Genomic DNA, 57,671 nt, shown 5'->3' with positions numbered 1-57,671 from the left:
ATGCTAAATGGCTTGCTCAAGGTACTATCTACCCAGACGTAATCGAGTCTGCTGCATCTAAGACAGGTAAAGCACACGTAATCAAATCTCACCACAACGTTGGTGGTCTTCCTGATGATATGGAAATGGGCCTTGTTGAGCCTCTACGTGAGCTATTCAAAGATGAAGTACGTAAGATCGGTCTAGAGCTTGGTCTTCCATACAACATGCTTTACCGCCACCCATTCCCGGGTCCAGGTCTAGGTGTTCGTGTACTTGGCGAAGTGAAGAAAGAGTACTGTGATTTATTGCGTCGTGCTGATGCAATCTTCATTGAAGAGCTTCACGCTGCTGACCTTTACCACAAAGTATCTCAAGCATTCACGGTATTCCTACCAGTACGTTCAGTTGGCGTAATGGGCGATGGCCGTAAGTACGATTGGGTTGTATCTCTACGTGCTGTAGAAACTATCGACTTCATGACTGCTCACTGGGCACACCTACCATACGACTTCCTAGGTAAGGTTTCTAACCGTATTATCAACGAAGTTAACGGCATTTCACGTGTTGTTTACGATATTTCTGGTAAGCCACCGGCAACTATCGAGTGGGAATAATCTCTTAGAGATTTAACCAGCGTTGATTAAGATCTTAAGCCTCGAGCTCAGTTCGGGGCTTTTTTCTTTTCGATTCATTATATTGATTCATAGCATTAAAGGCTTATGAGCCATACCTAGAAATCAAATGAACAATGCCTAGAAACCAAATGAGTTGGAAACTAGATATCAGCTCAAGAAACTATGAGACGCTTTGTTGTGTTGAGCTATATATCAAAAATATCACTCGCACTTTTTATAAATTCATATAGCAACAGCTAGGCCATTTCTCACGCGCCGCATACTCTTTGATGGACTTATTAAGGACAGATAAGAGAATCCATCATGTTAAAAATCAAATATTTGGCGACAGTACTGGGCTGCACCTTGGCAGCGCAAAGTCATGCGTCTTTGAACATTCAACCTGATCCGCAAAACCCGAATGGTTACCTTGTTGAAAAGTCGGCATTACAAGCTGCTGAACAAGCAAAAACGTCGGACCCTATGTATGCGATCTGGTCACAGGCTCTACAAACTCGTTCGAACACCATCGTTGAGGCGATTGAACCCGGTTTATCTTCCAACCCTGAAAACGTAAAGCGGGTTGAGCGTGTATTCCCTCAATCTGAATGGGATTTTCTTACTCAGATGGCTGCACCAGAATACACTTACACTCGTTTCTTACGTGCGATTGGTAAATTCCCTGCGTTCTGTGGAGAGTACACTGATGGCCGTGATTCTGATGCTATCTGTAAGAAATCCATCATCACCGCTTTTGCTCACTTCTCTCAAGAGACGGGCGGTCACATCGCGATAGACAACACCTCAGATAACCCATTAGCTCTAGAAGAGTGGCAGCAAGCGCTGGTGCATGTTCGTGAAATGGGGTGGTCTGAAGGGCAAGAAGGTTACACCACGGGTTGTGGTCAGAACGATTGGCAAAATGCACGTTGGCCATGTGCCGCGGGGCAGGGCTACTTCGGTCGTGGTGCTAAACAGCTTTCTTACCACTTTAACTACGGTGCCTTCTCTGAGGTGATGTTTGATGGTGACGCGACGGTGCTTCTCAACAATCCGGGCTTGGTAGCGGACTCTTGGTTGAACTTAGCGTCAGCTATCTGGTTTTTCTTAACACCACAAGCACCTAAGCCTGCCATGCTGCATGTGATTGACCGCACTTGGACACCTTCTCAACGCGAATTGGATGCAGGTATTGGTTATGGGTTCGGTACCACAATCAACGTGATCAACGGTGGTATTGAGTGTGGTGAACAGAATAAAGACAAGGGCCAACCAGTTAACCGAATTCGTTACTGGGAAGGGTTAGCGGCTCACTATGAAATTCCTGTAGAAGCGGATGAAGCGAATACCTGTTGGCAGCAAACACCTTACGGAAGCTTGAACCTCAACGGCGCGACTGATGTGTTGTACACCAACTGGGATGGCAACTGGAAATACTACGCAGATCGCCCAGAAGGGTATTCATTTGAGTGCGAGTTGGTTGGTTTCCAAACTGCTTATTCCGCGCTGGTGGCGGGCGATTACGAGAAGTGTGTGACCAATTTCTATGGCTCTCATGCAAGCTGGCCGGAAGTGAAAGTGGTCGATAAGCTTGATCCGGTAGACCCAGGTACTGATCCCGGTGGTAATGGTTGGAGTGCGACTAAGGTTTACAATGCGGGCGACCAAGTGACTCACAACGGCGCAACCTATGAAGCGAAATGGTGGACACAAGGGGATGACCCTGCCAATGGTGGCCCTTGGAAATTGGTTGCTGGAGAGCCAACACCGCCGGTTGTTACTGATCCAGCTCCCGTTGATCCTGTGCCTGTCGATCCTGCTCCGGTAGATCCTACACCCGTTGAACCACCTGTGGCAGAGCCGCCAGTGGTTGTCGATCCATCTGAATTTATTACGTGGCAAGCGGGGGTTAGCCAAGTGAGTAATGGCGATAAAGTGACGCATAACGGTAAGTGCTTCGTGGCTAAAAACGGCCCTGGCGTCTGGGAAAGCCCAGTTCAATCGAATTGGTTCTGGGATGAAATCAGCTGTCAATAATTACTCAGCTAATTAAGTACCTCAACTGACGAATCAAAGCCGAAAGTGATTGCTTTCGGCTTTTGCGTTTCTGCTCTGCGTTCCTCGATTATCTAACGCAAAACTTCTTAGCTGAATGTTAATTTTCCATTTAGAGAATAAAGTCCTGTACAAATGCTGAGTGTGAATTTATATTCACTTTTAAGTTATACTTATTCTTTATTTTAGGGTTAAGGTTTACCTATGGAACAGACAGACATCACGTCACTCATCCCCATTGTGATTACTTTGGTGTTGTCGTTGGCGACAAGGAATGTAGTGATTGGCCTTTTTGCTGGCGTACTCAGTGGTGTAGCTATGCTCACCGGAATGTTTAGTGAACTAAATCCTCTTGATACCTTTGGAACCATGGTCAAAGGCTACCTAGTACCACAGCTTACGGATAGCTACAACGCAGGTGTGATTATGCTGTTGGTGTTCATCGGTGGTTTTGTCTCTTTGATGGAAAAGTCTGGTGGCGGCGTCGCTTTTGCAAAGCGAGTGACTCAGTGGGTAAGCAATAAATGCCAAGCTCAATTGTCAGCATGGCTGGGTGGAATCGTTATATTTTTCTCAGACTTAGGTACTCCGCTAATTGTTGGCCCTGTTTTTCGTCCTCTTTTCGATAAACTAAAACTTTCAAGACAGAAGCTAGCATTCATCATCGATTCTACGTCATCACCAGTCGCAATCCTTATCCCTTTTATCGGCTGGGGTGTTTACATCATGAGTCTGATTCAAAAAGAGTTTACGGCTTTGAATGTCAACATGTCTGACTGGGATGCCTTCATCGGTGCGATTCCTTTCCAGTTCTACGCATTTCTCGCGATTTTCATCGTTCCGCTCGTGTCCGTTAAAGGTTTAGACTTTGGACCAATGGCAAAAGCCGAGCGTGATTGCCAAGCGGGGATTAACTCTGGCGTGAATAACGAATCACTCAATGCGTTCTCGCATAAAAATGCAAAGGCTTCTTTTGTCTGGGCACCATTGTTAGTGATGTTGGTGGTGTTGTGCGCCATGTTGGTTCCACAAGGCTTCCCATTCCAAAAGGTCGCAGGCTCATCATTCAGAGCAGCATTATCTTCGGCTTATTTCTTTGCCGCGATTACCTTGATCTCGCTGATGGCTTACTACGGCGTGAGAAAACTGTCGGATGGCGTTTCTGTGTACCTAAAAGGCATGGGAAACATGATGCCAATGGCAATAATCTTGGTACTGGCTTGGGCGTTAAGTACTGTCGGTAAAGAGTTAGGAGCAGCGGCTTATATTGCTGAACAAGCACAGAGTGGCTTTCCATACTGGTTAGTACCAGCGGTCGCTTTCTTGCTGTCGGCTATCATCTCATTCGCTACGGGCTCTTCTTGGGGAACCTTCGCGATAATGATGCCATTGGTTATTCCAACCGCGATTGCAATAGATGCTCCGCTACTCGTCGCAATTGGTGCCGTGTTATCGGGTGGCTTGTTTGGTGATCACTGCTCACCGATCTCTGAAACCACGATTCTTTCTTCAACAGGTGCCGGGTGTGACCAGTTTGAGCACTTTAAGACACAACTGCCTTATGCATTGATGAACGGTTCTATCGCTTTAGTGAGCTTTATCGTGGCTGGCTTTACGGGAAGTGCATTGGTTGTGTTGGGCGCTCTTGTTGCTCAGCTTATCCTTGTGACTCTGTTAGCTAAATGCGATGCGAGTAAAAACGCTTCTTCAGACGTTCAATCTCAAGTGTCAGAGTCTAAACAACAACAAGCGTAATTTAATATGTCTAAGTAGAGACGAGATTTAATGGACAGATACGGGATGCGAGTAATCGAGTAACGAAAAGCTAGCTCTCTATTGTCTAAGTTTGATGCTAAGGGTTCTCGCTTACTCAAATCTGAAGACTCTTTTCGCATCCCGCATCTCGTTACCCGCAACTTTTTCATATGCATATTACTAACTTCAATCTCAACACGCTCTTCGTATCCCGCTTACTTGAATCTAAAGACTCTTTTCGAATCTCACATCTCGTTACTCGCATCTTTTTTATAGCGCGATAGGGAATTTGTTTACTTATAGTTTCTGTGAATTGATTTGTGTCGTTATGAAACTAATCTTCCATAAGATCATTTACACAATCTTAGTTTTCGATAACTGGATTACCTAGTTGAGCGGTTTATAGATTAAAATTTTCTTACAAATTCTATCGATTTTTTTTAATCAACCACTTTAATAAGGTAAATTCGCAATGTCGACCAAACTAGCTAACCCAGCGCCACTAGGCTTAATGGGTTTCGGTATGACCACTATTCTTCTTAATATCCACAACGCAGGTTTCTTTCCAATCGATTCAATGATTCTTGCTATGGGTATTTTTTACGGTGGTTTGAGCCAAGTTATCGTGGGCACAATGTGTTTCAAACGTGGTGACACGTTCGGTACAACTGCGTTTACTTCTTACGGCCTATTCTGGTTGTCTTTGGTTGGTTTAATCGTAATGCCTTACATGGGCCTACCAGCAAGCCCTGCTGCATTCATGGGTTGGTACCTACTTCTATGGGGCATCTTCACTGGCTTCATGTTCATCGGTTCTCTATGCTACCCAGTAGCGAAGCAAGTAGTATTCGGTTCACTAACTATCTTGTTCTTCCTACTTGCAGCTCGTGATTTCACTGGTAGCGAACTGATCGGCACTATCGCTGGTTTTGAAGGTATCTTCTGTGGCGCTTCAGCTATCTACTTTGCAATGGCACAAGTAATCAACAACGAATACGGCCGCACAGTTCTGCCTATCGGTGAGAAGAAAGCACCTCAACTGGCAACACAAGAAATCGCTGCTTAATACTCTAACTCGGGAACAGTTAGTTTGTTATAAGCCGTTTATTGGTTATGAATAAAACAAAAGGGGTTAGCCGAAATGGCTAACCCCTTTTTTATGCGTTATTAATAGCGCGAGTTAAAGCGAGCTATTTGCTAAAGCAATCCATTTGTTAAGGCACAAGCTTAAGCTGAAGGTTGCTCTACAGGTTTAGTGTCTGCAGCTTCTGTTTCAGGAGACTTGCCTGTTTTACGCTTGTACTTCTCTTCCCAGTAAGTTGCACCTTTAATGCCTAGTTTTACAGGGTTGAATGTGTACTCAGTTACGCCTTGTTTCTGCTGTTCTTCATAGTCAGCTAGAGCTTTAAGCGCAGGCTTAGACATGAAGAAGATGATCAGAATACCCACGATGTTTAACCATGCCATCAAGCCAACACCAACATCACCCATTGCCCATGCAAGGTTAGCTGTTTTAACTGTGCCATAGAAAACTGCAGTGATAAGAACAAGCTTAAGTACGAACATCATGCCAGGGATCTTGATGGTACGACGTAGGTAAGCAATATTCGTTTCTGCGATGTAGTAGTAAGCAAGAATCGTTGTAAATGCGAAGAAGAACAGAGCAAATGCGATGAATGGCTTACCAATGCCTGGTAGTGCACTTTCAATAGCAAGCTGTGTAAATACAGGACCATTCGCACCAACGTTTGCTGCTAAGTTCTGAACAAGGAACACACCTTCTGCGCCGCCGTGAACGTTGTAAGCACCAGTGATGATGATCATGAACGCTGTAGCAGAACATACTAGAAGAGTATCGATGTAGATAGAAAACGCTTGTACCAAACCTTGCTGAGCTGGGTGATCAACACTTGCAGCTGCTGCCGCGTGAGGACCTGTACCTTGACCCGCTTCGTTTGAGTAAACACCACGCTTAACACCCCAACCAATTGCAGCACCGAAGCCAGCCATAGGTGTGAATGCATCACCAACAATCATTGCGAAAACAGTTGGCACTTGGCTGATGTTTAGCAGAATGATAACGAACGCGATGATGATGTACGCCAATGCCATGAAAGGAACAACGATTTGTGTGAAGTTCGCAATACGTTTAACACCACCAAAGATGATGAAAGCAAGGATGATAGCAACAACAGTACCGGTGAAAATTTTAGCGAAACTGAATGTACCGACAGCTGTTTCAATCATATCACCTGAGCCAAATGCAGCTTCTACAGCATTACCAATACTGTTTGACTGAACACCTGGAAGCAAAATGCCACATGCAAAAATAGTCGCGATAGCGAAGATCCATGCGTACCACTTCTGACCCATTGCTTTTTCAATGTAGTAAGCCGGACCACCACGGAACTGGCCTTCGTCTTCTTCTTTGTAGATTTGCGCTAGCGTAGATTCTGCGTAAGCAGTTGCGGCGCCAAAGAAGGCTACAACCCACATCCAGAATACTGCACCTGGGCCACCGAAACCGATAGCGGCGGCAACACCAGCAATGTTACCGGTACCGACACGGCCAGATAGCGAAACGGCTAGAGCTTGGAAAGACGAGATGCCTTTTGATGAGCTTTTACCTGATAGTAGCAAGCGCCACATTTCAAAGAAGTGACGGATTTGAACAAATCGAGTCATGATGGAGTAGAACAAACCTGCACCTAAACATAGGTAGATAAGTACTGGGCTCCAGATTATTCCATTCAAAAAATCAACGAATGACTGCATGAGTATTTTCCCTGTTAGTTTTGCTTATGATTGTTTTTCGAACAACACAATACTTCACTTGTAACCCAAGTGTTAAATTATTTAACTGCGCATTAGGATTACTGTGACATAAAGCAAGTTATAGAGGGGGTTTGTTAATGCTTAGTGCTAATTCGATAATCGTTTCATTTAACTTGATATGCAACTAGTTTTGCCTTCTGGTGTTTTGCAAAGTGAATAAATAGTGATTAATACAAAAAGGGGTATTTGAGATGCGAATAAAATACGAAATTAAAAAAAAGCAGCGTGTAAAGCCGCTAGCATAAACGGCTGATATAGGGGGGGGGGGATAAGTAGATTGGAATCTATCACCTGCATCGTATGATCTAGCAGATGCAAGAAACTGTGTTTTTTGAAGATTCGATAATTGCGGCTTTAAGAATTACTTAGTGAAAGTTGTTAGTTTGATGACTGTTTCAAACAACTACGAACCCTCGCTCTTGTAATTCTTGAGCGAACTCCGACTGAGTATTTGGCTCGCCGTGAATCAAATGCACCTCTTTCGGTGGAGTCGCGATACCCTCTATAAATCGGTAGAGATCCTCTTTATCAGCATGAGCAGAATAGCCAGACATGCCATGAATTTGAGCATTAACCTCAACGTCTTTGTTATCAATAGAAACCTGCATTTCGCCTTGTTGCAGCTCTCGTCCGAGCGTTCCGTGCGCTTGATAGCCAGCTAAAATTACATCAGTTCGTTTATCGGGAAGCAAGGCGGATAAGTAGTTCATGATCCTGCCGCCCTGACACATTCCAGAAGCTGCGACCACAATCGCGGGTTCACCTGTCGACTTAAGGCGATTAACGATTTTCTTGTGCATTCTATGCCCATCAACAGTAATGCACTGCTCAAATGCAAGCGGGTGACGTTTCAGTTCTAGCCGTTGCTTTGCTTCTTGTCCCCAGAGTTCTTTAAAGCGTCGATAGGAACGTGTCACTTTCTCTGCCATAGGAGAATCGAGGATGATAGGAATATCGGCGCTGAGCTGATGCTCAAAGATCAGGTGTTCGATATCAAATAGCAACTCTTGTGTTCGACCGATACTGAAGGCCGGAATTAGGATGACACCCCCATCAAGTAGCGAACGATCTATGATGCTTTTGAGGCGCTCTGCTCGTGTCGCAATATCATCATGTGTACTGGTGCCATAAGTGGATTCGATAAACAGATAGTCGGCTTGTTGTGGTGGCTTAGGATCGGGCAGTAGTGGTGTGTTACTTGGGCCCAAATCGCCAGAGAAGACTACCACCTCTTGGTTGGGTAATTTAATCTCGATATAGGCAGAACCTAAGATGTGCCCAGCGGGTTGAAAGCGGGCATGCAAAGTATTTGGCCTATGATGATCCTTTCCGTTTTTTTGCTGTTTAGACGTGATTGGAAACCATTCCCCGTAAGGCTTGGGAGCAATTAACGAATGAATCTTTTTGAGTATCAGCTTCGACTGTTTATTACTGAGTCCTTGCAGCTTTAAGCCATCCTCAATCATTAAAGGGGCGAGTTCAGCGGTGGCTTGCGTGCAATAAATCGGTTGGTTAAACCCACTGGCGAGTAACCAAGGTAATCGGCCAATATGATCAATGTGAGTATGAGTCAGCAGCAGAGCGTTGAGGTGGGATGTTTCAAATTCAATATCAAGAGGGTGGGTGTCCGCACCTTGAAGCTTTTTACCTTGAAGATCTAAACCTTGAAACAGGCCACAATCGATGAGCACCGCTTGGCCTGAATCTCTTAATTCGTGACAAGATCCTGTGACAGTATGTTTGCCGCCATGGTGAATCACTTCCATCGTTTACTCCCATTGCTCTATAAAGCCGTTAACGCCTGTTTTTATTTTGCGGATAAGCGCCAGTAAGTAAAACAAGAACAATGAGAGTTGCGATCGTTGAGTATCTTTTTAAGTAATTGAGCGATAACTCAGTGGGTTCGTTGTGAGTTAGTTCGTAGAAGAGCGGTCTGAATCCAACTCTGGGTTTTGCTGCGCCTCTAAACGAGCTACTTCGGCATCAAGCTCTGCTATTTTCTCTGCCATGAGTGCGTGACAGCGATTGGCCAGCTCCCTTGCATCGCTGAGCTTGTATCCAGACACATCGATAGGTTCCAGCATCTCGGTAATCGCAATACCGTTGTTTAATCGATTTAAGTCGATCTTATTGTGTGTGGTGCTGGTACACATCGGGGTGATAGGCACACCAGCTTCAATCGCCATTCGGAAAGCGCCTGTTTTGAATGGCAGTAATCCACGTCCTTTACTACGGGTTCCTTCAGGGTAAACCCAAACAGATAGATCTCTCTGATGAATCGCTTCCGCCACTTGTTTGATGGTATCGCGTGCTTTGGACTTGTCTTCACGGTTAATCATGATGTTACCGGTGATCCAATACAGCAGACCAAAGAAAGGCACGTACAACAAATCGCGTTTGCCCAATGAAACAGTGCGTGGTCTTAGCATTCCTGGGTCGGTCACAAAGTCCAATATGCTTTGGTGGTTAGAGATGTAGACGCTGTTTTCTGGTGTCGGGGCATTGTCGAGGCCGCGCTGCACCAGTTTTACACCGATGATCTTTTGGAGTTGGTTGAACCAACGACAGAAAACGTACACATGCTTGGGGTTCTTGGGGCTAAACAAGCAGTAAACAAAAGCACATAGAGTGGTGAGAATAATAAACACCGTAGCCAAAATAATACGAAGAACAGCAAGCACAATTCACTCCTTACTCACCACAGATGGCAGTGATTAAATAGTTTTAGATGCTTGAAGTTTTCACTCTATTTAACCGAATTGCAACAATTAACTGTGTTAGGGGGCTATTTTTAGATCTTTATATAAAACAAGGACTAACAATGGGCATTTGACACACTTATCGAGCTTACACGTGTTCACCAGTAATGGCTCATGATCACCAATACTGTTTATTTGGATCCGATTTTTCTACCCATTCAGGATCTTGACGCGATTCCAAGTAGAGTTGTAGGCCGTTATAAGACATGAAAGCTGCAGGGCCGCCGAGGTGTTCGAAATAGTCGAAATACTCATCTTCGAGCGCACATAGGTGGGCCAAATCTTCAACCTTGTTAGCTAACGCCCATTGAATGGCAAATACAGGCGCAACTGAGCCTGAAATATTCACCTCTTCGACGTTTGGGTTAAACATTGAATTAGCTTGCTCAAGCAGTATCTCTTCTTGTTCAGACTCTTGTTGTAGTACCTCTTCGACGATCTCCGAGCGCTTGGTATTAGAGACACTTTTGTTCAGCTTAGCGATTCGCAGTGCGTAGCTAAATCGGTCTGATGAAACGATGTCGACAAGCTGCGACAACAGCTCTTTGTCTACGCTTGCAGCCTTGGTGAAATAGTCTATACACGAATTGATTGAGGCATAACGAGTACCGTCAAACTCAAAGCCACTGGTTTCGTCGTATACCTCAAGTGGGATGTCATCAACCGACAAAGGCCAGCCTTTATAATCGACGCGTTGCTTGGCGATTTGATACATTTTCCACGCGCTGCGCCCAAACCCGCCAAGTGTCGAGCCCGAGAAATCAGAATCAATAAGTTCTTGCTCTGTCCAGTTCTCACCGATGCCAAGGTGCTTAGCGTACTTGTCTATCAGAGTGTGTTTTATCTGATCGCGCACAGACCAAATTGAGGTCAGATTCTTTGAATAGTTAATTCTCGCACACTCATTACAAGCCGGCAGTGCTATCGGTGAATGGCCAATCTTGGCAACAGCCTGCGCTGTCTTAGGGAATTCAACAAGGTTACTGGAAGGTTCACCACAAAACCAACAGGTGTGGCGCAGGTTGAATGGGGTATCTATGTGTGAGTATGTGTTCATTAGTCTTTATCGGCTAGGTGCTTTAGGCGAGTTAATCATCTTCAAACAATTATCTCTGTTCGCACGTCAGCTTGCACCTTGTTTGTTTTTGTTTTGCTGACGAAACTGATTCATGATGTGACTCGCCTGATGAGCTCATTAGGTAGATATTGATATAAAACAGTCACTAACGATAAATGTTGATTGGTGTGGCTGAACTTACATGAGCTGCTAGCAATCGCCCAAGCTCCCCATTACTATTGAGATAGACTCCTTACTCCAATAACGCATATGTCCTCATCGATTCCATTTTACGATAAAAATGCTCACACACTTTGCCAGCAGTACAACTCAGTTACGTTCGAGACGGTACATAAAAGCTGGCAAGCTTACTGGCCTTTAGAGGGCGATAAAGTACTAGATATCGGTGCAGGGAGCGGTCGTGATGCGCTATGGATGCACAAAGCCGGAGCTGATGTTATTGCGATAGAACCAAGTGCTTCATTACGCGAACAAGGCTCGAAATATACAGGCCCAAGTGTTACCTGGATTGATGATTCACTCCCCTCGCTTAGCCGCACTGAAAACCTCGGAATGCGTTTTGAGTTGATATTGGTGAGTGCGGTTTGGATGCATCTCGCTCCGTCTCATCGAGAGCGTGCATTTAGAAAATTGTCTAACTTGCTAGCTCCAAATGGCAAGCTGGTGATCACTCTGCGTCATGGGGAGTTTCAAGACAGTCGACAAGGCTATGAAGTCTCAGTTGAAGAGCTCGAGCGTTTATCAAAAAACAGCGCCTTGTTGGTTCGTCATGTTGATGATAGCCAAGATAGGTTGAACCGCAATGAAGTGTGGTGGCAAACCGTGGTGATGACATTGCCAGACGATGGCTCCGGTGACTTGAACAAGGTGCGCCACATTATTGTGAATGACAACAAGTCGGCCACATACAAGTTGGCTTTGTTGAGAACATTACTGCGAATTGCGGATGCTCATTCAGGCGCTGTGATTGATCGAACTGATGGGAAAATTTCTCTACCATTGGGCTTGGTCGCTCTGTATTGGGTTAGGCAGTTTAAGCGCTTGATTGATATCGATATAGAAGGCGCTGGGATTCAGCAAAATAGCAACACGAGTAAAGGCCTCGGATTTGTAAAAACGGATGGTTGGAACAAACTAAAGCATCTTAGTGCCGATGATCTAGCTATTGGTACTATGTTTTTAGGCGAGGAAGCCAAAGCATTGCAGAAGCTGTTTTCACAAACGATCAGTACTATTAAATCGGGTCCAGTGACCTTTATTTATCATGGCTCTAAAGAGAATAAGCTGTTTGAGATACTCCCACCTCAGCAGCGACGTAAGAGCCGAGAATCGCTGGTCATTGATTGTGAGTTCCTAGAAAGCTTTGGCTATTTCACTCTCGATGAAAGCCTGTGGGAGTGCTTTAGAATTTACCACTCTTGGATTGAACCGCTGGTGGTGAATCAATGGGTGATGGAGATGCAGCGTTTTGAGTTAAATCGACAGCGCAACATATCACTACAGACCTATCACGACTGTTTAGTCTGGATTGACCGAAACCATGATACTCGTGATGTACGCAAAAGAGTTGAACAGCTTAGAGCTGATCAGGCAGACATTGTCAGTGTTTGGAGTGGAAAATCATTAAAAAACGAGTATCACGTTGATCACTGTCTGCCTTTTGCTTATTGGCCGAATAACGACAAGTGGAACCTCTTTCCCACCACAAGCAAAGAGAATCTAAGCAAAAGTGACAAAGTTCCTACCGCTGAAAAACTTCGTGCGTCTAAGCCTCGTATTCTCGAATGGTGGCAATTGGCGTGGAACGATTCCGCTCATTTTGAACAACAGTTCTTTTCGGAAGCGGCTCTTTCTTTACCCAATATTCCATTACAGTGTCGAGATTTCGAAGAGGTGTTTGACGCTATGGGTTTGCAGGTACGCGGTGTGAAAAGCCGACTATTAATCAATGAGTGGCACTGATCGCAATTTACCCTCTAATTTAATCCTTTGAGTAACGGTAGAGTAAACGATGAAATACATCGGAATTGATGGCTGCAAGGCGGGTTGGATCGCTTGGATTGTCTCTGGCAATGAAACACCTGAGTTCAAGGTGGTGAAGACCCTCGAAGAGCTGGTTGATGATCTTACGGGATCAACAACATTAATCGATATGCCGATTGGCTTTAGCGATTCACTGACTCCAGATAGATTATGCGATAAAGCAGCAAGACGTTTCCTCACCAGCAAACGTGGCTCTTCCGTGTTTCCTGTTCCGTGTCGAGAGGCGGTTTACCAAACCGATTACATTGCGGCGTGCAGTGCTAATGTTGAGCAGCTTGATAAGAAGTTTTCTAAACAGACTTGGGGAATTGTGCCCAAGATTCGCGAGCTTGATGAACTCATTGAATCTCACTCAAGCCTTTCGATAAGGGAATCACATCCTGAGGTGGTGTTTGCAGCATTGAAAGGTGAACCGCTGACGTTTTCCAAACGAACGCAAGAAGGCAAAGAGGAACGGCTTTCTATTATTCAGCAACTCGCCCCTCAATGGTGTGACGGCTTGTCGTTGGCCGTTTCAAATACCAAGCGTAAAGACGTTGCGATAGACGATATTTATGACGCATTCATATTGATGTTGATTGCGTATCACGCTCCAACATTGTCGTGCTTGCCTGAATTTTCTGATATTGGCGGAAAGGCGGATAAGGATCAGAACGGACGAGTTCGAGAGATTGTCTATTGGGACAAAACGCGCTAACAAAGCGTGCGTTTAGTTTTGTTTAATGTGTTATTTTTCAATCCCTGTTGATTTCCACTCCTATTTTTTTGAGTCTCTGATATGAAACGTTTTATTGTCGGCTATCTGGCCACTGTGCTCAGTGCTGTGAGTAACGCCCAAGTTGCCCCTATATCTCAATGGCAATGCGACATGATGAAAAAGAACAATGTCTTGAGTAGTGGTGCGCCTGTCGGTTGTGAGCGACTATCCAAAGTGGATTTCGATTTCATTAATTTCAAAGGGGAAACGCAACAGGGCAATATGATCGTGCTTGATGTGGTTGCACCTGCTGTTGAACAAATTTTTTCGGAGCTCAAACAGCGCAATTTTCCTCTTCATTCCGCTCGCCTAATGCGTGAATTCAGAGGTGACGATAACGCCTCAATGGACGCGAACAACAGCAGTGCGTTTAATGCTCGTCCTATTATAGGTGGAGGTGGTTGGTCGAAGCATGCTTATGGTGTGGCGATAGACATCAACCCAGTTCAAAATCCTTTCTTAGCGTTCGATAGCAACGGAAAGATCACGGTAAAGCCTTCACAATCTGCGACAAGTTATGTGAACCGTACTCGCTTTCGTGCGCGTGATGAAATAGAACGCCGCGGCATGGCTGAAGATGTGGTTGAGCTTTTTGCCCATCACGGATTTATGATCTGGGGAGGGGATTGGAATAGCCCAATCGATACTCAGCATTTTGAGGTCGGCTCAAGAAAGTTTGTTAACCAACTGCTCTCTAAACCACAACCTGAAGCCAAGGTGTTATTTGAGCGCTACGTCGAATCTTATCGACAGTGCTATCTCAAAAATAAAGGTGAGGACGCAGAAAAAGCTCGGGCTATCTGTGCAAAGAAAACAGTCGGGACTTTTTAGTGCTATGTTTATCTAGAACCGTTTGTGTTTTAGCAAGTTAAACTCGCTTCAGGTGTGTTTTGAATAGCTAAGGTCAGCGCTTGTCGTTGGCCTTTTTTGTATTCATTTCTCCAATAGAACACCGAGCATTGAAAAGGTTATTGGGTATCCATTAGTCAATAATCGATAAGCGAATGCAGCGCAAAGTCATCGGTTTGTCATTGAAAAACTCATAGCGTTAACGTTTTGTGAGAACCATTACTGGTGGGGGAACTCTTCGCTGAAACGCCAGTATTATTAGTGAACTGATCACAACGGACCAACTAATGAAAAAGATACCTTTGGCTCTAACTCTTTTAAGCACTCTACTTTTTTCACAATACACTTTGGCTACTGATACTTCACACACCACTCAAAATCCTACTTACGAACTCGATGGTAAGTCGGTATTAGGCCGTACTGAGAACGTGTACCTATCTAGCGTTCAAGGGCTAAAAGACGTTCCTTTCATTGGTAAAATTGATACCGGTGCAGAAACCACTTCTATGCATGCTGAAGACATTCATGTGAAGAGCTCTAATCCCGATTACCAAAACCTCAAAGACAAAGAGTTGATGGCGGCGTTAACCGAAGACCTGTTGAACAATTCTGATGTTGATTACGATGATTGGGATGGCAGCACCTTTGCGAAATATGAAGCTGTGGTGTCTTTTAAGGTCCAAAACCCACGCACGGGAGACATGGTATTAATCGAAGCGCCTTTAGAGCGTGTCAGCATGATACGCAGCCGCACTAGCAGCACGCCTTTACTTCGTCCTACCGTAAAAATGTCGCTTACCATTGCAGACCAAGAGCTAAAAACAGACGTTAACCTGACCGACAGAAGTCACTTCTCTGCGCCAGTATTGATCGGCAAAACCTTCCTTGCAGATAACGCTTTAGTGTTTGCGGGCTACGACTACTTACAAGAGCAAGAGAACGCAACGGTGGTTGGCCGTAAAGAGGTGGTTTCTATCTCGGGAATGGCGATGAATGCGACCTTCTCTTTAAAGAACCGCTACAGCATTTTGCATGCAAAAGACATCGATGTAGATAAGAAGAACAGTGAAGTGACGTTTGATATGTTCGACAACGATGGCAAGCAGAAAGAGATGACACTGCCATTAGTTCGTATGTTAAGCGTAAGTGGTAAGAAAAGGCCTTTGGTGTATGTGCCGGTTCAACTCGATGAAAACACAACCAAAGACGTTCTGGTGTACCTACGTGAGCGCTCGAGTAGTGAGTCGCAGTTGAGATTTGGTACCAGCACTGCCAGTGAACTTTTCATGATTGACACCAATGCAGAAAATATTCTTTCTGAAGGTTCAGAGAGCTTTAGTGATGTTGCTAAAAAGAGTGAACCTTTGGTTATTTCTCCAGAAGAGGACATCACCCTTGATGACTTCCCACTCAAGGCCGTTGCCTCTTTCACTGTCAACACGCCTCTGTTGAAGGTCGACAGTTTTGAAATGACAGGTAAAGGCAAAGATGCTTCCGTTGAATTTTATCTTACGGATGTAAATGGTGAGAAGCAGAAGGTGACCAAGCCAATTATTAAGAAGCTTAAAGTCGGTGATGATACTCGTCCGGTTGTCAGTGGTGAGTTTGCGGTGTCTGGAAACGTTCGTACGCAAGAGTTTGCCATCGATGTGCTCAATACGAATGAGAAAGAAGCGTACTTTATTTTAGGCAAGAAGATGGCAAAAGACGGTGTGTATGTGAACACTCGCTCTGACTACCTTTTGAAAGCTGAGCCGCTGTTTAAAGTAGGGCACATCGAAGTCGTTGAAGTGAACGGCATGAAGTTCCCGGCCAAGCTCGACACTGGCGCGGATGTGAGCTCAATGAACGCAGTCAACATCAAACGATTTAAGAAAGATGGTCAAGACATGGTGAGCTTTACTTATCAAAACAACCAAGGCGATAAGCAAGACTTTACCAAGCCCGTGATTGATGTAATGCGTATTAAAGCCAAGAAAGGCGAAAAGGTGAACATTCGCCCTGTCGTAGAAATGAAGGTTAAGCTTGGAGACCTAGAGAAAGAAGTGAGGGTAAATCTTCAAGACCGCTCTCGCTTTGAATACAGCATGATCCTAGGTAAGAACTTCCTGAAACACGGCGCGGTTGTGAGTAGCGATGAAGATTATGTGCTGGGTGATATGGAGTAACACCTAAACCTGCTTCTATTCATAATAGAACCGTTCCAAACAGCCACACATTTCAGCAACGGGATGTGTGGCTTTTTTATTAGGTGTCTGTTTTTGACGTTAATGGTTTGAGTTCTAAACCTTTGTTATTTAGAAATTTATCTACTACTACTCAACCTTTAGACAAACAAAAAGGGCCAACTCTTTCGAGTTGGCCCTTTCCAAACGTTTGGTGGAGCTGGCGGGAGTTGAACCCGCGTCCAAAAATCATTCATCATTGGTACTACATGCTTAGTCGATCTTTAATTTCACCAGCAACCTGCGAACCGACACGCTAGTTAAAGGCTAACCTGAATTATAATTCGCGCTTTTCCTCTCAGGTGGGAGAAGCCACGCTAGCTAGTTTGGGTTTGATCTCTTATTGGTCCCCGTCTTACGAGCGGAAGCTAGGGTAAGAGAGCTCTGAGCAGGTTATTAAGCTGCTAGTGCGTAGTTTTCGTCGTTTGCGACTATTTTTTTGCGGCTTTTAACGTGGCCAACCGCCCCACGGCATGCACCTCAGACTTCAAAATTCCTGTCGAATCCTAAATCAGCCCCAAGTGTTATTTGCATAGTACCAGAAAAGCTTACCCTGTCTAGCACTGTGCGTTTAAGTGCTTAAAATTAACGCAAATTACTCTTCATAATTCGTGCTTTATCTCTCGCCCAATCTTTTTCTTTCATATCAGTACGTTTATCGTGCAGCTTTTTACCTTTCGCAACGCCAACTTTAATCTTCGCCCAAGAGCGAGACCAGTAAAGTGCGGTTGCGACAAGTGTCATGCCTTCACGGTTAATACGACCGATAAGGTTGTCGAGTTCTTTTCTCGACATAAGGAGTTTACGAATACGTGTTGGGTTCGCCACGATATGAGTACTCGCTTGAGTTAGCGGAGTAATCGTCATACCACTGATGAATGCTTCGCCATCTCGGATGTAAACGTAGCTTTCTGCGATATTGGTTTTGCCTTCACGTAGGGATTTTACTTCCCAGCCTTGTAGCTCAAGCCCCGCTTCTATCTCATCATCGATGAAATATTCGTGGCGAGCTTTCTTGTTAAGCGCAATGGTATTACTACCGGCTTTTGATTTTGATTTATTCTTTGCCATAATGGCCTCATTATACGGATTGCGCCCTAGTTGGGGAATCCTTTTTATTTGCGCTCTGGCCCAATACAATTAAAATTGCAGTTTGTGTTAATGTAACGCTGTCTTTAACAGGAGTCTATATGCCAAAGGTTACTCGTTCAGCATTAGTGTCGTTTAGTGCCGACCAGATGTTCAGCTTGGTCAATGATGTTGCTCGTTATCATGAGTTTTTGCCAGGGTGTTCTGGTTCACGTGTGATCGAATCTTCAGATTCAACTATGGTGGCTTCGGTTGATGTCTCTAAAGCTGGTATCAGCAAAACATTTACCACATCGAACCGTTTAGCGGATGGTGCTGAGATTTTGATGGAGCTGGTGGACGGCCCGTTCAAAAAGCTGCAGGGTGGTTGGTACTTTACTCCGCTCGACGAGCAAGCTTGTAAGGTTGAACTTAAGCTAGAGTTTGAGTTCTCTAGCCGAATGATTGAAATGGCATTTGGTAAGATTTTCAATGAGCTGACGAGCAATATGGTCAGTGCTTTTACTCAACGCGCGAAACAGGTTTACTAAGCCATGACTATTGAATCGGATATGATCCACGTAGAGGTTGTGTTTGCACTTCCGCATGAACAGCGTGTGTTTACTTTGGTAGTGAACAAGCACGCGACCGTTGAAGAGATCATTGCGCAGTCTGGTGTTTTGGAATTGTATCCAGAGATCGACTTAGCGAAAAATAAGGTTGGTGTATTCAGCCGTAACGTGAAGCTTGATGCGACGGTTCGTGATAAAGACCGTATCGAAATCTACCGTGCGCTATTGGCAGATCCAAAAGAGATTCGTCGCAAGCGTGCTGAACAAGCAAAAGCGGCCGCAGCTAAATCGTAATGCTAAACAAATTTAAGTTAGAAGAGAGCTCGCATCTGCGAGCTTTTTTGTGCCTGTTAGTTAGACACAGCAGCTAATTTGTTAGCAGATGTTAAAAAGCCTGCTCATATGAGCAGGCTTTTGCGATTCTTGCTTTGTCGACTGATAGCTTTATCGGCTGAGAGTTTTGTTGACTGGAAAGCTAGCGAAGGCTTTCGAAGAACTCATCACTGGCTTCAAAATCACCATTGATCGTTACTAGAGTGCCCGTAGCATCAAAGTTTACGACAAGGTTTTTCTGAATAGGGTCGTTGTGACCTTTCTGATGGTGGTAAATGTAGTACCACGTATCTGGGTAGCCATTTTCGATAAGCATAGGTGAGCCCATAACGTAACGAACTTGTGTTTTTGTCATGCCAAACTTGAGCTGGTCGACAGCTTCTTGTTCAACATAGTTACCCTGATTGATGTCAATTCGATAAACCAACTTCTCTAATAGAGAGCAACCGGTCAACATTGTTAGTGCAAGTGGAACTGCAACTAACCACTTTTTAATTCGCATAGTTTGAGATCTTTCTTCGCTAAAATACTGCCTGATAATAAACAAGCTCCAGCAAGAAGTAAAAAGCTCCTTGCGCTTTGAGCTTGTTATGACTGGCAATTTTGAATTAAGTTGCAAAATTGCCAAGAATTTTCGGTAAATTATCAGAAAGTTGCTGAATATGTAACCTAAGCTGCGATTAATAGCTCTTTTGCGTTGGCAAGCGTCGATTCGGTAATTTGGCTGCCACCAAGCAGTCGAGCAAGCTCTGAAACACGTTGTTGCTCATCAAGCGTGTGCATTTGAGTCTCTGTTTTGCCCGATTTCGTGTTTTTCGCTACAAACAGCTGTTGGTGACCGCAACCTGCCACTTGAGGTAAGTGAGTCACACACATCACCTGTGTAGATTCGCCCAGCTTGCGAAGCATTTTTCCGACAACCGCAGCGGTTGGTCCACTGATACCCACATCGACTTCATCGAAAATCAGGCTTGGTGTATCCACTTTTTGCGCTGTGATTACTTGAATCGCTAGTGAGATTCGTGATAACTCACCACCAGAGGCCACTTTCGCAATCGGCTGCATTGGCTGGCCTGGGTTGGTCGAAACAATGAAGGTCACGTTATCCATACCCAATGGAGAAGGGTGTGTGTTGGTGTTGTTCACTTCAATGGCAAACTGCGCTTTTTCCATGCTCAGTTCGTGCATGCTTTGCGTGATCAGCTTGTTGAGCTCTTTTGCGTAACGAGTTCTAGATTTATGAAGCTTCTCTGATTTAGCCACGAACGATTGGTATTGGTTTTCTACCTCGCTGGCTAATTCTTCCAACTTTTCATCTGAGCAATCAAGTGCTTCAACTTGTTCTAATAAATCTTGATGGTGCTTATATAGCTCTTCTGGCAACACGTGGTGTTTACGAGACATTGACATCACTTTTGAGAAGCGTTCTTCAACGTAAGCCATACGACCGGGATCAACATCAATGCTGTCTAGGTATGTTCTTAACTCGTTGTTGGTTTCTTCAATCTGAATAATGGCTTCAGAAAGCAAGTTCGGTAACTCGGCCAATCTTTCATCGAGCTCAGCTAACTGAATTAAGGAGTTATTGGCCGATTGCAGAATACCAAGCGCATTAACTTCTTCGCCTTCATAAATAAGCTCGATAGCTTGCTGACAGGTTGTGGCCAGTTCTCCGCTATTGGAGAGGCGCTTATGCTCTTGTTCGAGGTCTTCATATTCTTCCTCCCCAATAGACAGCTCATTTAACTCTTTGATTTGGTATTCAAGAAGTTGTTTTTGAGCTTGGTTTTGCTGGCTATTTTCACGTAACTCTTTTAAGTGGTTATCCGCTTGTCGCCACGCTTGGTAAGCATTACGTGTTGATTTCAATAGGTTCAAGTGGCCTGCGTATTGATCAAGCATGGCCATTTGGTAATCGCTTTTCATCAACTGGTGATGCGCATGTTGACCATGAATGTTGATCAATAGTTGCCCTAGCGATTTCAATTGTGAAAGAGGGACAGGGCTACCGTTGATGAATGCACGAGAACGACCTTCTTTTGAGATGGTTCTGCGCAGGATGCACTCACTGCCATCAAGCAATTCGTTGTCTTCTAACCAGCGGGTTGCATGCAGATTGTTCTCAAGTAAAAAAGCGGCACTGACTTCGGTTTTTTCTTCACCTTGTCGAACCATTCCTGCATCGGATCTTCCTCCAAGGCACAAGCCTAAAGCATCGATAGCGATAGATTTACCCGCACCAGTTTCACCGGTGATTGTTGTCATGCCTTTAGAGAGTTCTAGCTGTAAAGACTTAACAATAGCGAAATTATTAACACTTAAATGAGCCAGCATTTTTATTTACCTGTATAACTGAACAATACTGTATATAAGCTCAGTATATACTGTTTCTTTATACAGTAAAGTCGGCAGGTGAAAATTTTTTGCGACAGCTCTCAGAATTAAGCTTGTCTGTAGGCCACTGAAACCGCTATAGATTCCCAACTCGGTCGTTCCTTCCTCTTGGGAATGACGATGTGGTGGATTGGCGTAAAGACGAGATGGTGGGCTTTTAATCGGCAATAAAAAAGGCTGACGAATGTCGTCAGCCTTTCAAAATTATTCACTTTTACTTAGAACAGCTTACTCGACCAGCCTAGTTTGTTACGTAGAACGTGGTAGTAATTGTAGTCCTTAGGATGGATCAGTTTGAGTACATTTGGGCTTTGGTAAATGTGGATCTCATCGCCAGGGGAAACAGGCAGCGAGATTTGACCATCACAGCTCACTTCCTGAGTTCCGCGGTTATCAGGCGATACGATCAGCTTGATACGACGCTTGCCATCCACCACAAGTGGTCGACTTGAAAGGGTGTGTGGGAACATTGGTACTAGTGAGATCGCATTTAGGCTTGATGACAGGATAGGGCCGCCACCAGAAAGTGAGTAGGCGGTAGAACCTGTTGGCGTCGACACGATTAAACCATCAGAACGCTGCGAGAAAGCGAAGCTGTCGTCGATATAGACTTCAAACTCGATCATGTGTGCAACTTGACCTGGGTGAAGTACCGCTTCGTTTAGTGCTGCATTATGGCTTTTTATTTGGCCGTGACGGTGAATTTCCGTTTCAAGCAGGAAGCGTTCCTCTTCCATGAACTCGCCTTTGAGAACATCAGTAAGCGCACTCTGGAAGTTTTCAGGGTTGAGATCGGTTAGGAAACCAAGGTTGCCTCGGTTAACACCAATCACTGAAATGTCGAAACGTGACAAGATTCGAGCGGCACCGAGCATATTTCCGTCGCCACCGACCACAATGGCGAGATCGGCGCGTTTACCTAATTCAATCAGGCTAGAAAAATGTTCTTTTGGGATGTCGTCTAAAATAGTGGCGAGTCTGTCATCAACAAACACTTGATAACCCTCAGCACTTAACCACTGATAGAGCTCTCTATGAGTCTGAATTGCTTGCTGATCTCGAGGTTTACCAATAATGGCGATGACTTCAAATGGCTTTTTCATAACGTTTCCAAACGAATTAGGCTTGAATCAAAATTCTTCATCCCCATAATAAAGGCAAGTTGAACGTCTATGCGAGTGTTTTATATCAATTTGGGGCGCAAACACGCCTGTCACTTGCATTGAAAACGAATTCTGGAGATATCATGAGCAACGAAGAAAACAAAGTAACCGAAGAAGAGCTAGATCAGATCATCGCTGAAGCTGAGAAAGTTGAAGAAGCTGAGCTGAATGAAGACGCTGCTGATGAGCAGGAAGCAAAAATCGCTCAACTGGAAGCTGCACTGCTTTCTAGCGAATCTAAAGTGAAAGAGCAGCAAGATTCTGTTCTTCGCGCGAAAGCTGAAGTTGAAAACATGCGTCGCCGTAGCGAACAAGAAATTGATAAAGCGCGTAAATTCGCTTTGAACAAGTTTGCTGAAGGTCTACTTCCTGTAATCGACAACCTAGAGCGTGCAATGCAAGCGGCAGACGCTGAAAACGAAGTGGTTAAGCCACTGTTTGAAGGTGTTGAGCTAACGCACAAGACGTTCGTAGATACAGTTGCTAAGTTTGGTCTTAAAGAGATCAACCCTGAAGGTGAAGCGTTCAACCCTGAATTCCACCAAGCAATGTCTATCCAAGAAAGCCCAGATCATGAATCAAACACGGTTATGTTTGTGATGCAAAAAGGCTACGAACTAAACGGTCGTGTGGTTCGCCCAGCGATGGTTATGGTTGCTAAGTAATGACTTATTACGTTACCAACTGAATTGACTGGCGCATTGACTGAATAAGTCGTGGCGGCAAAATAAATCACTGGTTTACGTGAAATGAAAAGAGAGGCATATGCCTCTCTTTTTTTATGTCTATAGCCTGAGAGTCCACGTAAATAAGCATCAAAACCGCATTAAGAATGTCGTTCTTTTTATTTCATTCAGATCAGCGATTTAGAGTTTTGTGTTATGAAACTTGTTGTGATTGAGTGAATGTTTTGATGTCACATTTGTGATATTTTTGTAAATAAATACTTTTAATTGTTATCTTTGTATGTAAAATCCACTGCCATATAGCGATTTTGGTCGCATATATAACTATAAAAGTATAAATTTTAAACACAACAAACTGGAGAAGAACGATGGATAAATCGCTCTCAAGTAAAATTTTTGTAGGCTTGTTCGCCGGTCTACTTATTGGTACTGCTATTCAGTACCTATTCAGCGGTATTGCTATTTTTGATACGTATCTACTTGGTGCTGCCGAAGGTGCTGGTGGTATGTTCGTATCACTTATCAAATTGCTTGTAGTTCCTCTTGTATACGTATCTATTGTTTGCGGTATTGTTGAGCTAAAAGATATTCGTTCATTTGGTCGTCTTGGTGGTAAAACCTTTGGTCTTTACATTATTAACACCATCATCGCGATTTCAGCAGCGCTAACGATTGGTCTTATTTTCCAACCAGGTGCAGGTGCGAATTTAGCCGGTACGGTTTCTGAGACAATTGCGCTTACAACAACTGAAACGCCAGACATCTTCTCTCTTGTTGTTAACATCGTTCCTAGCAACCCTGTAGAAGCTTTCGCAAGCGGCGATATGCTACAAATCATCTTCATGGCAATTTTGACAGGTCTTGCTATTCAAGCGCTTGATTCTCGTGGTGGTCCAGCTATCAAGACATTCAAGATGGCTAACGAAATCATGATGAAGCTTATCGGCCTAGTAATGAGCTTGGCGCCTTACGGTGTATTTGCTCTGATGATTCAACTGGGCGCAACACTGGATGCAGACACGCTAATGTCAGTTGCTGGCTATGTGGCACTTGTGGTTGCAATGCTTGTGTTCTGGATTTTCTTCTTCTACCCAATGATGGTGGGTTCATTCACAGGTATTTCTCCAAAGCAGTTCCTACGTGCAACTCGTGAGCAAGTTCTATTCTCACTATCTACAGCAAGTTCGAATGCAACAATCCCAGTAACAATGCGCACTCTAACTGACAAACTAAACGTATCTAAGTCAGTAGCGGGTTTCGGTGTACCACTAGGTGCAACAATGAACATGTCTGGTGTATCTATCTACATCGCGCTAGCAACTATGTTCGTAGCAAACGCGTTTGGTCAGCCAATCAACACTGCTGATATCTTCACTCTAGGTCTAACTATCCTGCTATTGTCTATCGGTGCTGGTGGTGTTCCTGGTGGCGGTGTTGTGATGGTAGGTGTTCTATTGCACCAACTAGGTTTACCACCAGAAGGTCTAGCAATCGTTGCTGCTGTTGACCGTATCTGTGACATGTTCTGTACTTCTTCAAACGTAGTTGGTGATACAGCGGTGAACACTATCGTTGCTAAATCTGAAAACGAAATTGGCGTTGAAGCTAATGAAGAAGCTGAGTTACAAAAAGCAGAAGCTTAATTCAGAGATTCTTTCCGCTATAGATTTAATCTGAGCTGAAACCCTGAGTAGATAAACGGAGCCCAAGTGGCTCCGTTTTTTATTGAGTGAGAAGGTCACCTTATCTATTTTTACTCAACAAACGATAGTGCAGTCTGAATTGCTGTGTGAGGGGAGCCTCTTTGAGAGTCAGTTTACAGAAATAAGACTTTGCTACAAAAAAGGATAGTAGAGGGTGAATAAACCCAGTTATGGGACTTATATAGGCGGTAATGATATGTATTCGTGCCTAATCATTCCTTTTATTAAAATAAATGTAAAAAAATCCCTTTTCACCCTTGAAAAGGCTTCGTGAGCCCTTATCTATGGTGCATACGAAAGCAAATTACATTTGCACTTAAATTTTGTGTATTAGGGTTGAATCCCTGATTACCGCCCCCCACATATGTGGGTATAGCAAAAACTAATATAGATTATATTTCGGAGATAGCCTGATGGGTCGAATCATTGGTATTGATTTAGGTACTACTAACTCTTGTGTTGCTGTTTTAGACGGCGACAAACCACGCGTACTAGAAAATGCTGAAGGCGAACGCACAACAGCATCGGTAATCGCATACACTGACGGCGAGACGCTAGTTGGTCAACCTGCGAAACGTCAAGCAGTTACTAACCCTCAAAACACGCTATACGCAATTAAGCGTCTAATCGGTCGTCGTTTTGAAGATGAAGAAGTTCAACGCGATATCGAAATCATGCCTTTTAACATTGTTAAAGCTGATAACGGTGATGCATGGGTTGAAGCGCAAGGCCAAAAAATGGCTGCTCCTCAAGTATCTGCTGAAGTTCTTAAGAAAATGAAGAAAACAGCTGAAGACTTCCTAGGCGAAGAAGTAACTGGCGCAGTTGTTACTGTTCCTGCTTACTTCAACGATGCTCAACGTCAAGCAACTAAAGATGCTGGCCGTATCGCAGGTCTAGATGTTAAACGTATCATCAACGAACCAACTGCTGCTGCTCTAGCTTACGGCCTAGATAAGCAAGGTGGTGATCGCACTATCGCTGTATACGACCTTGGTGGTGGTACATTCGATATCTCTATCATCGAAATCGATGAAGTAGAAGGCGAGAAGACTTTCGAAGTTCTTTCAACTAACGGTGACACTCACCTTGGTGGTGAAGATTTCGATAACCGCATGATCAACTACCTAGTAGATGAGTTCAAGAAAGAGCAAGGTATCGACCTTAAAGCTGATCCACTAGCAATGCAGCGTGTTAAAGAAGCAGCAGAAAAAGCGAAAATCGAGCTTTCTTCTACTACTCAAACTGACGTAAACCTACCTTACGTTACTGCTGATGCGACTGGTCCTAAGCACATGAACATCAAAGTGACTCGTGCGAAGCTTGAGTCTCTAGTTGAAGACCTAGTTCAACGTTCTCTTGAGCCACTAAAAGTTGCTCTAGCAGATGCTGACCTATCTGTAGGCGAAATCACTGACGTTATCCTAGTTGGTGGTCAAACTCGTATGCCTATGGTTCAAGCTAAAGTAACTGAATTCTTCGGTAAAGAGCCACGTAAAGACGTGAACCCTGACGAAGCTGTTGCGATGGGTGCTGCTGTTCAAGGTGGTGTACTAGCTGGTGACGTTAAAGACGTTCTACTACTAGACGTTACTCCTCTATCTTTCGGTATCGAAACGATGGGCGGCGTGATGACTAAGCTTATCGAGAAAAACACAACTATCCCTACTAAAGCGGATCAAGTGTTCTCTACAGCTGAAGACAACCAAAACGCAGTAACTATCCACGTTCTTCAAGGTGAGCGTAAGCAAGCGACTTACAACAAGTCTCTTGGTCAGTTCAACCTAGAAGGTATCCAACCAGCACCACGTGGCATGCCACAAATCGAAGTAACATTCGACCTAGATGCTGATGGTATCCTGAACGTATCTGCTAAAGATAAAGCGACGGGTAAAGAGCAGAAGATCACTATCCAAGCATCAGGCGGCCTGTCTGAGGAAGAGATCGAAGCAATGGTACAAGAAGCAGAAGCTAACAAAGAAGCGGACAAAAAGTTCGAAGAGCTAGTAACTGCACGTAACCAAGCTGACCAAATGATTCACGGCACTAAGAAGCAAGTAGAAGAAGCTGGTGAAGCTCTACCTGCAGACGAGAAAGCTAAAATCGAAGCGGCTATCACGGCACTAGAAGAAGTTAAGTCTGGTAACGACAAAGAAGCTATCGACGCTAAAGTTCAAGAACTTATGCAAGCAGCTCAAAAGCTAATGGAAATTGCTCAACAGAAAGCTCAAGCTGAACAAGCTGGTGCTGACGCTGGTGAACAACCTAAGCAAGACGACGACGTGGTAGACGCGGAGTTTGAAGAAGTTAAAGACGACAAAAAGTAATTTTTCGTCGCTATAACACGTGATTTCTACGTCGAAGGTACTCACTTACATCCGTAAGCTCCGTGCCTTCTCCTTGAACTAACGTGTTTTAGCTTAGAAAAGTCGTTTTTCGATTTCTAAATATACGGGCGTCAGAGGTAACTCTCACGCCCGTAAATTTGTATTTAGACTTGTCGATCTAGATAATAGCTTTATTCGGCGTTTCAGCCGGCAGAACTTTTATCTAGATTGATACACAGACTACTGAAGTGATCATTCGGTAGTAGCAATTATTTTGGTGACCTAGAACATGTCAAAACGTGATTTTTACGAAGTATTAGGCGTAAGCCGCGATGCATCAGAGCGCGATATTAAAAAAGCGTACAAACGCTTAGCGATGAAATTCCACCCGGACCGTAACCAGGGTGACGAGACCGCAGCAGATAAGTTTAAAGAAGTAAAAGTAGCGTACGAGATCCTAACTGACTCTCAAAAGAAAGCAGCTTACGACCAATACGGCCACGCAGCTTTTGAACAAGGCGGCATGGGCGGCGGCGGTTTCGGCGGCGGTGGCCAAGGTGACTTCGGCGATATCTTCGGTGACGTATTTGGCGACATCTTCGGCGGTGGTCGTCGTGGTGGCGGTCAACAGCGTGCACAACGTGGTTCAGATCTACGTTACAACATGGAACTTTCTTTAGAAGAAGCGGTTCGTGGTGTTTCTAAAGAAATTGAAGTACCAACACTTGTAGAGTGTGATACTTGTGACGGCAGCGGCGCGAAAGCGGGTTCTTCTGCACAAACGTGTGGCACTTGTCATGGCCACGGCCAAGTACAAATGCGCCAAGGTTTCTTTGCGGTTCAACAGACTTGTCCTACGTGTAACGGTAAAGGCAAGATCATCAAAGACCCATGTAACTCATGTCATGGTCAAGGTCGCAAGCAGAAGACGAAAACACTTAACGTTAAGATCCCTGCTGGTGTTGATACTGGCGATCGTATTCGCCTATCTGGCGAAGGCGAAGCGGGAGAGCAAGGTGCTCCAGCTGGCGACCTGTACGTACAAGTACACGTAAAAGAGCACAACATCTTTGAGCGTGACGGCAACAACCTTTACTGTGAAGTTCCAGTAAGCTTCTCTATGGCTGCTCTAGGCGGTGAAGTTGAAGTTCCAACACTAGATGGTCGTGTAAACCTTAAAGTGCCAGAAGAAACACAAACGGGCCGTATGTTCCGTATGCGTGGCAAAGGCGTGAAAGGTGTTCGTGGCGGCGGTGTGGGTGACCTAATCGTTAAGCTAGTGGTAGAAACGCCAGTTAAGCTAAGCTCTCGTCAGAAAGAACTACTACGTGAATTCGAAGAAACATGTTGTGGCGAAGCGGCAAGCAAGCACAAGCCAAAATCTGAAGGTTTCTTCAGCGGCGTGAAAAACTTCTTCGATGACCTAACTAAGTAATTAGATAGTGATTTGAAAATTTTAAAGCCTGCCAGTGTGCAGGCTTTTTTGTGCCTGTAGAAAGGGTAAAAGGGTAACGCATGAGATTGATTGGCTTACCTCATTATTTCCAACACGCTTCTGGCTCTGAGATACCTGAGTGGTGCAATTCCAAAAAATCAGTCGTCGAATCTAAACAGTCATCACTTGTCTGTGGTGCATGCGGCTCAGCCTGAATTGAATAGGTGCTGCTGCTTGCTGAGATAGCGAGCGTGTATCGGCTAGAATCGGTATCACAAAACAAGCATGTTCCTCCAGAAATAATATTCACTGCTGCCGACGCATAGTTTCCCGTGTATAGGGTTTCTATCTCCAGTTGTATTTTGGTCATGTCGGCCATCGCTGTAACTCGATGAGCCTTGGTAACATGGTTGGTATAACTTGGATAGGCAATGGCACCGAGTATCCCCACGATTACCACAGCCAGCAATAACTCGATCAATGTCATCCCTCTTATGCTTATGTTGTTGCTGTTGCATATATTTCTTCGAATCATCGCGAGTAGTTTCCTTTCATAACTCTGTCCATTCTTCTCTGGTGGTAGCATCGCTGCAAGATTAAATACGGTTACGCACTGAATTACATAGGAATTTGGGAAATGACTCGCGGGTTTACTTTATTAGAGCTGTTAGTAACGGTATCGGTGCTGTCGATACTGATAGCTGCGGCTGCCCCGAGTTTTAGTTCGGTTACTGAAACCGTCAAGATGCAGCGACTCGCCGGAGAGTTGAATGGCTTTCTTATTCAGGCCAAGTCTGAATCGGTTAAAAGGAATCAAGATCTTTGGGTGCATTTTTCTATGGATAAAAATGAGGAGCAATCAACAGGGGAATGGAGTCTGTTGTTGAAGCCGACCGAAGATCTCTCTGGCGAAACGCTGGTGATGTTATCGGGTCAACCGTTTCGAGATGTGTCGTTTTCTCACAACTATACGGGGGCGAGAATCAGCTTTGAGAGTGTCAGGGGGAGACCTGCCAGGGGCACGATCTATCTTTCTCCTAATGCATCTTCAACCGACCGTTTATTGATTAAGTTATCTAGTCCCCCAGGGCGAATTAAGGTTTGCGGCGAGTCGAGCGCTCTATATGGCTATTATGCGTGTTAAGCCGATTGTGGCTGCGCCTAGCAAGCAACGAGGCACATCATTGATTGAGTTAATGGTGGCGTCTGTGATTGGTATCTTCGCGATCTCGATCATGGGCAGTGTTTTTATCGCCGGTCAGAGAACAGCTAAAGACAAAGGTATCGAGTTACTGCTACTACAAAACCTAACCAGCACAATGCAAGTGATGAAAGAAGATATTCAACGAGCGGGCTACGATGGATCTAATGGTTATTCAATCAAGTTGTCTGGCGCGACGGATACCATTCAAGTGAGCGGTGGTGTTGCCGTTGGTTTTGTTTACTTCCGAGAGGGTTCGAGCGCAAGTAAAGATCATCGAAATATCGTTTACAAAAAAAATGGACCCAAACTGCAAATATGTGAGAAGGGCACCACTGTATCGGAGGCAATTCCTACATTTCATGAGGTTACTGGATGTTACTCACTTTTCGATGACAACCTCATTGATGTTGATGAGTTCAGCATTAATTCCCAAGTATTAGAGCAGAACTCTATCAAGAGCACATTTACTGACATCAGTATCACAGCCTCAATTCCAACCGCAGGTGTTTCCAAATCGGTTTCGGTTTCCGTTAAACAAAGGAACTGGCAATGATGATATATAGAAAGCAGCGCGGCGTGGTGACCTTGCTGGTGACATCGGTTCTTTTAGTTGGAGCTTTAGTGGTGACGCTAGGCACGTATCGCAGTGTTTTTCATCAGATCAAAGTTGCTCAAAACGAGGTTCAAGGCAGGCAAGAACATTGGCGTTCGGAAGGGGGGCTAGAATGTACTTATTCTTACTTACTTGAATTAGACAAGACTATTGCTGATATCAAAGACGTGAGTGCTCGCCCGGCGGATTTTGCAGATTGGTGCTCTCCTTATCAAAATCAGCCAGAAATCGAGATCTCCGATAGTGCAATTTCTAGTGCTTACATCGTAACGTCATCCTCAAACGCACAGTCACTTTTTAAGACAATAAAAGAAAGATCTCAGTTCGGCAGTGGGGCGATTCAGTCGACGGGGCCTATTGAGCTTATTGGTACCTTAAGCTTGAAGCCGACAGTAAAAGAAGACCCAATTAGCGGCAATGAATATGAGTGTGTCAGTGTCTCTTTTGCTGACCTGTTCACCTATCAATATAACGAAACTCATAGTAATTCAGGACAGGCATTGGGGTTAGAGGTTCTCGATCCTAGTGCTGATGGTCCATTTTCTGGCTTTGATGGTATATGCCATAGTGATTATAAAACGGAGATCCCGAAAGGTGCTTCCGGTAGCACTCATTCAATCTATGCCCCTGATTACTATCAAGGTACTAATCCACCGCCTTTCCAAAAAGACTTTAATCCAGATCCGAATATGAATCCGTTTTACACCTTTTTTGGTGTTGCTAAAACTGATCAAAACATTGTCGATTTATCACAAGATACGGATTTGTTTAAACATGTTCAGCTATTGAATGCGACTGAGTGCGGCACTGAGATCATGGACCACTTCACTGCAGGGCAAACCAAGGGGCTGTGGATTGAAGGCAACTGCCATATCAACGCTGCGGTTGCGGCCACAATCAATCCGTCACAGCTGTTGGTTGTGCAAGATGGTGTGTTGGCCCTGAATGGAGCCATGGCTTACAACGGAGTGATTTATCATTTGGTCGATTATCAAAAGAGCCACGTGAAAAATCGAGTCGATGGTTTCTGGAATGCGCTCGCTGCTAATAACGTGTTTGCGCCTTTTATCAAAGATATTGATGAGGCCAGTGTCGTCAAAAAAAGTGTCGGGATTCAGTTTGCCTCTGGTTTACCTTCTGGTGGTCTTATTTTTGATTCCCCCTCGGGAGTGACGACCATAGTGGGCGATATGGACATGGATTTTCGTGCGGATTCGAACCCAAGTGACCCACCTTCAACGTACCAATGGCAGCGAGGTTCGTGGAATGATTTCTAAGAGTTCTGGCTTCAGTTTACTAGAGGTACTTATCTCTTTTCTGCTGATTGGCGTTGCGTCGTTAGGGCTGGTTAAATTACAGGTGTATGCGGAACAAAAGTCGGATCATGCGCTCCAGAGTGTCGAAGCTTTGCATTTTGCAGAAAGGCAGATGGAGCATTATCGAACTCGCGCGCTCAATGTTAGTGGCGCGGTAGGGCTTATTCCTTTTGAGGAACTAAATCAGTCGAGTTACTGTCTCAACATCGCGAGTTCAGATCCCCTATCCGGTTTATCTGGTTCTGTATATTCGATGACATGTGAAGTCACTAATGCGAGCGGAGCCTTATCTGGCGCCCTCAAAAACATTGTTGTCACAATTGCATGGCAAGATCGTATGAACCGCGCGCAAAGTATTTATCTCGAAACTATGCTCTCCAAATACAGTGAGTTTGACTGACCCCTAAGCAAACGTTTACTGCATGCCAAGGCTTGCGCCACTCCTTTTACTGATAATTTTCACTCCTCGGACATTGTTTGCGTGCTAGTTAAAACTCTGTATATGGAATGGTGTTTTTTGTGTTTTTATATTGTTGTGGTTGTATGGTATTTTTGCAAAATATGTCTCCATTTATGGAAAATTAGATGGAATCTTGTGCTTTTTAATAACGACTTTAATAGAATATGTGCTGTACCAATAGGCCGTGGTCAAAACTTATATTAGGCCTAAACAAAACAACATCACATATGGAGTTACAATGAGTAACCAAGCCGTAAAAAAAGCACCATCGACTGAGAAAATCAGTGGAATGGACCGCTTTCTAAACTTCATTGAACGCGCCGGCAACAAAATTCCAGATCCAGCAATCCTGTTCTTCTGGGCTCTAGTTATTGTATGGGTAGCATCTGCACTTTTGTCGAACTTTTCATTCGACCTCATCAACCCTCAAACGGGTGCTGCTCTTGAAGTTAACAACCTACTTACTGGTGAAGCGCTTGCTAGCTTCCTAGCGAATATGGTTACTACGTTCACAGGCTTCGCACCTCTAGGCATCGTACTTGTTGCTATGCTAGGTGTTGGCGTTGCAGATTCTTCAGGCTTCATTACGACTGGCCTTAAGAAGATGCTTAACTTCACGCCAGCTAAGCTACTAACGCCAATGCTAATTCTTGTTGCTATCGTGTCTCACACAGCAGCAGATGCAGGTTACGTTCTAGTAATCCCTCTTGGCGGTATCATCTTCCACGCTGCGGGTCGTCACCCCCTAGCGGGTATTGCAGCAGCGTTTGCTGGTGTATCAGGTGGTTTCTCAGCGAACTTCATTCCTTCAGGTATTGACCCGCTACTAGCTGGTTTCACTCAAACTGCGGCAAACGTTCTTGACCCTGAATACGTGATTAACCCTCTAGCGAACATCTTCTTTACTGGCCTATCTTCAGTTCTTATTGTTGCTATCGGTTGGTACGTAACTGAGAAGATCATCGAGCCTCGCCTTGCTAACACGCCAGTTGATGAAGATGCAGAAGCAGCACCAGATCTTGGTACGTTCACTGCAATTGAATCTAAAGCATTCAAGTTTGCAGGTTGGGCTATGGTTGCAGGTATTGGTCTGCTGATCGCGGCTCTTATTCCTGAAAACTCAGCGCTTCGTTCGCCTGAAGGTGAGCTAACAGCATTCTCTGCACCAGTAATGAAGTCTATCGTTCCTCTGATCTTCATCCTGTTCATCATTCCAGGTATCGTCTACGGCCGTGTAGCGGGTACTTTCAAGAACAGCAATGACGTAATCAAAGCAATGTCTGAGACGATGGCAACGATGGGCGCATACATTGTAATGTCGTTCTTCTGTGCACAGTTCCTATCTGCATTCGGTCAATCAAACATCGGTACTATGCTGGCACTTTACGGTGCTGAAGGCCTGAAAGCGATGGACCTTCCTGGTGAAGCAACGGTTGTTGGTATGATTCTACTAACAGCTTCAGTTAACTTGCTTGTAGGTTCTGCTTCAGCTAAGTGGGCTCTTATCGGTCCAATCCTAGTTCCAATGCTAATGGTTGTGGGTATCTCTCCTGAGCTATCTCAAGCGGCTTACCGTGTAGGTGACTCAGTGTCTAACATCATCTCTCCACTAATGGTGTTCTTCCCACTGGTTGTTGTTTACTGTCAACGCTACGTTAAGTCCACAGGTATCGGTACTCTAGCTTCTCTAATGATGCCATTCTCGATTGCTATGCTAATCGGTTGGTCTATCTTCTTGCTAGCTTACTGGGCTCTTGGTATCCCACTAGGTATCCAAGCACCTTACACTTACACAATGTAAGATTGAACTAAGCAAAATTAAGCTTTATTCATTGCTAAGCCCGCACCGAAATGTGCGGGCTTTTTTTTCGCTATTTTTTATATCTGAGACTTTTTATATCCAAGGTAAAGGCACTCAGCTTATACTCCGGATTACGGCTAATTGTTGGCCGGTAAATTTAGGAAATCCAAGCCACATGAAGATTCTGCTTTTAGTAGGGTTAATTGTTTTAAATGGTCTGTTTGCCATGTCAGAGATTGCATTGGTAGCAGCAAAGAATAGTCGGTTGAAACGCTTAGCCGAAAAACACCGTTCCGCTCAGGTTGCGCTTGAACTCAAAGAAAACCCAACCCGCTTCCTCTCAACCATTCAAATCGGTATCACGGTAATCGGCCTGCTCAGCGGTATTGTGGGTGAGGCGACGCTATCGGCTCCATTGGCCGTTCAACTTGAACTGTGGGGATTAGACCCAACACAAGCGAATATCTTGTCTACCGCGGTTGTGGTGGTGGGTATTACTTATTTCGCTATCGTTGTCGGTGAGTTGGTACCAAAGCGTTTTGCTCAGTCTCAAGCTGAAAACATTGCTGTGTTAGTCGCGCTGCCAATCTTCTGGCTATCTAAAATCGCGACGCCGTTTGTATTTGCGTTGTCGGCTTCAACGGAAGGTATTCTTAAGTTGATGGGTCGAGGCGGTGAAGAAGATAGCGTGACTGAAGATGATATCCATGCACTGGTGAAAGAGGGCTCGGAATCGGGTGTGATTGAACGCGGCGAACAAGAGATGATTCGCAATATCTTGCAGCTTGATGATCGCCTTGTGAGCTCATTGATGACTCCGCGTCGAGACATCGATTTTCTGGATATCGATCAGCCTGTTGAGAATATCTTTAAGCAATTGCGTTCATCAAAGCATAGTGTGTTTCCATTGTGCCAAGATCACCTCAATAAAGTGGTCGGTACGGTGTCAGCCAAAGCCTTGCTGAATCAGGCGGGCAATCTAAGCATTCAAGTGATCATGGGGCTGTCTCGCTCGCCGATCTATGTTCCAGAATCGATGAAAGCTCTGCGTTTACTTGGCTACTTTAAAGAGTCGGGTACTGAGATGGCATTCATTGTCGACGAGTATGGCGATGTGCAAGGTCTTGTGACTCATTACGATATTCTTGAGGCGATTGCTGGTGAGCTATCGAATAACCCGAACGATCTTTGGACCGAGCAAGTGGAAGACGGTTTGCTGGTGGATGGATTGATTCCTATCAGTGAACTGAAAAACCGTTTAGAGCTATCGGATTTTGAGGGCGAAAGTGAGAGCTTCCAAACGTTGAATGGCCTTGTGACTTGGTTAATCGGGCGTTTACCGGATGCAGGCGAAGTTGTTCAATACCAGCAGTGGCAGTTTGAAATTATCTCTGTTGAGAACAATCGCATAGTGAGTATCAAGGCGACGCCAATAGTCGATGACACAGAAGATGCTAATAGCTAACAGTCAGATCAACCAACAAGCGGCAATGGTTCATTGTCTTTTGTTGTCTTAACCTCTTTATTGTTCATTATCACGAAGATTAGGTATGCTTCACCGCATACCTATTTTCGTTTTTATCCTATGTTTTTTGGAGTTCCCTTTGTCAGACCATCAATTCACCCCTCAAGATGAAATCTTCATGCGACGCGCCATTGAGGTTGCTAAGCAAGCAGAGAGTGAGGGAGAGGTTCCTGTGGGTGCTGTATTAGTGAAAGATGGGGAGATTATCTCTGAAGGATGGAACCGTTCGATTGGCAGCCACGATGCAACGGCACACGCAGAAATTGAAACCTTGCGTAAAGCCGGTCAAACCTTAGAAAACTATCGGCTACTCGATACCACTTTATATGTCACGCTAGAGCCTTGCCCAATGTGCGCAGGTGCCTTGTTACACAGCCGAGTAAAGCGCATTGTGTTTGGCGCCCCAGACTTAAAAGCGGGTGCTGCAGGTACAGTGTTGAATTTGTTTGAAAGCCAAGCCTCATACCACTATGCCGACGTCGAGCATGGTTTGTTAGAGGAAGAGTGCCGTGAACAATTGCAGGCGTTTTTCAAGCGTCGTAGAAAAGAGATAAAAGAGAAGCGAAAGCAAGAACGTCTGTTGGAAGAGCAGCGTTTAGAAGCAGAGATGAAGGCTAGCAACAAGAAATAGCAGCGTGCTTTCGGCACTCTCAATCGCAAGAGTGCCAAGCAAACTGACTGAGTAACTACATTTACTCGGCAATCATCTGCATGAAAGCGCGATTGCGCCAAATGATCTTCTTTTTATTATTTGAAAGCATACGCTTACGACGGTTTGCAGCAACGGTCTTATCAAGGCGTTTCGATTTCAGTTTCTTCATCATTTCAATGATTTCCTATTTGTCGTCTGACTTTTTAGTTTGGGCTAACGATTTAATTATAGTGTTATTCGTTTATTTGGCTTGTCGCGCGCTTGGCTTACCCAGAAGAGCAGCTCTAGCTAAACCCAGCACTGATGTGCAACAGAACGTAATTTTTGATTATGGTGTGCCGTTATAAAGTTCGATTGTTACTGCAATATGACACATCGAGTTTCATGGCCTTTTGTCGAGCTTGTTCTTTTTCGCGCAGTTATAAAAAGCACAATAAAAAAGAGCAATGCTTAATGGCATTGCTCTTTTAGTATCTACTGCGAAGGTTCCGAACTGCTTACTGTCGATTGAGCAGCACTAATGCTTGATTCAGCACCTGAGGTTTCTAAAGGCGGGATCACCACCAAACCTTCAAGGCTCGCTTCTTGCTCTTTATTGCGCTTATTCACATGGCCAATGATGCTCTGGTAATAACGGCGAATGTTCTCAACGTAATTCCTTGCTTCATCACCACGAGCATACCCATAACGAGTCTTACTGTAGTACTTCTTCTGTCTCAATAGAGGCAATCGGTCTTTTACATCGCCCCAAGCATCAGGATCTCCGCCTTGTGCTTTGGTTAAGCGTCGAGCATCCATCATGTGTCCGTAACCTACGTTGTATGAGGCTAGGGCAAACCAGATCTTTTCATGTTGTGTGATTGAATCTGGCACTCGGTTCACGATCCGACGCAGGTATTCAACACCACCTTGTACCGACTGTTTCGGGTCAAGACGGTTGGTTACACCAACACTCTTAGCAGTAGGCAGTGTTAGCATCATCATGCCTCGCACACCAGTTGGCGAGCGCGCAACAGGGTTCCAGTGTGACTCTTGGTATGCCAATGCAGCAATCAAGCGCCAATCAAACTCTTGCGAGTACTTCTGAAACAGCGGTGACCATTTTGGTAACTTGCTGTCCAGTGCACGGATAAAGGCACGAGTATCAACATAGTCAAAAGTACCGATGTGGCCGATGTATTTCTCTTCCAGTGAAGCGAGTTCACCAGACTGTTTTAGGTTACCGAAGAACTCAATCAACAGAGCATAAAGGCTTTCATCTTCAGACTTCTGCAAATACCAAGAGATAGGTTGGTCTTCTGTCAGTTCAAAAGCCAAAGCTACGTCTGGGTATAAACGTTGTGCAAGTGACAGCTCAATTGAGTCAGCCACAGTGAATAAGCGCTCCCCAGTCGAGACTTCTTTAAGCAGGTCGTTGATATCAGCATTGCCGACCGCATCATAGATAAAGTCATCGTGTGTTTTTTGCAGCTGCTTTAGTGTTGGCTCAAAGTGTGAGTCTTTCACTACAACCAAAGATGGCGTTAATGTGTCAGTAGACGCCGCCTCTTCTGATTCAGTTTGCGCTTTTACAAATTCAGCCTGACGCTCATTCTCGAAATTGATCAGTTGTTCAAGATTTCTTGGTCGCCACTGGCCTTTTTTGTATACGACCTGTTGGCTTACATAGTAATAAGCAGGTGCGGCACGATAAGCGCGTGTCAGTTTATTGTTTTGCGTTAAGCCGGTTGCGATAAGATCGATTTCGCCTTTCTGCAGGGCAGGGAACAGGCCAGACAAACGGTAAGCGGGTTTAACCTCAAGCTTTACACCAAGCTCCTGCGCAAATTCACGCGCTAATTCGTAATCCAAGCCAGCAGGGCCATCAGGACCGATGTAATATGAGAGTTGGTTATTGAGGGTGCCGACACGAAGAACGCCACGATCTCGTATCTGCTCAAGGACACTTTTAGGTTCAGATTCAATCTGACATCCAGCCAACCCAAAGAGGGCGATGGCGAGCAGAAGGAACTTAGACGAAAAGATGAGCGTAAATTTAGGCATCAAAATGAAATCTCGAAAAGTGGAAGCCCCTTTATACCAAACCCCGCAAGGCTGGCAAAGTAGGTTTAATTAAACAGTTGTAAAAGTGGTGATAAATGCAGCAAAAGTACCATTTACGCAGAAAGATAAAAAAAATCACGCAAACGGTTGCTTTTGGTGTTACGTCACAAAAAGAAATGCTTTATAATGCGCTCGCATTGAAGAGGTGGAATCGGCATAGGTTTGGCAACCTTCGGGAATAGCTTCGAAGAAAACAGTTAGGTTGTTCCTATAACCCACTGAATTTATTCCAATACTACCTTAATCAACTGCATAAGAGACGTAAGCACATGAGAATTTTGCGTGGCTCCCCAGCTCTATCTGAGTTTCGTGTTAACAAGCTTTTAGAGCTTTGTCGTGAATTAAGCTTACCTGTAACAGGTATTTACGCTGAGTTTGCCCACTTTGCTGATCTAACGGCAGACCTAGATGAGTCTGAAGTTGAGAAGCTAGAAAAGCTACTGACTTACGGTCCAACGATTGAAGAGCATGAACCTGAAGGTTTACTGCTGCTTGCAACGCCACGCCCGGGCACTATCTCGCCTTGGTCTTCAAAATCAACAGATATCGCACACAACTGCGGGCTGGCTAAAGTGTCACGTCTAGAGCGCGGTACTGCTTTCTACATTGAAACCTCTTCTGAACTTTCTGAGCTTCAACTTGTTGAGCTGAAAGCGATTCTGCACGACCGTATGATGGAAGTGGTTTTCACTGACTTCGAATCAGCGGCGGCACTATTCACGGTTGCTGAGCCTGCTCCTTATGCGGAAGTTGACCTATTAACTGGCGGACGTAAAGCGCTTGAAAAAGCAAACGTTACCCTAGGTCTTGCACTTGCAGAAGATGAGATCGATTACCTTCTTGAAAGCTTCACTGAGAAGCTAGGTCGTAATCCGACTGACATCGAGCTAATGATGTTTGCACAAGCGAACTCAGAGCACTGTCGTCACAAGATCTTTAACGCTGATTGGACTATCGATGGCGTTAAGCAAGAAAAATCATTGTTCAAGATGATTAAGAACACCTTTGAAACGACACCAGAGCACGTTCTGTCTGCTTACAAAGATAATGCAGCGGTAATGACAGGTTCTGAAGTCGGTCGTTTCTTCCCAGATCCAGAAACTCGCCAATACAACTACCACCAAGAAAAAACACACATCTTGATGAAAGTTGAAACGCACAACCACCCAACGGCAATCTCTCCATGGCCGGGCGCATCGACAGGTTCAGGCGGTGAAATCCGTGATGAAGGCGCGACTGGTATTGGTGGTAAACCAAAAGCTGGTTTGGTTGCGTTCTCTGTATCTAATCTTAAGATCCCGAACTTCGTTCAACCTTGGGAAACAGACTTTGGTAAGCCAAGCCGTATCGTTACTGCTCTGGATATCATGCTTGAAGGTCCTCTTGGCGGCGCAGCATTCAACAACGAATTTGGTCGTCCAAACCTGCTAGGTTACTTCCGTACTTACGAAGAGAAAGTTAACTCTCACGCTGGTGAAGAAGTACGTGGTTACCACAAACCAATCATGCTAGCTGGTGGTCTTGGTAACATCCGTGATGAGCACGTTCAGAAGAAAGAGATCCCAGTAGGTGCAAGCCTAATCGTTCTTGGTGGTCCTGCGATGAACATCGGCCTTGGTGGCGGTGCGGCATCTTCAATGGATTCGGGTTCTTCTTCTGAAGATCTAGACTTCGCTTCTGTACAACGTGAAAACCCAGAAATGGAACGTCGTTGTCAGGAAGTTATCGACCGTTGTTGGCAGCTAGGTGATGCGAACCCAATCGCATTTATCCACGATGTGGGCGCTGGCGGTATCTCTAATGCTCTTCCTGAGCTAGTAGACGATGGCGAGCGTGGTGGTATCTTTAACCTACGTGATGTGCCAAACGATGAGCCGGGCATGAGCCCACTTGAGATCTGGTGTAACGAATCTCAAGAGCGTTACGTAATGGCGGTTGCTGACGAAGACATGGCAACGTTCGACGCTATTTGTAAGCGTGAACGCGCACCTTACGCAGTGGTTGGTAAAGCAACGGAAGAGCGTGAACTTAAACTTGAAGATTCACACTTCAACAACACGCCAATCGACATGCCAATGGACATCCTTTTAGGTAAAACACCTAAGATGCACCGTGACGCGAAAACGCTAAAAGCAAATAACCCAGCGATTGACCGTTCTGGTATCGAGATGAACGAAGCGGTTGACCGTGTTCTTCGTCTACCAACAGTGGCTGAGAAAACATTCCTTATCACTATCGGTGATCGCTCGGTAACTGGCCTTGTGGCTCGTGACCAAATGGTTGGCCCATGGCAGGTTCCTGTTGCTAACTGTGCTGTAACTGCGGCAAGTTACGACTCTTACCACGGTGAGGCGATGTCTCTTGGTGAGCGTACGCCAGTGGCACTACTAGACTTCGGCGCATCTGCTCGTCTAGCGGTTGGTGAAGCAATCACAAACATCGCAGCGACCAATATCGGCGATATCAAACACATTAAACTGTCGGCTAACTGGATGTCTCCAGCGGGTCACCCAGGTGAAGATGCAGGTCTTTACGAAGCGGTGAAAGCAGTTGGTGAAGAACTATGTCCAGCGCTAGGTCTAACTATCCCTGTGGGTAAAGACTCAATGTCGATGAAGACTAAGTGGGAAGAGAATGGCGAGCAGAAAGAAGTAACGTCTCCGCTATCTCTTGTTATCACTGCGTTCGCACGTGTTGAAGATGTTCGTAAGACGATTACGCCTCAACTTCGCACTGACAAGGGTAATACAAGCCTAGTTCTTATCGACTTAGGTAACGGCAAAAACCGTATGGGTGCTACAGCACTAGCGCAAGTTTACAAGCAGCTTGGTGACAAGCCAGCAGACGTAGACAACGCAGCACAACTAAAAGGTTTCTACGAAGGCGTTCAAGCACTTGTGGCTAACGACCAAGTTGTCGCTTACCACGATAAAGGCGACGGTGGTCTATTCGTAACGCTAGCTGAAATGGCGTTCGCAGGTCACTGTGGTGTTAACGCTGATATTGCAGCGCTAGGCGAAGACACACTAGCAGCACTATTCAACGAAGAGCTAGGTGCGGTAATCCAAGTTCGCAACGACGACCTAGACGCAGTTCTTTCTACTCTTGCAGCAAATGGCCTAGAAGCGTGTTCACACGTAATTGGCTCTGTTGAAGCATCTGACGAGGTAGTGATTAAGTCAGGCGCAGACGTTGTAATCCAACGTAACCGTACTGAACTACGTACTATCTGGGCTGAGACAACGCATAAGATGCAAGGTCTACGTGATAACCCAGCATGTGCTGACCAAGAGCACGAAGCGAAGAAAGACAACTCAGACCCAGGTCTGAACGTGAAACTAAGCTTCGACGTAAATGAAGATATCGCTGCACCGTTCATCAACACTGGCGCTAAGCCTAAGATGGCGATTCTACGTGAGCAGGGTGTTAACTCTCACGTGGAAATGGCAGCAGCATTCGACCGTGCAGGTTTCGAAGCGACAGATATTCACATGAGCGACATCCTAACGGGTCAAGCGGTTCTTGAAGAGTACAACGGGCTTGTGGCTTGTGGTGGCTTCTCTTACGGTGACGTACTAGGCGCTGGTGAAGGTTGGGCGAAGTCGGTTCTGTTTAACGATTCGACGCGTGACCAGTTTGAAAACTTCTTCAAGCGTGAAGATACCTTCTCACTAGGTGTGTGTAACGGTTGTCAGATGCTTTCTAACTTACGTGAACTTATCCCAGGAGCTGAGTACTGGCCACGTTTCGTTCGCAACGAATCTGAGCGTTTTGAAGCTCGTTTCAGCCTAGTTGAAGTTCAGAAGTCTGATTCCGTATTCTTCAATGGCATGGAAGGTTCTCGTATGCCAATTGCGGTTTCTCACGGTGAAGGTCGCGTAGAAGTGCGTGACAACGACCACCTAAACGCGATTGAAAACTCAGGTACAGTTGCCCTACGTTACGTTGATAACAACGGTAACCAAACGCAGCAATACCCGAACAACCCGAACGGTTCGCCAAACGCTATCACTGGTTTAACAACGACGGATGGCCGCGTGACAATCATGATGCCTCACCCAGAGCGTGTATTCCGCACGGTTGCAAACTCTTGGTCTCCAGAAGGTTGGGGCGAGAATGGCGCTTGGATGCGTATGTTCCAAAACGCTCGGAAGAATGTAGGTTAATCACTTTCTTACAGGTCGCATTAATCTAGGCTAGGTTATGCAAAAATGAAAAGCGCAGATCGAAAGGTCTGCGCTTTTTTATTTCCTAAGATTTAGGAACCGGTGCGAAACAATTGAGGTTTGCAGTTTGCTGTTCTAAAAATCTCCACTACGCTAAATGTTATGGAATCAATTTGTTAGGCGAATAATTCTTGCACTCGAGCAAGGAAAGCTTCGTTCGGCTATGCAAAAACTGAATCAATCATCGTGGCATAAGAGGGATCTATGAAAACAACAATTACAAAAGCCGTTGCAGTGGCAGCGATTGTTATGTCGTTAGCTGGGTGTGTAGGTAGTAACGCGGTTACTGGGAAATTAATGAAGTTCAACGTCGAGGTGGTAGATAACCGTTACGCTCGTGCAGGCGTCAACTTCTTGCTTGCTCCGGTTTACGCACTAACCACCGCAGCCGATTACATTGTCTTTAACTCAATCGAATTCTGGGCGGGTAAAAACCCACTCACAGGCGCGCCTCACATCTTTGATAGCAAAGTCGACACCATGATTGATGTGAACGACAGCCTTGATGATTCACTAAAAGAAGCGCCACTTGGTTTCAATAATCGCCAGATTGAATGGGGTGAGATGCAACAAATCGATGAGAACACCATTCGCATGGACATCACCTACAACGATGGCCAGAAAGCCGTTCTGACGGGTGTTCGTGATGGCGATAAGGTCAGCTACTACATGGATGGCACGCTAGTATCAGAGACCTCTATTCAAGCGCTTGAACAGCTAGCCGCAGAGAAAGCGTAACCCTTTCAGCTAGAGACTAATAAAAGAAAAGCCGCTGGAGTTAACCCCAGCGGCTTCGTATTTTTTAGTATCTAGTAATTTAGCATCTAGCGCTTAAATTAGTTGTTGCTGTGTAGCTCGCTGTTCAGTTCAACAGCAGACTTGTTCGCTAGACATTCAATTTGACCAGTGATCGAGTTGCGACGGAACAGAAGATCAGAAACGCCAGCTAGGTCACGCGCTTTGATGATTTCTACTTCGTTGCCTTCTTTATCTAGCATGCGAACTTTCGTACCAGCAGTCACATATAGGCCAGACTCAACAGTACAGCGGTCGCCCATTGGGAAGCCAAGACCTGCATTTGCGCCTAGTAGGCAGTTTTCGCCGATAGAGATAACCATAGTACCGCCACCAGATAGCGTACCCATGATAGAAGCGCCGCCACCGATGTCTGAACCGTTACCTACAACAACACCAGCAGAGATACGACCTTCAACCATGCTTACGCCAGTTGTACCTGCATTGAAGTTGATGAAACCTTCGTGCATAACCGTTGTGCCTTCACCCACATGTGCGCCAAGACGAACACGAGAAGTGTCAGCAATACGAATACCTGTTGGTACCACGTAATCCACCATTTTAGGGAACTTGTCTACGCAATCTACAGATAGAGCACGACCAGCTAGGCGAGCTTCGATTTGACGCTCAGCTAGTTCAGGAAGATCGATTGGGCCTTCGTTTGTCCATGCGATGTTGTGCAGTAGGCCGAAGATGCCGTCCAGTACTGTACCGTGCGGTTGAACTAGGCGGTTAGAGATAAGTTGAAGCTTTAGGAAGCCTTCAGCAACCGATGCTGGCTTCTCGTCAGTCGCAAGAACAACAAGAACAAGTGGCTGCTCAGATGCTGCTGCTTTTTCTGCGAAAGATGCGTTTGCTGCATCGTCGTTTGCTGCGAATGCTCTCGCTAGTTCCGCGCTCTGTGCAGCAGAGATTTCGATAGCTTGGTTGCCTTCAGTGTAACCTGATACTTCAGCCACAGCCGCAACAAGAGCGTCACTTGGGTTTAGAAGTGGGTTAGGGAAGAACGCTTCAATGATTTTATTGTCGCGGTTTTTGGTTGCCGTACCGAAGGCTAGTGAAAAGTAAGCCATGTTGAATCTCCATGTGTTGAGTCTTGATTTTGCTATTTCATAACAGCGGCTCGAATAACAAGCGCTGCCGTTAGCAAAGTTAATTTAATTGCGTTCATCATAAAGAGAGCGCTCTCGTTATGAAAGGGCGTATCGGGATAAAGTCTGTAAAATGATATTGCTTGTCTTTCTGGCGATAGTTTTCATTATCCGGATATTACTCTCTGAGCTTATTGTATTGATCATTGCTTAAGCTGCTTTGCACCGCTCCATTCTCATCCCAAATCTGCACTTAGAAAGAAGTCTCTTGTTCGCTATATCAATAGAGCTAGTCACAAATTCTTTATAAATATCTGTTTAGTATCGGAATTAATCGAGTTCTGTTGATTAATCGCTTGTGCCTACAGTCCGAGTAATTACTCAGTTTTTCCGCTGTGTAATTAAGATAGCGATCACTAAAACACTTAAGGATATAAGTATATTTCCAGCCATAACGACATTAAAACGATTAATAAAGGATCTTCTATGAATTTTACTAAGTCTTTACTGGTGCTCTCTATCGGCGTAGCGATGGTTGGTTGTGGCTCGGACAGTGACGATATTATTGTTCCCGATATGACATTGCGCATAGCACATGTGAATGACACTCACTCAAATTTTGATCCTGTAAAATCCAGTTTTACTATGGGTGCTGATGGCAAGAAGGTTTATAACGAATTTGGCGGCTATCCTCGCCTATTGAAAGCCGCTGACGATATCAAAGCAGGGGCTAAAGCAGACAAAGAACCTTTGTTATTCTTGCATGGTGGTGATGCATGGCAAGGTACCGCTTACTTTAAGCTAAATGAAGGTGCTGCAAACGCAGACTTATTGTCCCAGATGGGGTTAGATGCAATGGTACTTGGGAACCATGAATTCGACTTAGATACCGACAAGCTCGCATCGTTCATCAATACGGTTAGTTTTCCGATATTAGCAAATAATATGGATGCATCAAAAGATCAGTCTTTAAGTAATGTAGATAATTTATACCCTTATCAACTGTTTGCATTTGAAGGCTCAGAAAAAAGAGCAATTACCTCTGTTTCTGATGCAAGTGATGATGAGAAAGTTGTTGCGGTAATCGGTGTTGTTTTGGGGGATATGCCAACGATAGCTACCGGGACTGGTGATGTGACATTTAGTGACCAAATTACAGCAACTCAAGCCACTATAAATGATTTAAAAACCAAGGGTGTGAATAAAATCATTGTTCTATCACATATAGGAAATGCTGCCGATAAGGATCTAGCTGCCAATACAACGGGTATCGATATTATTGTTGGCGGTCATTCTCATACTTTACTTGGTGATTTTACCGACCTTGACCAAGGTAATAATGGTATTTACGCCGAAATGATCCCGCAAAAAGATAAGGCACAAAATACTTGTGTGGTTCAAGCTGGTCAGTATGCCGAAGCTATCGGAGACGTTGATGTAGCATTTGATATAAATGGCAACCTCCTATCATGTGTTGGGAATAATACTTTATTATCAAATGATGAGTTTTATCATGATTCTCATCGAGAACATCAAATGGTTAGCTCTGATAAAGATGATGTAACTTCGTTTATTGATGATAACGATAAAATCACGATTAAAAATGAAGATGTTGATTTAAGAACCCGTATCGACGCGACTTATAAGCCTGCTCTTGAAGCTGCATATGGTGATGTTGTTGCAGCCGCACCGACTGAAATCAGTCATGAGCGTCGTCCTGGTGATGCTGGAACAGATGTGCACGGTTCTGATGTTGCACCTATGATAGCTCAAGGTATGATTTATTGGGCAAATCAAGCGTCGGTAGCAACTGTTACCGGTAAAAATGTCCAGATTGGTTTGGTGGGAGCTGGTGGTGTTCGAACGGATATCGCGTCAGGTGATTTCAGGGAAGGTAACGCTACGCTAGAATTATTACCATTCTCGAACTACCTGTCGATTTTAACAGTGAAAGGCGAGGTGATTCGAAACCTTATTGACAGCACAATTGAGCCGACGCTTGCTGAAGGTGCTCATGCTGGTAAGTTCCCGTATGTATCGGGTATGCGTTACACGTTTACAGAAGATGTGAAAGGTGTATCAGGTACAGTTACGAATCTAGAGGTAAATACTGGAACAGAAGTAAACCCAGTATGGGCGACAATGAACGATGCCGCTGACTACACTGTTATCGTTAATAACTATAATGCAAGCGGTAGTGATGGTTGGAATGTATTAGGCGATGCTCAATTAACATCAACAGATCGTCAAGACATAGTTATTTCAGGCGATAGTTTTAAAACTTACAAAGTTAACAACTTGTCATACGATGGAAGTACCGAGAAGTATAGCGTCATCTATGACGGTGGTATTAAACCATGTGCGGAAGGCTCAGGTGACATATGTAATACTGATGCTGAATCATTTATCTCTTGGGCTGAGCATAAGAAAGTACTAGAACCACTAGGGTTTGAAACAACAACGATGGAATATAAATAGTACTGATACCGCACTTGTCGGAGCGTTATTTATTGTTATTCAAAGCCTTAAAAGACAAGGGTATAGATTAACAGTAAAAGAAAATAGCCAGCGAATCGCTGGCTATTTTTGTTTTAGATTTTTGTAGTCTGAGCTTAAACAAACAGCGCCTTATGAGCTTGTTCAATACCTTCAATCAACATCTGCATACCGATTACCGCTAGTATCAAACCCATCATTCGAGTAATCACATTCAGTGCACTTGGCCCAACGGCTTTCACGAAGCGTTCGCCGAATACAAATAATACATAGGTTAAAGTACACAGTAGACCAAAGGCGACGATGGTGATGATGGTCTCGTAAATCCCCTCGGTACTGGCAAAGTTCATCGCAGTGGCAATGGTGCCCGGGCCGGCCAGTATTGGCATAGCTAAAGGTGAAACTGCGATACTTAGCGCCGCGTCTCGTTGGGCATCTGAGTTGACCTTCTCTTTCGCTTTGGCGTGTGTTGAGTCGCCTTGTAGCATGTGAAAGCCAATCAAAAAGACCAGAATACCGCCCGTGATACGCAGTGCGTAAAGCGTGATACCAAAGAGGTCAAAGATCAGTTTGCCAGAGAGTGCAAACGTACTGACGATGACGAATGCGATAAACACTGAACGGAAGGCGATGGACTTGACCGTTTCCCTGTCATTGTCACCGGTTAATCCAAGAAAGATTGGCGTATTAGCGATTGGGTTCATGATGGCAAAAAAGCCCATGAACACGGTAATGGTATGAATGATGAGCTCTTTCATATTATTCCTTTGAAAAGATGCAGTTAAATACTAATGGCTAGTGTATTTAATCTTAGATACAAATAATTATTAGAAATAGATAGTAGAGCAAGTATGAATAAAAAACAGCCAGCACAAGGCTGACTGTTTGATTTTAGTGATAGGGGTAGAGTTTTGGTCGCGCGTTATTGCGAGTTTCTCAATTATTAAGCTCGACACAACGGCCTCTATATAACAGGCCGACGGTGGAGCTCGTTTTGGCGCTATGCGTTTTGAGATTCACTCACTGCGACAGCCAATGCAACTGTAGCACCGACCATTGGATTATTGCCCATGCCGATGAAGCCCATCATCGCCACGTGAGCAGGAACAGAAGAGCTACCTGCGAACTGGGCGTCAGCGTGCATTCTGCCCATGGTATCTGTCATGCCGTAAGACGCTGGGCCTGCTGCTACGTTATCTGGGTGTAATGTTCGACCTGTACCGCCGCCTGAAGCTACTGAGAAGTATGGCAAACCTTGGCGAGTACGTTCTGCTTTGTAGATACCCGCTACAGGGTGTTGGAAGCGAGTAGGGTTGGTTGAGTTACCCGTAATACTGACATCCACTTCTTCTCTGTGCATGATAGCCACACCTTCACGTACATCATCAGCGCCGTAACACAAGATGTCGCCGCGAGGGCCTTGTGAGAAACGGCGACGTTCAGTTTCAACAAGTTCACCTGTTTGGTAATCGTATTGAGTGCGCACGTAAGTGAAGCCGTTGATGCGCGAGATAAGATAAGCCGCATCTTTACCTAGGCCATTTAAGATCACTTTCAATGGGTTTTTGCGTGATTTGTTGACGTTTAGCGCAATTTTAATCGCACCTTCTGCTGCAGCAAAAGATTCGTGACCCGCTAGGAAGGCGAAGCAGTGGCTCTCTTCATTGAGAAGACGAGCGGCTAGCGCGCCATGTCCAATACCAACTTGGCGTTGTTCAGCAACACTGCCAGGTTTGGTGAATGCTTGAAGACCTTCACCAATAATATTAGCGGCTTGTTCTGCGCTGGTGGCTTTACGAAATAACGCCAGTGCTGAGCCAAGGATATAAGCATCTGCAGCGCTTTCAAAAGCGATAGGTTGGGTATCCATCACTAGCGCTTTTGGATCAACGTTGTGGGCTTTACAGTATTGGTCAGCTTGCTCCAAAGAGTCGAAGTTCATTTCTGCCAATACGCGAGTTACTGATTCATTAAATTGAGTGTTCATCATATCTTTCCTCTAAATTGGCAATTAGTGTTGGCGTGGGTTAATAGTGGTCACGGCTTCATCGAAGCGGCCATAGGTCCCTGTCGCAAGGTCGGCCGCTTCATTCGCTGGCACGCCTTGGTTAATCGCCTTCATCATTTTGCCGAGGTTGAGATATTCGTAGCCAATCACTTCGCTGTGATCATCAAGTGCAAGCTTGGTCACGTAACCTTCTGCAAGCTCTAGGTAACGTACGCCTTTTGCAGCGGTTGAGTAACTGGTACCCACTTGGCTGCGCTGTGTTTGACCTAAGTCTTCTAATGCAGCGCCAATTTCTAGACCACCTTCAGAGAAAGCTGATTGAGTTCGACCGTAAACAAACTGCAGGAAGATTTCACGCATGGCTACGTTAATAGCGTCACATACTAAGTCTGTATTAAGTGCTTCTAGGATAGTTTTTCCGGTGAGGATTTCAGCGGCCATCGCGGCTGATTGAGTCATGCCTGAACAACCAATCGTTTCGATTAGTGCTTCTTCGATGATGCCGTTTTTTACGTTAAGAGTCAGTTTTGCAGCACCTTGTTGTGGTGCACAAGTGCCAACACCGTGGCTTAAGCCAGAAATAGCGATGACATCTTTTGGGCTAACCATTGCGCCTTCAACTGGAATTGGAGCTGAATTGTGAAGGTCACCCCTTTGAATAGGGCACATTGATTGAATTTCTGAAGAGTAGTGCATAATGTTTTCTCACTTGTAGAGCCATTTAAGACCTAGGGCGTTGAGAAAACAGGACGTGTTGGAAGAGGTGCGGCTAATTCACTACAGATCTTGAGTATCGATAATCCAAAGGTGTCATGGGTCTTGGTCTCAATAGACTAAGTCCATTTCAAAATGGAGGAATAGCGATACATCCAACAGTATTACCTGTTTTCGATTCTGTAGGAGTCATTAGCACTGTTCGAAAAGAACGGGCGGTTGAAGCAAAAGCTTAGGTGGAACCCCATCACCTGATGGCTATAGATTAGATCTTTATCACACTTTTGTGCAAGCGAATGTTTAGAGCGATTTCGACTATAAACAAGCTTCATTATATTTCGAAAAGTATAAAAAAACGCCAATAACGAACTCTGATTAGAGGCGTCATTGACGTTTTTTAGAAAGGTATCAGCTAGTTAAGCTGCATCTTCTTCTGCGTCTTCAACAGCTTCAAGCTTCTTAGCTTTTTTCGGAGCTGGCTTACGCTTAGCACCTAATGCGTAAAGAACTTCTTCTTTGTTCTTCGCTAGGTACATTGCAAGTTCTTCTTGCTTGCCTTCATCTTCAACTAAATCGCTTTTGCCTAACAGTTCAAAAAGCTCATCAGCCATATCCAGCATTTTGTCGTATGCGTCAGCTTCGGCTTTAGAGGTAAAAGTCATTTTCTCTTCTCCGTTGCGTTCCACCACGTACTTGACGATAACAGCCATGGTTAATCCTCTAAGTTTGATAAATTTTACTGGCTTTTTATACAGTTTCTGATGTTAAAAGTCCAGTTGGAGCCCCAACTATGCGGCCTCAATCTTGATGTGTAGCCCAGTCTTCACAATAACTCATGAAAGATTTCAGCAGCGGGCTCTGGTATTTGTCTTTATGTACCAGCATCCAGAAACGTCGTTTCATGTCGAGTGGCACATCGAGCGCTTTCACCCGGCCTGAATCAATCGCTCGTTGCGCCGCCAATCGTGATAAACACGCGAATCCAAGATTGGCAGAAACCGAATTGATGATCGCCTCTGTCGTGTTGAGTTCAAAAGATTCATACCAGTGTTCGATACGTGGTGCGACGGCACGAAGGAAAAACTCGCGAGTCCCTGAGCCTGATTCACGTAGAATCCAATGGCTGCCTTCTAAATCGCTTAAAGTTACTTTTTCTTTTGAAACGAGAGGATGTTGATTACTAACAATAATACACATTTCATCGCTGCTAAACTGACTCGAAATGAGTTCAGGGTGTAATGTTTTTCCTTCAATTAGCGCGATATCAAGTTCATAATCCACCAACTTTTGACAGATCAGTGCACTGTTTGAAATGAACAAGCTTTGATCCTGGTGCTGAGTTCGTTTACGAAAACCTGACAAAATAAACGGTGCGACCTGATTACCAATCGTGTCACTCGCGCCGACCTTTAAATTGCCACTTAAAGGCTGGTCGTCACGGAACAAAACATCAATACCCGCAGCTCGGTGAAGTATTTCATCAGCCAAAGGAAGTAACTTATGTCCCTCTTGGTTGAGAATTAATCGGTTGTTGACCCGGTCAAATAGAGAGTGGCCGAGTTGTTTCTCCATTTCGCCTAGTGCCATGCTGACCGCAGCTTTAGACAAAAACAGCGCTTCTGATGCTGCGGTAAGCGTCGAATGCTGGGTAATGGTGACAAACACTTTGAGTTGTTTAATTGAAATATTAGCCATCAGATTCCTAGTTTTGCTCTGCTGGTGAAAACGGGTTCTGTTCAGTATTGATGAACACTTGTTATATATAATTGGATATTGTTTAACGAAGCGCAAGCGTATTATGGCTTCAACAAGCTGATGAGTTCACAAGTTTAGTGAATTAAGTTTAAGAGAGGCTGACATGATTCAACGTATTAAATATAGATTAACAGGAGCTCCAACACCCATGGCAGGGTTAGCACTAGCAATCGCAAGCTTAGGCTGGTGCTGGGATGGCGTTTTAGTCGCACAAGGTATTTTGCACACCCCAGGCTTAGTCCAGTGGATCAGTGCAGCTATTGCAGCGGTATTGCTTCTTGTTTTAGCTGTGAAATTTTTGATTCACGGTCATTTACTTCGTGAAGATCTTGCTCACCCTGTTGTCGGCAGTGTGGTACCAACATTTGCAATGGGGTGCATGGTGGTGTCAGCGTCTTTGGCGCCAATCTCTCAATTCTTACAAGAAGCTATGTGGTTAGCTTCTGTGGCTTTGCACGTTGTGTTTCTAATGAGCTTTTTGTACCACAGAGCTAAAAACTTTGAGATTCACCACATGGTGCCAAGCTGGTTTGTGCCACCGATCGGTATTATCGTCGCTGACGTCTCTTTCTCTGGTAATCCAGTTTTAGAGCCAGTAGCTAACGCGACTTTGGTATTCGGCTTATTGGTTTACGCAGTAATGCTCCCAATCATGGTTTACCGTTTGATCTTCTCTCACGAAGTGCCAGATGCTGCAAAACCAACGATTGCGATTATGGCAGCACCTGCAAGCCTATCTTTGGCGGGTTACTTAACCGTTACTGCTAGCCCTTCACCTGTGATCATTGGTTTACTATTTGGTATTGCAGTGTTGATGACGTTCATTATCTATATGGCGTTTTTCAAACTACTTCGTCTTCCATTTAGCCCTGGTTATGCAGCGTTTACCTTCCCAATCGTGATTGGTGCAACAGCCTTGTTTAAACTGGCTGCGTGGATGCAAGCACAAGGTATTGAAGCGCATTACATCAATCAAGTGTTTGGCCTAGCGTATCTTGAATTGATTGTGGCTACGTTGGTTGTGGGTTATGTCGCTGTTCGTTACTACATGAACTACAAACCTCATCGTGTTTTAGGCGCGGTAGCGGGTAGATTGTAAGAGGCAATAGTTCAAAAGATAAACGAAGCTTAAGCTTTCGGTATTTCATAAGCTTATATTCCTCATCCAAACTCAGCACTTATGCTAATCTGGCACTATATTGTGGCAAGATTAGCGTGAGTGCACTTTGTTTACTGTTTATCATTCCAATAAAGTTGATACTTTAAAAATCCTTCTCGTTCACTTAATCAAAAGTGACCCTTTAGCCAATCCTTTCGAAAAAGAGCAGATCTTGGTTCAGAGCCCTGGTATGTCTCAATGGCTTAAGATGGAACTCGCCAAAGAGTTTGGTGTAGCAGCAAATATCGATTTTCCTCTCCCAGCAACCTTCATTTGGGATATGTTTACCCAAGTGCTTCCTGATGTACCGAAACGCAGTGCTTTTAATAAAGAAGCGATGACGTGGAAGCTGATGAGTTTGTTACCCGCGAAACTTGACCACCCTGATTTCTTACCCCTACAGCGCTATCTTGAAAACGACGAAGATGACTCTAAGTTGTATCAATTAGCTGAGAAAATTGCTGATATCTTCGATGGCTATTTGGTATACCGACCTGAGTGGATGGCGATGTGGGAAGCGGGAGAACCCGTTGCAGAATTAATTGATAGTGAAGGGCAGCAAGAGCACGCTTGGCAGCCAATTTTGTGGAAGGCACTCTACGAGCAAACGCTCTCTCAAGGCCAATCGAAATATCACCGTGGTAATTTGTATCATGACTTCATTGAAGCGTTAGCTAATCAACAAGGTCAACTACAACACCTGCCGAAACGTTTGTTTGTGTTTGGTATTTCGTCACTGCCTCCTCGCTACATGGATGCTTTGAAAGCACTTGGCGAACAGATTGATGTCCACCTGATGTTTACCAACCCTTGCCAACATTACTGGGGCGATATTCGTGACCGTAAATACTTGGCGAGAGTGGAAGCGCAGCGTCGTAAGCAGTTTGCTTTGGTTGATGGTTTACCTCAGCTAGAAGGCGAAGTCTCACCATTAAAAGATGGCATTGAAGCCAATATTGAAGACGAACTGCATACCAGCCAAGCGGTCGGTAATAGCTTACTTGCGTCTATGGGTAAACTGGGCAGAGATAACCTGTTCTTGCTGTCTCAATCAGACAGCGAAGAGCATGAGTTCTTTATTGATGTCGAGAGAGACAGCCTGCTGCATCAACTGCAAGCTGATATTCTTGAGTTAGAAGAGCACCAAGACGATCACATCTTAGACTCCAGCAACCATAAACAAGTGGTTGAGCTGGGCGATCGCTCGTTGACTGTACATGCTTGTCACAGCCCAATGCGTGAGGTTGAAGTTCTTCATGATCAGCTGTTAGCAATGTTTGACGCTGACCCGACACTAAAGCCACGCGATATCATCGTGATGGTGGCAGATATCAATGCCTACAGCCCTGCGATTCAGGCGGTATTTGGTAATGCCCCGGGTGAGCGCTATATCCCATATTCAATCTCAGATAGAACCGCAGATCAAGAGAGCCCAATTTTGACGGCGTTCATGCAGCTAGTCGCGCTACCAAACACGCGCTGTTTAGCTTCTGAACTTCTAGAGTTATTAGAAATCCCAGCGATGATGGCACGCTTCGGTATTGATGAATTTCAATTTGAACAAGCTAAGCAGTGGGTTGAAGAAGCGGGTATCCGTTGGGGTGTCGATTCTTCTACCGCAACTGAATTTGACTTACCTGCTACTGAACAAAATACCTGGCTATTTGGTATCCAGCGAATGCTACTGGGCTATGCGATGTCGGATTCTGCAGGTTTGTTTGAAACTGAACACTCTCCAATTGCCGCTTATAACGAAGTTCAGGGCATTAACGCCGAACTTGCAGGTAAGTTAGCGCATTTTATTGACCGCATTGCTCATTACCGTCAACGCCTTGCTGAGACGCAATCTATCGACATGTGGCGTGAAACCTTGCTGCAAATGATTGATGATTTCTTTGCGGTTGAGTTAGAAGGTGAGGTGGTGCTTAAGTCGATTCGCGATGCACTTTCTCAACTGAATGAACAGCTTGATGATGCCTTGTACGAACAAGAGCTATCGCCAAGCATTATCTATCAGTACTTGAATAATAAACTGTCGGGCGCGCGTATTAGTCAGCGTTTCTTAGCGGGACAAGTTAACTTCTGTACGCTGATGCCGATGCGTTCTATTCCGTTCAAAACCGTTTGTCTATTAGGCATGAATGATGGTGTTTACCCGCGCTCAATGCCACCAGAAGGTTTTGATTTGATGAGCGCCCAAACTCGCTCGCCGAATGGCGTAGGCAAAAAGAGTCTAGCTCGTCCCGGAGACCGTTCTCGTCGTGATGATGACCGCTACCTATTCTTAGAGGCGATGTTGTCAGCGCAAGAATGTTTGTACATAAGCTATGTCGGCCGTTCGATTCAAGATAATACTGAGCGAGTGCCGTCGGTATTGGTTTCAGAGTTGATAGAGTACTGCCAGCAGAACTACTGCCTAAGTGAAGACCAAGCGCTACCAAGTGATGATTCTGGTATCAAGCTGACTCAAGCGATCAGTTTTGAACACACCATGACGCCATTTAGCCCGGCAGCCTTTACACAAGGTGATGCAAGTCATGTATTGAGCTACGCCAAAGAATGGCTTCCTGCAGCTAACCGTTCCGGTGAGCGCAGTGGTGAATTCAATCGTGCCTTGGATGACTATTTGCTTGGTGCAACCTATCCGTTAGAACTCGATTTGGTTGAGCTGCAACGTTTCTGGCGCTTGCCAGTACAGTACTTCTTTAACCGTCGTCTAAAAGTGGTGTTTGAACCACCGCTTCCGGTAATGGAAGACGATGAACCATTCGTACTTAATGGACTAGAGAGCTTCCAGCTCAAAGATGCGTTGCTACAAGTGTTGCTTGATCACCCTGAAGGGGCGGATGAAGCGGTTCGACTGTTTGTCTCTGAGCAAAAAGCACAAGGTCGATTACCGGTTGGCGCTTTTGGTGATATCGAATTTGAAACCAACCGTGTTCAAGCGGAAGACTTAGCCAAAGAGATTCGATTTGTGAGCGGATCACCACAACAAGATCTCGAAGTGAATATCGAATTTGATGTGTTAGGCGAAGGCAAACCTGTTCGCTTGATGGGTTGGCTGACTCAAAACTATCAATCGGGTCTAGTTCGTTTCCGTAGCGGTAAAATACGCTCGCAAGATTATTTGGCCGCGTGGATTGATCATCTATGTTGCGCGGTGATGGGACACGGAAAAACGACTCATATTATTGGCTACGACAGAAAAGAAGGTGTGGTTCATCAAACGCTACAACCTATCGGCGATGCGCAGCAAGCGAAGAGTTTGCTGGCTGAGTTAGTGCGATTGTTTTATCAAGGCATGACAGCACCATTACCTTACTTCCCGAAAACCGCCTTGGCTGGCGTTGAAGCGGGCTTTAGCCGTGGTAAATGGGTCGATGATGAAGAGAAGTCGCTCAAGAAAATGGCCGATACTTTTAATGATAGCTTCGCTTTCACGGGCGAGGGTCGAGATAGCTACATCTCGCGTATTTGGCCTAAGTGGGACGAGGAGCTGGCGGCTGAGTCGCGTATGTATTCAACGCTTGTGTTACAGGCGGCAAGGTTGGCTGCTGCCGATCTGGAAGATCAGGAGTAAGTGGCTGTGATCGACAAGATCAGTAGCGTGTGCGCTGAATTAATGAAAAACGAAAGAGAGTCGCTGGTAAGCATTTGGGGTGCTTACTTTCCAGGTAAAGGGAATCAAGGTGAACAGAAGCAAGGTACAGGAAATAAAGTGGCCGCCAGTAAATCATTATTAGTGTAGGGCGTTCGCTGTACGGCCACAGGTCAGAGGGACCATTATTCTGTGGTTCAAAGTAACGCCGTAAAGTAAAAAACTCGTACGCGCTCCTGAACTCGTGGGCGCATAGTAGCGAGGCGATCTGAATTGATCCGTGAGAGAGATCGCACTAACTATTAACAAATCAGCGTAGGACGTAAATTGAATGACGTTTTCCACGCTAGGTCACATTTGTAACAACATATTTATCAGAAGGCAGTAAGGCATGACGACCACAAGCAGTGTTCAGGTAATTGCTCCACAGACACTCAATACCATGACGTTTCCACTTCATGGCGCGCGTTTAATTGAAGCATCGGCGGGTACGGGTAAAACATTTACCATCGCCGGCCTGTACTTACGCCTACTGCTCGGGCACGGCACGGCAGCACCACAAGGTGAGCTTACAGAAGCTACCCGACACCATGAGCCACTGACCGTAGATCAAATCCTGGTAGTGACCTTTACCGAAGCGGCAACCGCAGAGCTGCGGGATCGTATTCGTGCCCGAATCCATGATGCACGCATAGCGTTTGCTCGCGGGCAAAGTGATGACCCAGTGATTGCTCCTTTGTTGCAAGAGATCGAAGACCACGCTGGCGCTGCGAAAACACTGCTTAATGCGGAAAGGCAAATGGATGAAGCGGCTGTCTACACCATTCACGGCTTCTGTCAGCGAATGTTGACTCAAAATGCCTTTGAGTCTGGAAGCCGTTTTGATAATGAATTTGTGACCGATGAAAGTCATCTGAAAGCGCAAGTGGTTGCTGACTATTGGCGTAAGCAGTTTTACCCGCTGCCTATTCAACTGGCTGGTGAGGTTCGTAATATTTGGGGCTCACCGGCTGCGTTATTAGCAGACGTCAATCGTTATCTGACGGGTTCTCCATTGAAGCTAACCGTAGAAGCGATGTCGGGTGACTTACAAACTCTGCACAAGCAGAACCTAGACAAAGTGAAGCAACTCAAAGCGCTGTGGTGTGAGTCTGAAGCGGACTTTTTGGCTTTGATCTCAAGTTCAGATGTGAACAAGCGCAGTTACACCAAGAAGTCTCTGCCAACATGGTTAGAAGCGGTCACAGCATGGGCGCAGAGCGACACTCATGATTATCAATATCCAGACAAGTTAGAGAAGTTCTCTCAAGCCACGTTAATTGAAAAAACACCGAAAGGCACCGCGCCTCAGCATGCCGTTTTCGAAGCGATTGAAGATTTCTTAAATCACCCAGCTGACTTGAAAGCTCCGTTATTGGCGCATGCGATCACCCACTGTCGAACTATGCTCGCCAAGGCTAAGCAGCAGAAGCAGTGGTTGTCGTTTGATGACTTGTTGACTCAGTTATCCGCGTCGATTGAT

45 protein-coding genes, 1 other RNA gene and 1 riboswitch (2 of these 47 cut by a window edge) are annotated in these 57,671 nt (G+C 45.0%); of the genes, 28 read left to right on the top strand and 18 right to left on the bottom strand.

The window, feature by feature from the left end; translation table 11 throughout:
* From guaA to CWO27_RS12945, 4 genes are all read left to right on the top strand, one after another.
* Window positions 1-596: the 3' portion of a glutamine-hydrolyzing GMP synthase gene (gene guaA / locus CWO27_RS12960; protein WP_019820323.1), read on the top strand. It extends 958 nt beyond the left edge of the window; 596 of the gene's 1,554 nt are visible here — the last part of the coding sequence; the start codon falls outside the window, past its left edge; its stop codon occupies window positions 594-596.
* 324 nt (window positions 597-920) lie between these two features.
* Window positions 921-2,633, top strand: coding sequence for a chitinase (locus CWO27_RS12955; RefSeq protein ID WP_107899055.1), 1,713 nt, complete (start codon window positions 921-923; stop codon window positions 2,631-2,633).
* A 222-nt stretch (window positions 2,634-2,855) separates the two neighbouring features.
* Entirely contained in the window at window positions 2,856-4,406 is a 1,551-nt protein-coding gene (locus CWO27_RS12950) for a Na+/H+ antiporter NhaC family protein (RefSeq protein WP_107899054.1), read from the top strand.
* A 472-nt stretch (window positions 4,407-4,878) separates the two neighbouring features.
* Window positions 4,879-5,472 carry an acetate uptake transporter gene (locus CWO27_RS12945; RefSeq protein WP_017056721.1) on the top strand — a complete coding sequence of 198 codons (594 nt, stop codon included), beginning with the start codon at window positions 4,879-4,881 and terminating at the stop codon, window positions 5,470-5,472.
* Window positions 5,473-5,633: 161 nt separating this feature from the next.
* Here the strand turns inward: CWO27_RS12945 and CWO27_RS12940 are convergent, their stop codons facing one another.
* The 4 genes from CWO27_RS12940 to CWO27_RS12925 form a co-directional block, all read right to left on the bottom strand.
* Window positions 5,634-7,181 carry an alanine/glycine:cation symporter family protein gene (locus CWO27_RS12940; RefSeq protein WP_048658817.1) on the bottom strand — a complete coding sequence of 516 codons (1,548 nt, stop codon included), beginning with the start codon at window positions 7,179-7,181 and terminating at the stop codon, window positions 5,634-5,636.
* Window positions 7,182-7,636: 455 nt separating this feature from the next.
* A complete protein-coding gene (locus CWO27_RS12935; RefSeq protein WP_102530420.1) occupies window positions 7,637-9,007 on the bottom strand; it encodes an MBL fold metallo-hydrolase in 1,371 nt (456 codons plus the stop codon).
* 147 nt (window positions 9,008-9,154) lie between these two features.
* Window positions 9,155-9,922 carry a 1-acylglycerol-3-phosphate O-acyltransferase gene (locus CWO27_RS12930; protein WP_048663718.1) on the bottom strand — a complete coding sequence of 256 codons (768 nt, stop codon included), beginning with the start codon at window positions 9,920-9,922 and terminating at the stop codon, window positions 9,155-9,157.
* 196 nt (window positions 9,923-10,118) lie between these two features.
* Window positions 10,119-11,057, bottom strand: a complete 939-nt coding sequence (locus tag CWO27_RS12925; protein ID WP_102530422.1) for a hypothetical protein — start codon at window positions 11,055-11,057, stop codon at window positions 10,119-10,121.
* Between the two features lie 270 nt (window positions 11,058-11,327).
* Here CWO27_RS12925 and CWO27_RS12920 point away from each other — a divergent pair, with 270 nt between their 5' ends.
* From CWO27_RS12920 to CWO27_RS12905, 4 genes are all read left to right on the top strand, one after another.
* Window positions 11,328-13,040, top strand: coding sequence for a class I SAM-dependent methyltransferase (locus CWO27_RS12920; protein WP_102530423.1), 1,713 nt, complete (start codon window positions 11,328-11,330; stop codon window positions 13,038-13,040).
* A gap of 49 nt (window positions 13,041-13,089) precedes the next feature.
* Window positions 13,090-13,818 carry a DUF429 domain-containing protein gene (locus CWO27_RS12915; protein WP_102431895.1) on the top strand — a complete coding sequence of 243 codons (729 nt, stop codon included), beginning with the start codon at window positions 13,090-13,092 and terminating at the stop codon, window positions 13,816-13,818.
* 81 nt (window positions 13,819-13,899) lie between these two features.
* Entirely contained in the window at window positions 13,900-14,709 is an 810-nt protein-coding gene (locus CWO27_RS12910) for a M15 family metallopeptidase (protein ID WP_102431896.1), read from the top strand.
* A gap of 305 nt (window positions 14,710-15,014) precedes the next feature.
* Window positions 15,015-16,895: an ATP-dependent zinc protease family protein gene (locus tag CWO27_RS12905; RefSeq protein ID WP_107899053.1), complete on the top strand. Its 1,881-nt coding sequence runs from the start codon at window positions 15,015-15,017 to the stop codon at window positions 16,893-16,895.
* 209 nt (window positions 16,896-17,104) lie between these two features.
* Here the strand turns inward: CWO27_RS12905 and ssrA are convergent.
* Both ssrA and smpB read right to left on the bottom strand, forming a co-directional pair.
* Window positions 17,105-17,471, bottom strand: a transfer-messenger RNA (tmRNA) gene (ssrA, locus tag CWO27_RS12900).
* Between the two features lie 66 nt (window positions 17,472-17,537).
* On the bottom strand, window positions 17,538-18,023 hold the full coding sequence (gene smpB / locus CWO27_RS12895) for an SsrA-binding protein SmpB (RefSeq protein ID WP_004735156.1): 486 nt from the start codon (window positions 18,021-18,023) through the stop codon (window positions 17,538-17,540).
* A gap of 119 nt (window positions 18,024-18,142) precedes the next feature.
* On the opposite strand from smpB, the gene CWO27_RS12890 reads away from it, so the two are divergent.
* Entirely contained in the window at window positions 18,143-18,571 is a 429-nt protein-coding gene (locus tag CWO27_RS12890; RefSeq protein WP_017106599.1) for an SRPBCC family protein, read from the top strand.
* A 3-nt stretch (window positions 18,572-18,574) separates the two neighbouring features.
* Window positions 18,575-18,886: an RnfH family protein gene (locus CWO27_RS12885; RefSeq protein WP_009848325.1), complete on the top strand. Its 312-nt coding sequence runs from the start codon at window positions 18,575-18,577 to the stop codon at window positions 18,884-18,886.
* A 181-nt stretch (window positions 18,887-19,067) separates the two neighbouring features.
* Here CWO27_RS12885 and bamE read toward each other — a convergent pair whose 3' ends face one another.
* The 3 genes from bamE to nadK all read right to left on the bottom strand — a co-directional run bounded on the left by bamE (window position 19,068) and on the right by nadK (window position 22,422).
* Window positions 19,068-19,427, bottom strand: a complete 360-nt coding sequence (gene bamE, locus CWO27_RS12880) for an outer membrane protein assembly factor BamE (protein WP_009848326.1) — start codon at window positions 19,425-19,427, stop codon at window positions 19,068-19,070.
* 167 nt (window positions 19,428-19,594) lie between these two features.
* On the bottom strand, window positions 19,595-21,259 hold the full coding sequence (recN, locus tag CWO27_RS12875; protein WP_107899052.1) for a DNA repair protein RecN: 1,665 nt from the start codon (window positions 21,257-21,259) through the stop codon (window positions 19,595-19,597).
* Window positions 21,260-21,537: 278 nt separating this feature from the next.
* Window positions 21,538-22,422, bottom strand: coding sequence for an NAD(+) kinase (gene nadK / locus CWO27_RS12870; RefSeq protein ID WP_017066747.1), 885 nt, complete (start codon window positions 22,420-22,422; stop codon window positions 21,538-21,540).
* Between the two features lie 143 nt (window positions 22,423-22,565).
* Here nadK and grpE point away from each other — a divergent pair, with 143 nt between their 5' ends.
* The 4 genes from grpE (at window position 22,566) to dnaJ (ending at window position 28,633) form a co-directional block, all read left to right on the top strand.
* Window positions 22,566-23,147: a nucleotide exchange factor GrpE gene (grpE, locus tag CWO27_RS12865; RefSeq protein WP_019823922.1), complete on the top strand. Its 582-nt coding sequence runs from the start codon at window positions 22,566-22,568 to the stop codon at window positions 23,145-23,147.
* Window positions 23,148-23,536: 389 nt separating this feature from the next.
* Window positions 23,537-24,811: a dicarboxylate/amino acid:cation symporter gene (locus tag CWO27_RS12860; RefSeq protein ID WP_019823920.1), complete on the top strand. Its 1,275-nt coding sequence runs from the start codon at window positions 23,537-23,539 to the stop codon at window positions 24,809-24,811.
* Between the two features lie 473 nt (window positions 24,812-25,284).
* Window positions 25,285-27,198: a molecular chaperone DnaK gene (gene dnaK / locus CWO27_RS12855; RefSeq protein ID WP_019823919.1), complete on the top strand. Its 1,914-nt coding sequence runs from the start codon at window positions 25,285-25,287 to the stop codon at window positions 27,196-27,198.
* 289 nt (window positions 27,199-27,487) lie between these two features.
* On the top strand, window positions 27,488-28,633 hold the full coding sequence (gene dnaJ, locus CWO27_RS12850; RefSeq protein ID WP_102432252.1) for a molecular chaperone DnaJ: 1,146 nt from the start codon (window positions 27,488-27,490) through the stop codon (window positions 28,631-28,633).
* Between the two features lie 103 nt (window positions 28,634-28,736).
* Here dnaJ and CWO27_RS12845 read toward each other — a convergent pair whose 3' ends face one another.
* Complete coding sequence (locus CWO27_RS12845; RefSeq protein ID WP_102432253.1) at window positions 28,737-29,168, bottom strand: type IV pilin protein; 432 nt, start codon at window positions 29,166-29,168, stop codon at window positions 28,737-28,739.
* A gap of 102 nt (window positions 29,169-29,270) precedes the next feature.
* Here CWO27_RS12845 and CWO27_RS12840 point away from each other — a divergent pair, with 102 nt between their 5' ends.
* From CWO27_RS12840 to tadA, 7 genes are all read left to right on the top strand, one after another.
* Window positions 29,271-29,777, top strand: coding sequence for a GspH/FimT family pseudopilin (locus CWO27_RS12840; RefSeq protein WP_048657872.1), 507 nt, complete (start codon window positions 29,271-29,273; stop codon window positions 29,775-29,777).
* Complete coding sequence (locus CWO27_RS12835; RefSeq protein WP_102432254.1) at window positions 29,758-30,390, top strand: PilW family protein; 633 nt, start codon at window positions 29,758-29,760, stop codon at window positions 30,388-30,390. The genes CWO27_RS12840 and CWO27_RS12835 overlap by 20 nt, the downstream gene beginning before the upstream one ends.
* Window positions 30,387-31,727, top strand: a complete 1,341-nt coding sequence (locus CWO27_RS12830) for a hypothetical protein (RefSeq protein WP_048663710.1) — start codon at window positions 30,387-30,389, stop codon at window positions 31,725-31,727. The genes CWO27_RS12835 and CWO27_RS12830 overlap by 4 nt, the downstream gene beginning before the upstream one ends.
* On the top strand, window positions 31,717-32,166 hold the full coding sequence (locus CWO27_RS12825) for a type IV pilus modification PilV family protein (protein ID WP_048669197.1): 450 nt from the start codon (window positions 31,717-31,719) through the stop codon (window positions 32,164-32,166). Before CWO27_RS12830 ends, CWO27_RS12825 begins: the two co-directional genes overlap by 11 nt.
* Window positions 32,167-32,464: 298 nt before the next feature.
* Entirely contained in the window at window positions 32,465-34,027 is a 1,563-nt protein-coding gene (locus tag CWO27_RS12820) for an AbgT family transporter (RefSeq protein WP_048657876.1), read from the top strand.
* A 175-nt stretch (window positions 34,028-34,202) separates the two neighbouring features.
* Window positions 34,203-35,492, top strand: a complete 1,290-nt coding sequence (locus CWO27_RS12815; protein ID WP_048657877.1) for a hemolysin family protein — start codon at window positions 34,203-34,205, stop codon at window positions 35,490-35,492.
* Window positions 35,493-35,577: 85 nt separating this feature from the next.
* Complete coding sequence (gene tadA, locus CWO27_RS12810; protein ID WP_057623811.1) at window positions 35,578-36,183, top strand: tRNA adenosine(34) deaminase TadA; 606 nt, start codon at window positions 35,578-35,580, stop codon at window positions 36,181-36,183.
* Window positions 36,184-36,244: 61 nt separating this feature from the next.
* Here the strand turns inward: tadA and CWO27_RS23770 are convergent, their stop codons facing one another.
* Together CWO27_RS23770 and mltF are read right to left on the bottom strand one after the other, a co-directional pair.
* Complete coding sequence (locus CWO27_RS23770; RefSeq protein ID WP_017059878.1) at window positions 36,245-36,376, bottom strand: hypothetical protein; 132 nt, start codon at window positions 36,374-36,376, stop codon at window positions 36,245-36,247.
* Between the two features lie 302 nt (window positions 36,377-36,678).
* Complete coding sequence (gene mltF / locus CWO27_RS12805) at window positions 36,679-38,247, bottom strand: membrane-bound lytic murein transglycosylase MltF (RefSeq protein ID WP_102432255.1); 1,569 nt, start codon at window positions 38,245-38,247, stop codon at window positions 36,679-36,681.
* 329 nt (window positions 38,248-38,576) lie between these two features.
* Here mltF and purL point away from each other — a divergent pair, with 329 nt between their 5' ends.
* Together purL and CWO27_RS12795 are read left to right on the top strand one after the other, a co-directional pair.
* Window positions 38,577-42,473, top strand: coding sequence for a phosphoribosylformylglycinamidine synthase (purL, locus tag CWO27_RS12800; protein WP_102432256.1), 3,897 nt, complete (start codon window positions 38,577-38,579; stop codon window positions 42,471-42,473).
* 264 nt (window positions 42,474-42,737) lie between these two features.
* A complete protein-coding gene (locus tag CWO27_RS12795) occupies window positions 42,738-43,271 on the top strand; it encodes a DUF3332 domain-containing protein (protein ID WP_008223831.1) in 534 nt (177 codons plus the stop codon).
* A 98-nt stretch (window positions 43,272-43,369) separates the two neighbouring features.
* Here CWO27_RS12795 and dapD read toward each other — a convergent pair whose 3' ends face one another.
* Entirely contained in the window at window positions 43,370-44,401 is a 1,032-nt protein-coding gene (gene dapD, locus CWO27_RS12790; RefSeq protein ID WP_102432257.1) for a 2,3,4,5-tetrahydropyridine-2,6-dicarboxylate N-succinyltransferase, read from the bottom strand.
* Between the two features lie 504 nt (window positions 44,402-44,905).
* Here dapD and CWO27_RS12785 point away from each other — a divergent pair.
* A complete protein-coding gene (locus tag CWO27_RS12785; RefSeq protein ID WP_102478362.1) occupies window positions 44,906-46,897 on the top strand; it encodes a bifunctional metallophosphatase/5'-nucleotidase in 1,992 nt (663 codons plus the stop codon).
* Window positions 46,898-47,031: 134 nt separating this feature from the next.
* Here the strand turns inward: CWO27_RS12785 and CWO27_RS12780 are convergent, their stop codons facing one another.
* The 5 genes from CWO27_RS12780 to CWO27_RS12760 form a co-directional block, all read right to left on the bottom strand.
* Entirely contained in the window at window positions 47,032-47,673 is a 642-nt protein-coding gene (locus CWO27_RS12780) for a MarC family protein (RefSeq protein WP_065676366.1), read from the bottom strand.
* A gap of 242 nt (window positions 47,674-47,915) precedes the next feature.
* Complete coding sequence (locus CWO27_RS12775) at window positions 47,916-48,905, bottom strand: GGGtGRT protein (RefSeq protein WP_050645517.1); 990 nt, start codon at window positions 48,903-48,905, stop codon at window positions 47,916-47,918.
* A 21-nt stretch (window positions 48,906-48,926) separates the two neighbouring features.
* Window positions 48,927-49,619, bottom strand: a complete 693-nt coding sequence (locus tag CWO27_RS12770) for an iron-sulfur cluster assembly scaffold protein (protein ID WP_102432259.1) — start codon at window positions 49,617-49,619, stop codon at window positions 48,927-48,929.
* 194 nt (window positions 49,620-49,813) lie between these two features.
* Window positions 49,814-49,898, bottom strand: a riboswitch (Fluoride riboswitch).
* Between the two features lie 155 nt (window positions 49,899-50,053).
* Window positions 50,054-50,347, bottom strand: coding sequence for a YebG family protein (locus CWO27_RS12765; RefSeq protein WP_008223840.1), 294 nt, complete (start codon window positions 50,345-50,347; stop codon window positions 50,054-50,056).
* Window positions 50,348-50,435: 88 nt separating this feature from the next.
* Entirely contained in the window at window positions 50,436-51,332 is an 897-nt protein-coding gene (locus CWO27_RS12760; RefSeq protein WP_102530434.1) for a LysR family transcriptional regulator, read from the bottom strand.
* A gap of 208 nt (window positions 51,333-51,540) precedes the next feature.
* On the opposite strand from CWO27_RS12760, the gene CWO27_RS12755 reads away from it, so the two are divergent.
* The 4 genes from CWO27_RS12755 to recB form a co-directional block, all read left to right on the top strand.
* On the top strand, window positions 51,541-52,491 hold the full coding sequence (locus CWO27_RS12755; protein ID WP_170960774.1) for a TDT family transporter: 951 nt from the start codon (window positions 51,541-51,543) through the stop codon (window positions 52,489-52,491).
* A gap of 127 nt (window positions 52,492-52,618) precedes the next feature.
* Complete coding sequence (recC, locus tag CWO27_RS12750) at window positions 52,619-56,131, top strand: exodeoxyribonuclease V subunit gamma (RefSeq protein ID WP_107899051.1); 3,513 nt, start codon at window positions 52,619-52,621, stop codon at window positions 56,129-56,131.
* 6 nt (window positions 56,132-56,137) lie between these two features.
* Window positions 56,138-56,299, top strand: coding sequence for a hypothetical protein (locus tag CWO27_RS23600; protein ID WP_170222438.1), 162 nt, complete (start codon window positions 56,138-56,140; stop codon window positions 56,297-56,299).
* Window positions 56,300-56,540: 241 nt separating this feature from the next.
* Window positions 56,541-57,671, top strand: partial view of an exodeoxyribonuclease V subunit beta gene (gene recB, locus CWO27_RS12745; protein WP_107899050.1) — the beginning only. It continues 2,544 nt past the right edge of the window; the window shows 1,131 of its 3,675 coding nt (coding positions 1-1,131); it begins with the start codon at window positions 56,541-56,543; the stop codon falls past the right edge of the window.

This window comes from Vibrio sp. 10N.286.51.C3 (assembly GCF_003050065.1).
GTDB classification, from domain to species: Bacteria; Pseudomonadota; Gammaproteobacteria; order Enterobacterales; family Vibrionaceae; genus Vibrio; species Vibrio crassostreae.
The sequence above is the reverse complement of the archived record's forward strand: the minus strand, read 5'-3'. Positions and strand labels throughout refer to the sequence as shown.

What these genes read in the sequence shown, in the direction of transcription:
- CWO27_RS12840 (WP_048657872.1), top strand. Translation starts at nt 29,271, where the DNA reads ATGACTCGCGGGTTTACTTTATTAGAGCTGTTAGTAACGGTATCGGTG.
- CWO27_RS12940 (WP_048658817.1), bottom strand. Translation starts at nt 7,181, where the DNA reads ATGCAGTCATTCGTTGATTTTTTGAATGGAATAATCTGGAGCCCAGTA.
- CWO27_RS12780 (WP_065676366.1), bottom strand. Translation starts at nt 47,673, where the DNA reads ATGAAAGAGCTCATCATTCATACCATTACCGTGTTCATGGGCTTTTTT.
- CWO27_RS12825 (WP_048669197.1), top strand. Translation starts at nt 31,717, where the DNA reads ATGATTTCTAAGAGTTCTGGCTTCAGTTTACTAGAGGTACTTATCTCT.
- CWO27_RS12910 (WP_102431896.1), top strand. Translation starts at nt 13,900, where the DNA reads ATGAAACGTTTTATTGTCGGCTATCTGGCCACTGTGCTCAGTGCTGTG.
- CWO27_RS12815 (WP_048657877.1), top strand. Translation starts at nt 34,203, where the DNA reads ATGAAGATTCTGCTTTTAGTAGGGTTAATTGTTTTAAATGGTCTGTTT.
- purL (WP_102432256.1), top strand. Translation starts at nt 38,577, where the DNA reads ATGAGAATTTTGCGTGGCTCCCCAGCTCTATCTGAGTTTCGTGTTAAC.
- CWO27_RS12935 (WP_102530420.1), bottom strand. Translation starts at nt 9,007, where the DNA reads ATGGAAGTGATTCACCATGGCGGCAAACATACTGTCACAGGATCTTGT.
- CWO27_RS12795 (WP_008223831.1), top strand. Translation starts at nt 42,738, where the DNA reads ATGAAAACAACAATTACAAAAGCCGTTGCAGTGGCAGCGATTGTTATG.
- CWO27_RS12860 (WP_019823920.1), top strand. Translation starts at nt 23,537, where the DNA reads ATGGATAAATCGCTCTCAAGTAAAATTTTTGTAGGCTTGTTCGCCGGT.
- CWO27_RS12920 (WP_102530423.1), top strand. Translation starts at nt 11,328, where the DNA reads ATGTCCTCATCGATTCCATTTTACGATAAAAATGCTCACACACTTTGC.
- CWO27_RS12890 (WP_017106599.1), top strand. Translation starts at nt 18,143, where the DNA reads ATGCCAAAGGTTACTCGTTCAGCATTAGTGTCGTTTAGTGCCGACCAG.
- tadA (WP_057623811.1), top strand. Translation starts at nt 35,578, where the DNA reads ATGCTTCACCGCATACCTATTTTCGTTTTTATCCTATGTTTTTTGGAG.
- CWO27_RS12785 (WP_102478362.1), top strand. Translation starts at nt 44,906, where the DNA reads ATGAATTTTACTAAGTCTTTACTGGTGCTCTCTATCGGCGTAGCGATG.
- CWO27_RS12820 (WP_048657876.1), top strand. Translation starts at nt 32,465, where the DNA reads ATGAGTAACCAAGCCGTAAAAAAAGCACCATCGACTGAGAAAATCAGT.
- bamE (WP_009848326.1), bottom strand. Translation starts at nt 19,427, where the DNA reads ATGCGAATTAAAAAGTGGTTAGTTGCAGTTCCACTTGCACTAACAATG.
- CWO27_RS12755 (WP_170960774.1), top strand. Translation starts at nt 51,541, where the DNA reads ATGGCAGGGTTAGCACTAGCAATCGCAAGCTTAGGCTGGTGCTGGGAT.
- CWO27_RS12885 (WP_009848325.1), top strand. Translation starts at nt 18,575, where the DNA reads ATGACTATTGAATCGGATATGATCCACGTAGAGGTTGTGTTTGCACTT.
- dnaJ (WP_102432252.1), top strand. Translation starts at nt 27,488, where the DNA reads ATGTCAAAACGTGATTTTTACGAAGTATTAGGCGTAAGCCGCGATGCA.
- CWO27_RS12915 (WP_102431895.1), top strand. Translation starts at nt 13,090, where the DNA reads ATGAAATACATCGGAATTGATGGCTGCAAGGCGGGTTGGATCGCTTGG.
- CWO27_RS12945 (WP_017056721.1), top strand. Translation starts at nt 4,879, where the DNA reads ATGTCGACCAAACTAGCTAACCCAGCGCCACTAGGCTTAATGGGTTTC.
- CWO27_RS12925 (WP_102530422.1), bottom strand. Translation starts at nt 11,057, where the DNA reads ATGAACACATACTCACACATAGATACCCCATTCAACCTGCGCCACACC.
- CWO27_RS12775 (WP_050645517.1), bottom strand. Translation starts at nt 48,905, where the DNA reads ATGATGAACACTCAATTTAATGAATCAGTAACTCGCGTATTGGCAGAA.
- CWO27_RS12845 (WP_102432253.1), bottom strand. Translation starts at nt 29,168, where the DNA reads ATGATTCGAAGAAATATATGCAACAGCAACAACATAAGCATAAGAGGG.
- CWO27_RS12950 (WP_107899054.1), top strand. Translation starts at nt 2,856, where the DNA reads ATGGAACAGACAGACATCACGTCACTCATCCCCATTGTGATTACTTTG.
- CWO27_RS12835 (WP_102432254.1), top strand. Translation starts at nt 29,758, where the DNA reads ATGGCTATTATGCGTGTTAAGCCGATTGTGGCTGCGCCTAGCAAGCAA.
- grpE (WP_019823922.1), top strand. Translation starts at nt 22,566, where the DNA reads ATGAGCAACGAAGAAAACAAAGTAACCGAAGAAGAGCTAGATCAGATC.
- smpB (WP_004735156.1), bottom strand. Translation starts at nt 18,023, where the DNA reads ATGGCAAAGAATAAATCAAAATCAAAAGCCGGTAGTAATACCATTGCG.
- CWO27_RS12760 (WP_102530434.1), bottom strand. Translation starts at nt 51,332, where the DNA reads ATGGCTAATATTTCAATTAAACAACTCAAAGTGTTTGTCACCATTACC.
- CWO27_RS12830 (WP_048663710.1), top strand. Translation starts at nt 30,387, where the DNA reads ATGATGATATATAGAAAGCAGCGCGGCGTGGTGACCTTGCTGGTGACA.
- CWO27_RS12770 (WP_102432259.1), bottom strand. Translation starts at nt 49,619, where the DNA reads ATGCACTACTCTTCAGAAATTCAATCAATGTGCCCTATTCAAAGGGGT.
- recN (WP_107899052.1), bottom strand. Translation starts at nt 21,259, where the DNA reads ATGCTGGCTCATTTAAGTGTTAATAATTTCGCTATTGTTAAGTCTTTA.
- CWO27_RS12765 (WP_008223840.1), bottom strand. Translation starts at nt 50,347, where the DNA reads ATGGCTGTTATCGTCAAGTACGTGGTGGAACGCAACGGAGAAGAGAAA.
- CWO27_RS12905 (WP_107899053.1), top strand. Translation starts at nt 15,015, where the DNA reads ATGAAAAAGATACCTTTGGCTCTAACTCTTTTAAGCACTCTACTTTTT.
- CWO27_RS12955 (WP_107899055.1), top strand. Translation starts at nt 921, where the DNA reads ATGTTAAAAATCAAATATTTGGCGACAGTACTGGGCTGCACCTTGGCA.
- dnaK (WP_019823919.1), top strand. Translation starts at nt 25,285, where the DNA reads ATGGGTCGAATCATTGGTATTGATTTAGGTACTACTAACTCTTGTGTT.
- CWO27_RS23770 (WP_017059878.1), bottom strand. Translation starts at nt 36,376, where the DNA reads ATGATGAAGAAACTGAAATCGAAACGCCTTGATAAGACCGTTGCTGCA.
- mltF (WP_102432255.1), bottom strand. Translation starts at nt 38,247, where the DNA reads ATGCCTAAATTTACGCTCATCTTTTCGTCTAAGTTCCTTCTGCTCGCC.
- dapD (WP_102432257.1), bottom strand. Translation starts at nt 44,401, where the DNA reads ATGGCTTACTTTTCACTAGCCTTCGGTACGGCAACCAAAAACCGCGAC.
- nadK (WP_017066747.1), bottom strand. Translation starts at nt 22,422, where the DNA reads ATGAAAAAGCCATTTGAAGTCATCGCCATTATTGGTAAACCTCGAGAT.